49 protein-coding genes, 3 tRNA genes and 1 other RNA gene (2 of these 53 cut by a window edge) are annotated in these 57,671 nt (G+C 34.7%); 24 read left to right on the forward strand and 29 right to left on the reverse strand.

Going from position 1 to position 57,671, the window contains the following annotated elements; translation table 11 throughout:
- Positions 1-386: the 5' portion of a hypothetical protein gene (locus OZP11_RS22040; RefSeq protein WP_281232641.1), read on the reverse strand. It extends 283 nt beyond the left edge of the window; 386 of the gene's 669 nt are visible here — the first part of the coding sequence; its start codon is at positions 384-386; the stop codon falls past the left edge of the window.
- Positions 387-538: 152 nt separating this feature from the next.
- Between OZP11_RS22040 and OZP11_RS22045 the strand changes: the two genes are divergently transcribed.
- The 6 genes from OZP11_RS22045 (at position 539) to OZP11_RS22070 (ending at position 3,658) form a co-directional block, all read left to right on the forward strand.
- The gene (locus OZP11_RS22045; protein ID WP_281232642.1) at positions 539-1,039 is read left to right on the forward strand and encodes a LemA family protein; all 501 of its coding nucleotides are present in this window, start codon (positions 539-541) and stop codon (positions 1,037-1,039) included.
- Positions 1,040-1,113: 74 nt separating this feature from the next.
- The gene (locus tag OZP11_RS22050; protein WP_281232643.1) at positions 1,114-1,704 is read left to right on the forward strand and encodes a hypothetical protein; all 591 of its coding nucleotides are present in this window, start codon (positions 1,114-1,116) and stop codon (positions 1,702-1,704) included.
- 52 nt (positions 1,705-1,756) lie between these two features.
- Complete coding sequence (locus tag OZP11_RS22055) at positions 1,757-2,263, forward strand: hypothetical protein (protein ID WP_281232644.1); 507 nt, start codon at positions 1,757-1,759, stop codon at positions 2,261-2,263.
- 23 nt (positions 2,264-2,286) lie between these two features.
- Positions 2,287-2,613, forward strand: coding sequence for a hypothetical protein (locus OZP11_RS22060; protein ID WP_281232645.1), 327 nt, complete (start codon positions 2,287-2,289; stop codon positions 2,611-2,613).
- Positions 2,614-2,800: 187 nt separating this feature from the next.
- Complete coding sequence (locus OZP11_RS22065) at positions 2,801-3,280, forward strand: BON domain-containing protein (protein WP_281232646.1); 480 nt, start codon at positions 2,801-2,803, stop codon at positions 3,278-3,280.
- A gap of 6 nt (positions 3,281-3,286) precedes the next feature.
- Complete coding sequence (locus OZP11_RS22070) at positions 3,287-3,658, forward strand: LysM peptidoglycan-binding domain-containing protein (RefSeq protein WP_281232647.1); 372 nt, start codon at positions 3,287-3,289, stop codon at positions 3,656-3,658.
- A 174-nt stretch (positions 3,659-3,832) separates the two neighbouring features.
- Here OZP11_RS22070 and OZP11_RS22075 read toward each other — a convergent pair whose 3' ends face one another.
- Entirely contained in the window at positions 3,833-4,126 is a 294-nt protein-coding gene (locus OZP11_RS22075) for an SH3 domain-containing protein (protein ID WP_281232648.1), read from the reverse strand.
- Between the two features lie 124 nt (positions 4,127-4,250).
- Between OZP11_RS22075 and rnpB the strand changes: the two genes are divergently transcribed.
- An RNA gene (gene rnpB, locus OZP11_RS22080) (RNase P RNA component class A) lies at positions 4,251-4,585 on the forward strand.
- 30 nt (positions 4,586-4,615) lie between these two features.
- On the forward strand, positions 4,616-5,863 hold the full coding sequence (locus OZP11_RS22085) for a cation:dicarboxylate symporter family transporter (RefSeq protein WP_281232649.1): 1,248 nt from the start codon (positions 4,616-4,618) through the stop codon (positions 5,861-5,863).
- A gap of 104 nt (positions 5,864-5,967) precedes the next feature.
- On the opposite strand, the gene OZP11_RS22090 is transcribed toward OZP11_RS22085, so the two are convergent.
- The 3 genes from OZP11_RS22090 to OZP11_RS22100 form a co-directional block, all read right to left on the reverse strand.
- Positions 5,968-6,162 (reverse strand): hypothetical protein, encoded by a 195-nt coding sequence (locus OZP11_RS22090; protein ID WP_281232650.1) that lies wholly within the window; start codon positions 6,160-6,162, stop codon positions 5,968-5,970.
- 96 nt (positions 6,163-6,258) lie between these two features.
- Positions 6,259-6,945 (reverse strand): response regulator transcription factor, encoded by a 687-nt coding sequence (locus tag OZP11_RS22095; RefSeq protein ID WP_281232651.1) that lies wholly within the window; start codon positions 6,943-6,945, stop codon positions 6,259-6,261.
- 10 nt (positions 6,946-6,955) lie between these two features.
- Positions 6,956-8,314, reverse strand: coding sequence for a sensor histidine kinase (locus OZP11_RS22100; RefSeq protein ID WP_281232652.1), 1,359 nt, complete (start codon positions 8,312-8,314; stop codon positions 6,956-6,958).
- Positions 8,315-8,457: 143 nt separating this feature from the next.
- On the opposite strand from OZP11_RS22100, the gene OZP11_RS22105 reads away from it, so the two are divergent.
- On the forward strand, positions 8,458-10,572 hold the full coding sequence (locus OZP11_RS22105) for an outer membrane beta-barrel family protein (protein WP_281232653.1): 2,115 nt from the start codon (positions 8,458-8,460) through the stop codon (positions 10,570-10,572).
- A 106-nt stretch (positions 10,573-10,678) separates the two neighbouring features.
- Here the strand turns inward: OZP11_RS22105 and OZP11_RS22110 are convergent, their stop codons facing one another.
- Both OZP11_RS22110 and OZP11_RS22115 read right to left on the reverse strand, forming a co-directional pair.
- A complete protein-coding gene (locus OZP11_RS22110; protein WP_281232654.1) occupies positions 10,679-11,287 on the reverse strand; it encodes an RsmD family RNA methyltransferase in 609 nt (202 codons plus the stop codon).
- Complete coding sequence (locus OZP11_RS22115) at positions 11,284-12,105, reverse strand: DUF3822 family protein (protein WP_281232655.1); 822 nt, start codon at positions 12,103-12,105, stop codon at positions 11,284-11,286. Before OZP11_RS22115 ends, OZP11_RS22110 begins: the two co-directional genes overlap by 4 nt.
- 440 nt (positions 12,106-12,545) lie before the next feature.
- On the opposite strand from OZP11_RS22115, the gene OZP11_RS22120 reads away from it, so the two are divergent.
- Positions 12,546-13,955, forward strand: a complete 1,410-nt coding sequence (locus tag OZP11_RS22120; protein ID WP_281232656.1) for an ATP-dependent DNA helicase — start codon at positions 12,546-12,548, stop codon at positions 13,953-13,955.
- 123 nt (positions 13,956-14,078) lie between these two features.
- On the forward strand, positions 14,079-14,813 hold the full coding sequence (gene kdsB, locus OZP11_RS22125) for a 3-deoxy-manno-octulosonate cytidylyltransferase (RefSeq protein WP_281232657.1): 735 nt from the start codon (positions 14,079-14,081) through the stop codon (positions 14,811-14,813).
- Positions 14,814-14,926: 113 nt separating this feature from the next.
- On the opposite strand, the gene OZP11_RS22130 is transcribed toward kdsB, so the two are convergent.
- The 4 genes from OZP11_RS22130 to OZP11_RS22145 form a co-directional block, all read right to left on the reverse strand.
- Complete coding sequence (locus OZP11_RS22130) at positions 14,927-15,523, reverse strand: hypothetical protein (protein WP_281232658.1); 597 nt, start codon at positions 15,521-15,523, stop codon at positions 14,927-14,929.
- Between the two features lie 368 nt (positions 15,524-15,891).
- Positions 15,892-17,322, reverse strand: a complete 1,431-nt coding sequence (locus tag OZP11_RS22135) for a rubredoxin (RefSeq protein WP_281232659.1) — start codon at positions 17,320-17,322, stop codon at positions 15,892-15,894.
- Positions 17,323-17,439: 117 nt separating this feature from the next.
- Positions 17,440-18,414, reverse strand: coding sequence for an integrase core domain-containing protein (locus OZP11_RS22140; protein ID WP_281231038.1), 975 nt, complete (start codon positions 18,412-18,414; stop codon positions 17,440-17,442).
- A gap of 202 nt (positions 18,415-18,616) precedes the next feature.
- Positions 18,617-22,132, reverse strand: a complete 3,516-nt coding sequence (locus OZP11_RS22145; RefSeq protein WP_281232660.1) for a nitrate reductase — start codon at positions 22,130-22,132, stop codon at positions 18,617-18,619.
- Between the two features lie 176 nt (positions 22,133-22,308).
- On the opposite strand from OZP11_RS22145, the gene OZP11_RS22150 reads away from it, so the two are divergent.
- Complete coding sequence (locus tag OZP11_RS22150) at positions 22,309-23,016, forward strand: Crp/Fnr family transcriptional regulator (RefSeq protein ID WP_281232661.1); 708 nt, start codon at positions 22,309-22,311, stop codon at positions 23,014-23,016.
- A gap of 107 nt (positions 23,017-23,123) precedes the next feature.
- Here the strand turns inward: OZP11_RS22150 and OZP11_RS22155 are convergent, their stop codons facing one another.
- The 9 genes from OZP11_RS22155 to nirB all read right to left on the reverse strand — a co-directional run bounded on the left by OZP11_RS22155 (position 23,124) and on the right by nirB (position 34,569).
- A complete protein-coding gene (locus OZP11_RS22155; protein ID WP_281232662.1) occupies positions 23,124-23,744 on the reverse strand; it encodes a class I SAM-dependent methyltransferase in 621 nt (206 codons plus the stop codon).
- Between the two features lie 28 nt (positions 23,745-23,772).
- Positions 23,773-24,540 carry a DUF6896 domain-containing protein gene (locus tag OZP11_RS22160; protein WP_281232663.1) on the reverse strand — a complete coding sequence of 256 codons (768 nt, stop codon included), beginning with the start codon at positions 24,538-24,540 and terminating at the stop codon, positions 23,773-23,775.
- 111 nt (positions 24,541-24,651) lie between these two features.
- Entirely contained in the window at positions 24,652-25,923 is a 1,272-nt protein-coding gene (locus OZP11_RS22165; protein WP_281232664.1) for an alginate export family protein, read from the reverse strand.
- A 109-nt stretch (positions 25,924-26,032) separates the two neighbouring features.
- The gene (locus tag OZP11_RS22170; RefSeq protein WP_281232665.1) at positions 26,033-27,502 is read right to left on the reverse strand and encodes an MFS transporter; all 1,470 of its coding nucleotides are present in this window, start codon (positions 27,500-27,502) and stop codon (positions 26,033-26,035) included.
- A gap of 100 nt (positions 27,503-27,602) precedes the next feature.
- Entirely contained in the window at positions 27,603-28,262 is a 660-nt protein-coding gene (locus tag OZP11_RS22175; RefSeq protein WP_281232666.1) for a response regulator transcription factor, read from the reverse strand.
- Between the two features lie 599 nt (positions 28,263-28,861).
- Positions 28,862-30,670 carry a PAS domain-containing sensor histidine kinase gene (locus tag OZP11_RS22180; protein WP_281232667.1) on the reverse strand — a complete coding sequence of 603 codons (1,809 nt, stop codon included), beginning with the start codon at positions 30,668-30,670 and terminating at the stop codon, positions 28,862-28,864.
- 5 nt (positions 30,671-30,675) lie between these two features.
- Entirely contained in the window at positions 30,676-31,260 is a 585-nt protein-coding gene (locus OZP11_RS22185; RefSeq protein WP_281232668.1) for a DUF4202 domain-containing protein, read from the reverse strand.
- A gap of 157 nt (positions 31,261-31,417) precedes the next feature.
- Positions 31,418-31,795: a nitrite reductase small subunit NirD gene (nirD, locus tag OZP11_RS22190; protein ID WP_281232669.1), complete on the reverse strand. Its 378-nt coding sequence runs from the start codon at positions 31,793-31,795 to the stop codon at positions 31,418-31,420.
- 260 nt (positions 31,796-32,055) lie between these two features.
- Positions 32,056-34,569, reverse strand: coding sequence for a nitrite reductase large subunit NirB (gene nirB, locus OZP11_RS22195; protein WP_281232670.1), 2,514 nt, complete (start codon positions 34,567-34,569; stop codon positions 32,056-32,058).
- Positions 34,570-34,838: 269 nt separating this feature from the next.
- Between nirB and OZP11_RS22200 the strand changes: the two genes are divergently transcribed.
- Both OZP11_RS22200 and OZP11_RS22205 read left to right on the forward strand, forming a co-directional pair.
- Positions 34,839-35,612, forward strand: coding sequence for an META domain-containing protein (locus OZP11_RS22200; protein ID WP_281232671.1), 774 nt, complete (start codon positions 34,839-34,841; stop codon positions 35,610-35,612).
- A gap of 108 nt (positions 35,613-35,720) precedes the next feature.
- Positions 35,721-36,152 (forward strand): META domain-containing protein, encoded by a 432-nt coding sequence (locus tag OZP11_RS22205; protein WP_281232672.1) that lies wholly within the window; start codon positions 35,721-35,723, stop codon positions 36,150-36,152.
- Positions 36,153-36,200: 48 nt separating this feature from the next.
- Here OZP11_RS22205 and OZP11_RS22210 read toward each other — a convergent pair whose 3' ends face one another.
- Both OZP11_RS22210 and OZP11_RS22215 read right to left on the reverse strand, forming a co-directional pair.
- A complete protein-coding gene (locus OZP11_RS22210) occupies positions 36,201-37,481 on the reverse strand; it encodes a DUF2130 domain-containing protein (protein ID WP_281232673.1) in 1,281 nt (426 codons plus the stop codon).
- Positions 37,482-37,756: 275 nt separating this feature from the next.
- Positions 37,757-38,638 carry a LysR family transcriptional regulator gene (locus OZP11_RS22215; RefSeq protein WP_281232674.1) on the reverse strand — a complete coding sequence of 294 codons (882 nt, stop codon included), beginning with the start codon at positions 38,636-38,638 and terminating at the stop codon, positions 37,757-37,759.
- A 221-nt stretch (positions 38,639-38,859) separates the two neighbouring features.
- Here OZP11_RS22215 and OZP11_RS22220 point away from each other — a divergent pair, with 221 nt between their 5' ends.
- Positions 38,860-39,567, forward strand: coding sequence for a class I SAM-dependent methyltransferase (locus OZP11_RS22220; RefSeq protein WP_281232675.1), 708 nt, complete (start codon positions 38,860-38,862; stop codon positions 39,565-39,567).
- Positions 39,568-39,638: 71 nt separating this feature from the next.
- Here OZP11_RS22220 and OZP11_RS22225 read toward each other — a convergent pair whose 3' ends face one another.
- From OZP11_RS22225 to OZP11_RS22240, 4 genes are all read right to left on the reverse strand, one after another.
- Complete coding sequence (locus OZP11_RS22225) at positions 39,639-40,103, reverse strand: DUF3291 domain-containing protein (RefSeq protein WP_281232676.1); 465 nt, start codon at positions 40,101-40,103, stop codon at positions 39,639-39,641.
- Positions 40,104-40,277: 174 nt separating this feature from the next.
- Positions 40,278-40,556, reverse strand: a complete 279-nt coding sequence (locus OZP11_RS22230) for a putative quinol monooxygenase (protein ID WP_281232677.1) — start codon at positions 40,554-40,556, stop codon at positions 40,278-40,280.
- A gap of 2 nt (positions 40,557-40,558) precedes the next feature.
- The gene (locus OZP11_RS22235; RefSeq protein WP_281232678.1) at positions 40,559-41,164 is read right to left on the reverse strand and encodes an NAD(P)H-dependent oxidoreductase; all 606 of its coding nucleotides are present in this window, start codon (positions 41,162-41,164) and stop codon (positions 40,559-40,561) included.
- A 309-nt stretch (positions 41,165-41,473) separates the two neighbouring features.
- Entirely contained in the window at positions 41,474-42,460 is a 987-nt protein-coding gene (locus OZP11_RS22240; RefSeq protein ID WP_281232679.1) for an aldo/keto reductase, read from the reverse strand.
- Between the two features lie 116 nt (positions 42,461-42,576).
- On the opposite strand from OZP11_RS22240, the gene OZP11_RS22245 reads away from it, so the two are divergent.
- Entirely contained in the window at positions 42,577-43,422 is an 846-nt protein-coding gene (locus OZP11_RS22245) for an AraC family transcriptional regulator (protein WP_281232680.1), read from the forward strand.
- Between the two features lie 32 nt (positions 43,423-43,454).
- Positions 43,455-44,081: a hypothetical protein gene (locus OZP11_RS22250; protein ID WP_281232681.1), complete on the forward strand. Its 627-nt coding sequence runs from the start codon at positions 43,455-43,457 to the stop codon at positions 44,079-44,081.
- A 221-nt stretch (positions 44,082-44,302) separates the two neighbouring features.
- Here OZP11_RS22250 and OZP11_RS22255 read toward each other — a convergent pair whose 3' ends face one another.
- The 3 genes from OZP11_RS22255 to OZP11_RS22265 all read right to left on the reverse strand — a co-directional run bounded on the left by OZP11_RS22255 (position 44,303) and on the right by OZP11_RS22265 (position 47,384).
- A complete protein-coding gene (locus OZP11_RS22255; protein ID WP_281232682.1) occupies positions 44,303-45,361 on the reverse strand; it encodes an SMI1/KNR4 family protein in 1,059 nt (352 codons plus the stop codon).
- Between the two features lie 17 nt (positions 45,362-45,378).
- A complete protein-coding gene (locus OZP11_RS22260) occupies positions 45,379-46,140 on the reverse strand; it encodes a C40 family peptidase (RefSeq protein ID WP_281232683.1) in 762 nt (253 codons plus the stop codon).
- Between the two features lie 65 nt (positions 46,141-46,205).
- A complete protein-coding gene (locus OZP11_RS22265) occupies positions 46,206-47,384 on the reverse strand; it encodes an acetyl-CoA C-acyltransferase (RefSeq protein ID WP_281232684.1) in 1,179 nt (392 codons plus the stop codon).
- Between the two features lie 242 nt (positions 47,385-47,626).
- On the opposite strand from OZP11_RS22265, the gene OZP11_RS22270 reads away from it, so the two are divergent.
- The 7 genes from OZP11_RS22270 to OZP11_RS22300 all read left to right on the forward strand — a co-directional run.
- Positions 47,627-47,710: transfer RNA gene (locus OZP11_RS22270), tRNA-Ser, on the forward strand.
- Positions 47,711-47,724: 14 nt separating this feature from the next.
- Positions 47,725-47,799, forward strand: a tRNA-Pro gene (locus OZP11_RS22275).
- Between the two features lie 15 nt (positions 47,800-47,814).
- Positions 47,815-47,888 (forward strand) — tRNA-Arg (locus OZP11_RS22280).
- Positions 47,889-48,195: 307 nt separating this feature from the next.
- The gene (locus tag OZP11_RS22285; RefSeq protein ID WP_281232685.1) at positions 48,196-51,894 is read left to right on the forward strand and encodes a two-component regulator propeller domain-containing protein; all 3,699 of its coding nucleotides are present in this window, start codon (positions 48,196-48,198) and stop codon (positions 51,892-51,894) included.
- Positions 51,895-52,072: 178 nt separating this feature from the next.
- A complete protein-coding gene (locus tag OZP11_RS22290; protein ID WP_281232686.1) occupies positions 52,073-55,042 on the forward strand; it encodes a SusC/RagA family TonB-linked outer membrane protein in 2,970 nt (989 codons plus the stop codon).
- A gap of 15 nt (positions 55,043-55,057) precedes the next feature.
- Positions 55,058-56,806: a RagB/SusD family nutrient uptake outer membrane protein gene (locus tag OZP11_RS22295; RefSeq protein WP_281232687.1), complete on the forward strand. Its 1,749-nt coding sequence runs from the start codon at positions 55,058-55,060 to the stop codon at positions 56,804-56,806.
- A 142-nt stretch (positions 56,807-56,948) separates the two neighbouring features.
- Positions 56,949-57,671: the beginning of a GH92 family glycosyl hydrolase gene (locus OZP11_RS22300; RefSeq protein WP_281232688.1), read on the forward strand. 1,554 nt of this gene lie beyond the right edge of the window; only the first 723 of its 2,277 coding nucleotides appear in the window; the start codon lies at positions 56,949-56,951; its stop codon lies beyond the right edge, outside the window.

Raw genomic sequence — 57,671 nt, forward strand, 5'->3', positions numbered from 1 at the left:
GTTTTTGGCGGAGGAGGAGGGTAGAAGCTATCGCGCGGAATAAATCCTCTGCTTGGTGAACAAATACTTATATCAATCGTTTTGTCATCCTTGAAATTGGCATATACAATCCAGAGTTGTTTGATTTGAGGGATTACAGAACAGCTGCCCTTGTATTTTCCTTTAATAAATTGCGAATGGGGTTTTCCTTTAAATAATTCAATAATTTTAAAAGTATAAGTTCCTGCTGTACTATCAATTTCAATGACATCTCCGTAAAAAATGATTTCGGCTTTTCTTATTCCGTCTTCGACTAATGTTTTCTTTTCAGGCTGTTTACAATCGCATGCAAAAGAGAAATTAAGAATAAAAAATAATATAAAAACTAAACTGTATTTTAATTTCATTGATTGATTTTTTTATACAATAATAGTCTTTTTTTGCATCATCAAAACATAATTTTCAAGCAGGTTATTTGTAATTAAAAAACAAGTACATTTAGCACAAAATTACAGATGAATTAGAAGTAATCAGTAATTTCAATAATACGTTTATGCCAATGAAAAATACGGTTCTAATTATATTAGTTTTTATTTTTAGTTTTAATTGTTTTGCTCAGGGCAATTCAAGGATTAATGAAAGCTGGAAAGAGGTCAGGCAGAATCTTTTATTTAAAAGTGAAATAGTTTTAAAGCTGACTGCCAGATTTCAGAAATCAAAAAAAATGAATAAATCCGAATTAGCTAAAACAACAGCTAATGCTAAAAATTTAAAAACAGAATGCGAAAAAGCAGCTTTTAATGCGGCGGCTGTTAGAAATCTAAAATTAAAAAATGATAATCTTACTACTTATTTGACTAGAACATTGGTTAACCTTCAGCATGATCCTGAATTAATAAGTAATGAAGAGGTGTTATTTATGCTGGACGAATTATATGTAGCTGAAAATAACATTTTCAGCAGAATAAAAAAGTACAATGAAATCTGTAAGAGCTTAAATAAAAAAGAGTTGATTTATGAAATCAGCTCTGACTCGAAACCTCCAAATGTAGAATTTTAAACAAATACAAATCTTAGCAATGTGAACGTTTTGTTCATAAATACATTTTACGCTTAAAAAAACAAACCCCAAAAATGAAAAACCTAACTGCAAAAATCCTAAAATTTCAACCCATAACCTTCGTGTTATTCTTTATTATATTACCTCTTATTTCATTAATTATTACGGGAATAATGAGTCTCATCGGAATTTTTGCCGATTTTGAATTTGTTTTTCCTTTAATTTTGATAACGTGTACAATTGCGGCTTCAATTTATTTAATCTGGATTTGGGGAATCGTGTATTATACCGGACAAATACAACATCCGCAATATCCTGATATTCGATATTTTAAAATTTCATATTGGATCATTGTTTCCTGGTTTGTCTTGTTATTTATCAAAAATCTGGAATTGGATATTTTTTACAAACAAATTTTGCTGGACAACTCAATCTGGGCCCTTATTGGTTTTGTAGTAAGTATTTATATGCTAATTGTTTTAGGCTGCTATATTTACGTAAGTTATTTTGTTGCAAAACGAATCATGATAATTCTGGAAGGAAATTCTACACCCGAATTTTTCTTTTTTGCTGCAGTGTGGTGCTTTCCAATAGGGATTCCTTTTTTGCAGGCGCAATTATTAAAACAAAAGACCATTTTTGATTTGGTTTATAAACCGCAGTAAAAGATGTAATATTTTCTAAATTCAGAATAATTGCAATAATAATTAGTATCTGATGAAAGTGATTTTGGAAAGAAATTTAGATTTTAGACAATTTCAAAATTTAATTATTTTGATTTTCTGCTGTACAGCTATATTGCTGGGACTGCATAATTCGTTAGAGTTTCAGAGCATTATTATAGAGTTAGTCTTATTTGTTTTCATTATTTTTTTCTTTACCATTTTATTGACTAAAAAAGGTTTGTATTTAAAGAATGGGATTCTTTATAAAACAGTTTTTTTGTATGGATTTGTTTTAATAAAAAACAGAATTCCAGTCGAAAACTACGAAAAGGTCTTATTATTAGCCGGCATACTTTCGACGAATTATAACGATTCAAAAAAAACACAAGAACTTCATAATTGGGAACCGGATTTAAATGTTTCGGTAAAAAGCTTTTTGATTGTTATGACTAATGAAAGCTTAAATTTAAAGAAAAGAATTATTAGACTTACTAAACCGGATAAGGTAAAAATCGCAATAGATTTTATTGTTGAAAATACGAATTTGGTTTCTGAATAATTTTCTAACTGTTTTATTGTAAGATGGATCAGGAAAAAACACAATTTTTAGATGAACATGTTTTCTGTAATTTAGAAAATCAAAATAATGGCTTTGATTCCAAATTAATTAAATATTTTTCCACTTCAGATTTTGAGATTGTTTTAAGCAGGATTGAAAAACTTGGAATAGGAATTCTTGGTATTGAATCTTGGCTGAATGGCGAATTTTATGATGTGCGGACTCCAGACGATTATAACGTAACTTCATTTGACTCTCGATGGTATAAGAACGCTTTTTTAGAATTTAAAGAGTCTGATAAAGAGTTTTTGTATTCAGCAAGTTATGAATTGCCAAAGAATAGCTTTTGAAAAAAAACATTTGTTTCTAATCTGTTTTTATGTATTGATATTTCATTTTGAATTTCGATACAGCGATTTGTAACTTGGAAATTCCTTCATTTTTACTGGAAAAAATGTAATCCCTATAAGACTATCTATAAATTTTTAGTTTTTAATCTGTTTAATTTTAAATAGTTAATTATTAAAAGATAGTATTATGAAAATCAGATCAATTTTATTAGGCATGAGTCTTGTCATTTCATTAACGGCCTGTAACCCTAAAGATGCCGATATTGAAAAAGCAATCGCTGAAAAATTAAGCAACACGCCAGAAATTCAGGTTACTGTGCACGAAGGAGTTGCTACAATTGTTGGGACCTGCGACGATGAGGCATTTAAAAAGAATATCGAGCGAACAGTTAAAACAGTTAAAGGTGTAAAAACCGTAGTAAACAACTGCCAGTTTCCGGAACCCAATAAAGAACCTGCTGCAGCAGCTGTTATAATTAATTCGGATGCTGATTTAGATAAATCAGTACACAAAGTTGTAGATTCTTACGATGGTGTAAGTGTTACTGTTGTTGGAGGTATTGTAACGCTTTCGGGAGAAATAAAAAAAGATCAATTACAACCTTTAATGCAAAGCATACAGGAACTGAAACCTAAAAAAGTTGACAACAAATTAACTATTAAATAAGAAGTTATGAGTTTGCAGGATAAATATAAAGAGGTAACAAATTTGGCCTATGAATTAGGAATTACAAATTTGCAGGTACGCGAGCAGGATAATGTATTGTATATTGACGGTACAGCAAAATCGGCTGCAGATAAGGATAAACTCTGGAAGACTTATGAAAAAATAGATCCGGAATTCAGATCGGCAGATGTTGTTATGAATATTGAGGTAACACAAGGTTCTTCAACCGAATACACTGTGGTAAATGGAGATTCGCTTTCTAAAATTGGAAAAGCGCACGGGGTTTCATGGCAGGCTATTTTTGAGGCTAATAAAGATATCATAAAAAATCCCGATTTAATCCAGCCGGGCTGGAAACTAAAAATCCCGACAGCCTAGTTTTAATTAATTTAAATGTCCGTCCTGCGACGGGCATTTTTTTACCGCATAGTCAGCAAATTTGTTTTTCTCTGTGAAAATATTTGCTGACTATGCGGTAAAACCTGTGCTGAATTTACTTTGCACCTTTGTGTCTTCGCGATAAGCCCATTGGCAATAATAAACAAGCATTAATTATCTTCCTCTGATACTTAAATCAAACAGAACTTGTGCTGTTTCTAAATCTGAATCTGCAGAAAAGCCGGCTACATAAACGCCTTTTTTGCCCGAAGTCGATTTAATTCCGTATACAACTGCCTCATCGCCAGGGTCAGATTCCCCTTCGTATCGATACACATGAACAATTTCAAATTTCTCAGGATTTTTTCTGATCATGTCAGCATTGCGGTTAAAGTCGCAGGTAAATCCCTTTTCATTCAATTGATCTAAAGCCTTTGAAACAGTTGCGTAATGATACATTCTTTTCATAACAAAATCAGTTTAATAATTATAATTTTAAAGATAACCATTTTAAAATTAAAAAGTTATGACAATTCTCATAAAATCGGAAATTTAAAATTATTATTGTTCCTTAAGAAATCGCTACTTTTGCAGCGCAGACCGCCTTATCGTCGTCCGCCTCGGCGGAGGGAGGAAAGTCCGGACACCATAGAGAAGCATAGCGGGTAACGCCCGTCGGCTCCGATTTTATCAGAGTTAGGACAAGTGCAGCAGAAAGTATGTACAGGTAATGCTGTAGTGAAACCAGGTAAACTCTATGCGGTGAAATACCAAGTATATCGGCATTTAAGGGCTTCTCGTTCGTTGCCGAAGGGTAGGTAGATTGAGTCCTGCAGTAATGCAGGATCTAGATAAATGATAAGGTATTGTCTTCGTTTCTAAAAAACAAGACAAGAACAGAATCCGGCTTACAGGTCTGCATTTTTTATATATTTGTGAACTATCTAACTTATTTTCATGAATATAAACACTCCTGATCCTTCATTAAAAACCAAGAAAAGCCTTTTGTTTATTGTAGTTACAAACCTTACTTTTTGGGTTTTAATTGCCATAATTGCCGGGATTTTACTCGGACATTATTCGCCTCAAAATGGTGTAAAAATGGAAGTATTAGGAAAAAAGTTCATCGATCTGATTAAACTTTTTATAGGACCAATTATTTTCCTGACGATTGTTTTGGGAATTTCCGGAATGGGAAATTTAAAGAAAGTAGGCCGGATTGGTGTAAAAGCTTTAGGATATTTTGAAGTCGTTTCAACAATTGCTTTGGCAATTGGTGTAGCAGTGGCTTATTTGTTTCAGCCCGGAAAAATCGATAAATCCAGCTTAGAAATTGGTGATGCGAGTAAATATACAAGCGGTGCTGCCGAAAATTTTTCATGGTTAGAATTTTTCTTATCTAATTTTACCCTTCAGGTTTTATTGGCTGCAATAATCTGCGGTATAGCTTTAAACTTTTATCAAAAAAGAGAACAGACCATTTTAGTTCTGGAACGATTTTCTAAAGTAGTTTTTACAGGTTTAAAATATGTTATGTACCTGGCACCAATTGGAGCTTTTGGCGGAATGGCCTTTACCATAGGTAAATTTGGTCTTAAAACTTTGATTCCGCTTGGCAAACTCATGCTTTGTGTTTATCTCACAATGGCGTTATTTGTGTTTTTAATTTTAGGAAGTATCCTCAAATATTATAAAATAAGTATTTTTTCGATTTTAAAATATATTAAAGAAGAACTTTTACTGGTTCTTGGAACTTCATCTTCAGAAGCGGCACTGCCAAGTATTATGATAAAACTCGAAAAAATGGGATGCAGCAAATCAGTTGTTGGATTGGTAATCCCGACAGGTTATTCGTTTAATCTGGACGGAACTTCGATTTACCTTTCAATGTCAGTAATCTTTTTGGCGCAGCTGTATGACGTGCATTTGAGTTTCCTGGAAATCCTGACCGTTATAGGAATTTTAATGATTACTTCAAAAGGCGCGGCGGGTGTTACCGGAAGCGGTTTTATAGTTTTAGCGTCAACCTTAACAGCCCTTCATAAAATTCCGGTAGAGGGACTGGCGTTTTTACTTGGCGTTGATAAATTTATGAGCGAAGCCAGAGCCATTACCAATTTAATAGGAAACACAGCTGCCACGATTATCATCTCAAAATCAGAAAGAGATTTTACAGAGTTAAATTTGAATAGTGATATTGAGTAGAATTTTTCCAGCAGATTTAGAAGATCAAAGAGATATTTAAAATATAAATCAGCCGAATCTGCGAAATCTGCGAGAAAAAACTTTACTGCCTTTGCGGTAAAAAACTATGATTCGTCCTTAGTAGTTCGTATCAGGCTGATTCCCGACATGAAAAAGACGATTCCTAATATTCCGTAAATGATAAGCGATTTAATATCCCGGGTTTCACCGGAAGTGCCGGCAAAAATCACGGCTGTATAAATAAGTCCTATAATTCCGAGGATTGTAAGCAACCCGCCGAAAAATCTTTTTAGGTTCATGATTATTAGATTTAAAAGTTCTCTAATAAATTTATTTTTATAATCATGAATTGTTGTTATACAATTGTTTACGAAAATTATATGATTCGCAGAAGCCTACTTTTGAATCTTAAATTCTAAACCAATATTTCGGACACTTTCAATTTTGATATTAGGATCTGAGCTAAAATATTTCCTGAGTCTGCTGATAAAAACATCCATGCTTCGGCCTGAAAAATAATCGTCTTTTTTCCAGACCGACATTAAAATCTGATCTCTCTTTAATAACTGATTATGATTAAGATATAAATATTCAATAAGAGCTGCTTCTTTCTCCGTAAGCTGCTGTACGTGGTTTTGGGTAACAAGAGTCAAACGCTCATTATCAAAAATATACGAACCAATTTCGATTGTATTGTTTCCGTCCAGACTTCTCTTTTGTTCAATTCTTTTTAGGATATTCTGTAAACGCAGCACCAGTTCGTCGACTTCAAAAGGTTTTACAATATAATCGTCTGCACCCAGTTTCAGTCCAATAATCTTGTCTTCTTTCAGCTTTCTTGCAGTCAGGAAAATAAAAGGAGTTTCAGGATTAATTGTAATGATTTTTTCCGCTAGAGAAAAACCGTCCAGTTTAGGCATCATTACATCAAAAACACAAATATCAAAAGTCTGGTTTTTAAAATAATCTAAAGCCGTTTCGCCATTTTCTGCCCAGATTACTTCAAATTGATGCAGTTCTAAATATTGTTTTAAAATTGCTGCAAAATCAAAATCGTCTTCGGCTAAAAGTAATCTTTTCAAAATAAGGTAATTAAACTTTTAATAAAATAGTAAACTGAGTTCCTTTTCCTAAATCGCTGATCACGCTTACAGATCCCTGATGCGCTTTTACGATTTGATTTACATAGTACAAACCTAAACCTAAACCCTTTGTATTGTGCAGGTTTCCTTGTTCAACACGATAAAACTTCTCGAAAAGGAGCGCCTGTTTATTTTTGGCAATGCCAATTCCGTCATCTTCAAAACTTATAGAGAATTGCTTATCGACAATTTTTGTCTTTACTGTAATGGAATTCGAACCGTATTTTACGGCGTTTTCCAGAACATTTAAAAACGCGGTTGTCAGATGAAATTTATCCAGAATTAAAACGGTTTTTGAAGTCCCGAAATCAGTTTTAATATCAATTTTTGGAAAAGTAAGTTTAAAATCATTTACGATGGAAAGCAGGAAATCCTCGGTATCAATTTTTTCTTTCTGCAGTTCGATTTCATTTTCAGCGAGTGAATTTGCCATAACCTGGTCAATCAAACTCTGAAGCCTGTTGTTCTGACGAGAAATTGTATTTACAATCGAATTAAAATTTTCATCGTTATCACGAATATTTTTCTGCTCCAGAATCTTTGTCGAGATTCCAAGGGTTGCCAGCGGCGTTTTGAGTTCGTGGGTAATATTATTGATAAAATCAGTTTTTACATCGCTGACTTTCTTTTGTTTAATCAAAGCTTTTATGGCAATTACAAACAGACTTATCAGTGTTAAAATCGACAATAAGGACAAAACCAGTATAAAAGCCATTCTTCGCAGAATAATCATTTCCCAGTCGATAACCGAAACGTACATTGAATCTTCTGTCAATAATTTATAATCTTGATTTTCAAAAATTCCGTTTGTTGTTCCTACATAACTTCTAACCAAAAAAGCGTGGTTTAATGAAGTCAGGTTTCCGTAAAGTTTGTTTTGAATAAAAGGTTTTTCTGAGAAAATAGTATCAGCTTTTTGTGTGTTTTTATAAAGGATAAATTTATTGAGGACAATCGCAAAATCAATTTTAAAATTAGGAAGATCCCTTTCAAATTTTCTTTGAAGCTGTTGTGTTATCGCACTTTGAAATTCGGTTTCCAGAACACCTTTTTTAATGTCAAGTCTGGTATTTTTTCCCTGAATATAATTTTCTGAAAGTTTCTTGTAAAGCGTTTCTTTTTTAGCGGTTAATGCCGAATCGATATCACTGTAATTATTGGTAATCTGACCAATTTCGTTTTTAATCTGCGTATGAAACTGCGCAACTTTATAATCATAAGCCGTTTTTACCAAATAACATTGCACCGTTGTTAAAACCACAAGGGCAAGCACAGAAAATGCGATTAATAAATTGATTCTTCGTTTCATGTTTATTTGAAATTCTGTTTCAAAAATACTGCTTTTACCAATCAAATAGCAGATTAACCCTGCATTAACCTCCGATTAACTTTCGCAACTCGTTTTTCAAAGCATTTTTGCATCATCACTAACCAAATTTCTTTATTTAAAAAATGACTATTTATCTGCCCGTAAAACTGCTTTTGGCACTATTGCTTTTCAGTTTGTCTTTTATTGCAAATGCTCAAAATGAAACACCAAAAGATTCTGTTTCAAATGAATTGAACGAAGTTGTAATCAGTCAGAATAAAAAGACTTTTACCAATTCAAACGGAAATATAAAAGTAGACGTTGCTAATTCTGTTTACAATTCGATCCTGGATCCGGTTGAACTGCTTTCAAAACTGCCTTTGGTTCAGATTAGTTCAGATCGTGAAAGTATTTCAATTGTTGGAAAAGGAAATCCGTTGATTTATATTGATAATCAGAAAGCCGGAATGAACGATTTGAATGCCCTGGCTGTCTCTGATATTAAAACGATCGAAATTATTCAGAACCCGTCATCTAAATACGAAGCCGAAGGACGTGCCGTGATTTTGATAACCAGAAAACTAAGTAAAAAAGACAGTTTTAAAATGGATATTTTTGAAACAGCTTCATTCAAAAAATATTGCAATAATTATCTTGGATTTAATTCCAGTTTTAAAAAGAATAAACTCGAATGGAAAGCCAGTTTTAATTACAACAAATTAGAACCGTGGGAAAGTCACAGTATTGCATATCAGATTCCGCAGGCTCAAATTATATCCAGTTACGATGTGTCAGCAGTTACAAAAAGGAATAAATATATTTTTGGAGGCGGTTTGTTTTATAAAATTAACGACGAGGATTATTTCTCCGTCAATGTAAACGGCAGATGGCAGAACGATACTTTTGATATCAATGCATTTACATTTAATAAAAATCAGGATCAGGAAAATCATGTTTATACTTTTAGTGATAATACCAGTGACAAGAATTTTATTAATTCATTTTTAAATTATTCAAAGAAATTAAAAACAATTGATACAAAGCTTTTTATTGGTCTGCAAGGTTCTAATTTCAATCAGCATTTATGGACTTTAGTTGAGAATAATTTCAATAATACACGGCCGGAATTATCACAAAACCGTGATCAGAAATTTAATGTCGATGTTTTTTCCGGAAGAATTGATCTGGAAAAAAAGTTTAAAAATGATATGAACTGGGAATACGGAGGCTTGTATTCGGCTGCAAAATCCAAATCAGATTATGATGTTTTTGATTTTGAAAAAAATGAAAATACCAATTTTGATTATAATTTTAAAGAAGAAAACGCAGCCGTCTATTCACAGCTGTCCGGAAAAATTAAAAAAGTAAATTTCTCAGTTGGATTACGGGTCGAAAATACAAATGTTAACGGAAAGTACAGCACAGAAAGCTCATCGCAGATTGATAAAAATTATACGAATCTCTTCCCGAAAACCCAGTTTTCGTTTTCAATAGACAGTTCAAAGAGTGTAAGTATAGATTATTCTAAAAGTATTTCCAGACCCAATTATTCGTCACTAAGTATGATTGGCGTGTATATAAATCCGTATTTTATTTACGGAAGTAATATTAATTTAGTCCCCACTTTTATGGATGTGATTTCAGTTGCTTTTCAATATCACGATAAATCGGTAAAACTGACTTTGTATCAAAATAAAAATCCCGTTTATCAGGATTTTGTATTTGATGATGCAAGCAATGTATTGACATTTAGCGAGAAAAATTTCCAAAAAGAATCCGGTTACAACATAGAGTTCACGCTTCCGTTTACTTATAAAATCTGGACGAATACCAATTCATTGGTTTTTGCCACAAATAAAATCGAAGACGATTTGGCATTGTTTAATTCTTCAAAGACCTATTTGTATTATTACTCCAATAATACTTTTAAACTGCCAAAGGATTTTACATTCGTTTTGTCGTTTTGGGGATCAACCAAACAGAAAGAAGGTGTTTTTGAACGAAATGCCAAACTAATTTTTGATATGTCGCTTGCCAGATCTTTTGGTAAAAACTGGAATTGTACACTGAATTATAATGATATTTTTAAAAATACCATTTACACAGAAAGATTCACCATAAACAACATCGGCTCCAGAGCAAGATATTTAGTCGATGCTAATGAATTTTCGATTACACTTCGTTATTCTTTCGGAAAGATAAAAGATTCAGAATATAAAGAAAAGAGCGTCAATGAGAATGAAAATCGTATTCGATAAAAGGCTAATATCAAAAATTCCAAATTCCAATTCGAAATGTCAAATTGGAATTTGGAATTTAAATTATGTAATTTATTTTAAGATTGAGATTTAAAAATTTGAAGAATTAACCTTCATCTTCTTCGCGTATTTTTACAGCGGCCATGTCGTCCGGAAGTTCTTCTTCATCGTCTGTAGAATGCAGTTCGAAGAAACTAAAATACGAACCGCCGTAACTTTTCTGAAACGAAAAATTACTTAAATGATCCAATTTGGTATATTTTGAATGTTCGATAATCATCATACCGTCTTCAGAAAGCAGTTCTCTTTCAAAAACCGTAAGCGCAATTTTTTCAAAAGCCGCCTGATCGAAACCGTAAGGAGGATCTGCAAAAATGATATCGTATGATGTTTTACAATTATCAAGAAATTTATAAACATCGCTTTTTGTAGCAGCAATATCAAAATCGAATTCTGATGAAACCTGTTTAATAAATTTCACACACCCAAAATCACCGTCGATTGAGGTAATAGGCGCACTGCCGCGCGAAGCGAACTCGTAACTTATATTGCCGGTTCCCGAAAATAAATCCAAAACCTTTAAGCCGTCAAAACTAAAATGATTATTCAAAACATTAAATAATGCTTCTTTACTCATGTCAGTCGTAGGTCTTACAGGAAGGTTTTTTGGTGGAAAAATCCGACGCCCTTTGTATTTTCCTGAAATAATTCTCATGATTGAAATAAGATATAATGTTTTTGATTTTGAGCAGTTGTATAATTGTTTCTTTCTTTTGCCGTGGTAACATCCAAAAAGGAAACATTGCGTATGTATTTGTAAGCCATGGCATAAAAAGTGTCATTTTCTGTAATCGTACCCAGCAGTTCAAGCTGAAAAATCTCAGGATTTAAATTCAGCTGCTCGGCTGTAAAAAGAATGTAATAAATAAAATCTTCCGGTTTTTCATATTCAAATGAATTGAATAACAGAAGTTTTTGGTTTTGAACCACAAGAATCTCAAAATGATCCGGATTAAAATTCACGATCATTTTTTTCTCGTCATTATTTTTGGAAGCTTCCAGAATTTTTTCTGCCAGAATACTGTTTACGTGTTTATAATCAAATGAACCCACATTGTCAATCAAAAAATTGTTGATGTTGATATACGGAATATAAACAGAGTGCATTTCGTAATTCAGAATGTGGTCGTAAGTAAAAAAGTCCGTTTCAAAAACTTTGGTGGTATATTGCAGATAACTTCCTAAATAATTCTCATCAAACAGTGCAGTAGGAACAAAAGTCGAAAGATTATTACTGTGTATTACTAAAATATCATCATACGTTTCCTTTAATTCAGGATGTTTTTTAAATGCCTCAGCGTACAAATCCTCTATTTTGTTTTGTTTTTGCACATTATCAAATACCACTTCATTAAAAGAAGTGATGGTATTGTTTAAAGTATCAAAACAAGCAAATGAGAATCCGTTCAGCGAAACCTGAATCGAAAGTTTTTTATATTTTTTTGATGTGATATTTGTATTGTGTAATGACATATTTGATTTACAATTCGTTACCGGCGCTGAATAGAAAGAATTTTAGGCGACCACAAACTTACAAATTAAAAAGGAACAAATATAATTGCAATTTTAAAAATCAATATTACAAGAACGTTAGCACAGTATTATTTTTGTATTATTTAACCTATTTTTTGCTTTTTTGAACCATTTAAGTAAGATAAGCTGTTTAAGTTTTAAAAACAGATATGAAAAGATTCTGCATCAGTGATACAAATTTACGCTCTAAAATAATATGAACTTTTATCACTTACATAATTTAAACCCTTAAGATAGCACCTTAATTTTTTTAATTGCCATTGTTATTGACATTAATTATTGCCATTGCCATTGATATTGCCATTTGACTTTTTTGGTAATTGATATTGTTATTGCCAGTGCCATTAAAAAAACCGAACTTTGCAGGCCAATTTGATCTCATGAATTCACCATTATTTTACAGCCTTTTACAGAAAAGATTTCCTTTTGCACCAACATATAAGCAGGATATCTTTTTTCAGAAAATTGCTATTTTTTTAACTGAACCCAAAAACGATACGATTTTTGTGCTGAAAGGATATGCCGGAACCGGAAAAACAACCGTGATTTCGACAATCGTAAACAATCTTGGCGACATCAATAAAAAATTTGTACTGCTGGCCCCAACCGGACGCGCAGCGAAGGTAATTTCGAATTATTCTAATACGCAGGCTTTTACGATTCATAAGAAAATATATTTCCCAAAAAAATCATCGGGTGGAGGAGTAGCTTTTACCAAACAGGTCAATAAACATAAAAACACCATTTTTATAGTCGATGAGGCCTCTATGATTTCAGACAGCACGCTGGACAGCGGATCGCTTCTCGACGATTTGATTTACTACGTGTATTCAGGAACGAACTGTAAAATGATTCTTTTAGGAGATACGGCTCAGTTACCACCGGTAAATCTGGATATAAGCCCGGCATTAGATATTCAGACTCTGGGTGTTCATTACGACAAAGAAATCGAACATATCGAACTTGATGAAGTAATGCGTCAGGAAGAAAATTCAGGTATTCTGTACAACGCAACCGAATTACGTGAACTGCTGAAAGAATCCTTTATAACCGAATTCAGGTTTAATGTAAAAAAGTTTAAAGACATTGTTCGTCTAACCGATGGTTATGATATTCAGGATGCCATAAACACGGCGTACAGTAATTATAGTATTGAAGACACAGCATTTATTGTGCGTTCTAACAAAAGGGCAAATCAATATAATGAACAAATCAGAAGCAGGATTTTATTTAAAGAAAGTGAACTTTCTGTTGGGGATTTTTTAATGGTGGTAAAGAACAATTATTACTGGCTGAAAGAAACCGATGAAGCCGGATTTATTGCCAACGGTGATATTATCGAAGTTCTGGAACTTTTTGGGATCAGGGAGTTATACGGATTTACTTTTGCAAAAGTAAAAATAAGGATGGTCGATTATCCAAACCAAAAGCCTTTTGAAACGGTCTTGATTTTGGATACTTTAAAAAGCGAATCACCTTCTTTAACTTACGAAGAAAGCAATCGCTTGTACGAAGAAGTAATGAAAGATTATGAAGATGAGCCAACGAAATACAAAAGATTCCAAAAAGTAAAAGAGAACGAATATTTCAACGGACTTCAGGTAAAATTCTCTTACGCCATAACCTGCCACAAATCGCAGGGAGGACAGTGGAATACGGTTTTTATTGAACAGCCGTACCTGCCTGACGGAATTGACCGTGATTATATAAGATGGCTTTACACTGCCATGACCAGAGCTAAAAATAAATTATATTTGATAGGTTTTAAAGACGAAAGTTTTGAAGAGTAACTAGAGTTTTCAGCCGACCCGAGCGATAGCGAATTATAGAAAAAAAATCGTGAAGCGCAGGCGGAAAAAAATTGCAGAAAAGATAATAACCAGAAGGATTTTTCCTCGTAACAAAATATAAAAATGAAAATAATAGCGGTAATTCCGGCGCGATATGCTTCGACACGTTTTCCTGCAAAGCTGATGCAGGATTTAGGAGGCAAAACAGTAATTCTTAGAACATATGAAGCTGCGGTTTCAACAAACTTATTTGATGACGTTTTTGTAGTAACTGATTCTGATTTAATTTTTGATGAAATTGTTTCCAATGGAGGAAAAGCCATTATGAGCATCAAAGAACACGAATCTGGCAGTGACCGAATTGCCGAAGCCGTTGCCGGTCTGGATGTTGATATCGTGGTAAACGTTCAGGGCGATGAACCTTTTACAGAAGCCGGACCTTTAGAACAGGTTTTATCTGTTTTTAAAAATGATGAAGACAAAAAGATTGATCTGGCTTCCTTAATGCGAGAAATAACCAGCGAAGACGAAATTAACAATCCTAATAATGTAAAAGTAGTGGTTGACCAGTCACAATTTGCCTTATACTTTTCAAGATCAGTAATTCCGTATCCGAGAGATAAAGACGCCGGAGTACGATATTTTCAGCATATTGGGATTTACGCTTTCAGAAAACAGGCATTATTAGATTTCTACAGTCTTCCTATGAAATCTTTAGAAGCTTCTGAAAAACTGGAACAGTTGCGATATTTAGAATTCGGAAAACGTATTAAAATGGTTGAGACAAACCACGTAGGAATCGGAATTGATACGGCTGAAGATCTAGAAAAGGCGAGGGCTGTTCTGGCTTCTAAATAAACTTTACGATTAAACGCCGTTATAACCGATTTGCTTTTGCGAAAGCGCGGATTTAAAAACGGATTTTCTTTAAATCAAAAAAGCTCAACTTTAAGTTGAGCTTTTTTTGGATATTATTTTTTCTTTTTCGCTTTTGCCTTCTTTTTAGATTTGGCTTTCTTTTTAGCAATTTTTTTAGCCTTAGCTTTGTCTTTCGCTTTTTTCGCTTTTTCTTTTTTCTTAGCAGCAGCTTTTAGTTTTGCTTTTTTGGCTTTTTCTTTCTTCTTGTCTTTTTTAGCTTTATCTTTTTTCTTGGCTAACTTCTTTTTTTCTTTGTCCTTTTCTTTGTCTTTCACTTTCTTTTCTTTTTTAGCAGCAGTTTCTTTATTAGAAACTACTTCATTAGTAGTAATAGTGTTTTCTTCTACAATTGGTGTTTCTACGACTGCCGGTTTAATGGTTGGAACCGTTACTTTTTTAGCAGGAGTTCTGCGTGCTGCCGGTTTTACAGTTGCAGAAGCAGGAGCTTTTGTAGTTGTCGTTTTTGCTGTTGTCGTTTTTGCAGCTGTTGCGGCCGGTTTTGCAGTTGTAGTTCTTGCCGGAGCTTTACGAACTGGCGTTTTAGCCGGCACTGCGTTTTCTGTTTTTATATCTTCTGCAGCTGGCTGAGGAGTTTCAGGAGTTGCGGCGTCGATCTTCTCAGGAGTACTTTCTTCAGTTTTGTTTTCCATATTATTGTGCTTTTAGATGAGGATGTAATTAACAATGTGACTAAATTGTTAAGTTTTAGTTAAGTAAAGATAATTATAAAACAAGTTTTTCAATGTTAAGTTTTTTAGGAAAATTTACATTTAACACATTGAAAGTTAAAGGATTAATTTTTTGGGTAAAATTAAAAACCAAAATCTCTTAACAATTCTACATGAAAAAATAGAAGAAATTGCTGTATAATTAACGAAATATGTACTCAAATTCGTTCTTTTGAAACGCATTTAATCCAGTCCAGATGCGGACAGCATCTTTTTATGACGATCCTTTTGTGAGCCGTAAAAAAGAAGTGTACAGATGGGAAACAGCTCAATATACTTTATAGAAAGATTTAATTGGTAATGGCTTCCAGAATTTTGAAATTACTTTTTGGAGCTTCGCATAATGAACAGCAATAATCCTCGCCTAAATCACTAAATAAAATACCTTTTGGAATTCCCTGAGTTTTGTCTCCGTATTCAGAATTATAAAGCGTTAGACATTCCTGACATTGATAAATATCTAATTTGGGCTTTTCTTTCTTCTGCTGCTTTTCATTGCTTTCTGCAGTAGAATTTCCGAGTTCTTCAAAATATTTTCGGCTTAATTCAATTAAAATTGTTGGAAGTTCCAGTTTGTCAATATCCTGCGAGTGTACAATATATTCGCGTGTATTTGGGTCAAAATTCTTCGCAAACAATACATTATAAGTATCCCTGATTTTAATAGATTCCAAAGCTGCAGGAAGTTCATTTTTTTCGATAACAATCGAAGTGAAATAATGTCCGTCGCGGTTGTATTCTGAAATTCCGAAATTGAGCCCGTAGGTGCTGATATCGAATTGATCTAGTGTACGAACTAAAAACGTTTTAAGATTCAAAGCCCATTCCATCGCAACGGGTAAATGCCAGTTTAATTCTAATAAGGAATGGCGAACGTTGATTCCTCTTTTGCCCAGGAATTTTTCCCATTCCAGTTTTCGGTCTTTTGGAATTCCTTTTATAATGAATGATTTCCAGGGTGTGATACAAATTTTTCCAATTTTGCATTCAAAACACAAATCGCACATTTCTTTTAGGAAATCTAAATTGTATAAATTATTTCGCCAATATAATCCCAGCCAGTATTGATCAATCCCCATTCTATTCATTCCTTCATAATATGGAAATGGATAAAACGAAATATGCAGCGGTTTGTCTATTGTTCGGCTATTTGTATCCAAAGCCTCGCTGACCAGCGTAAAAAGTAATTCGATATCTACAGAATCTTCTTCGGATATTTTTTCGATTTCATAATAAATTTTCGCCAGATCCCAGCTGTAAAGCAAAACCGGATACACTTCCATCTTTTCCCATTTTGGGAGACGAATGTATAAATACCAATAATCTTCATGATCTGAAGCAATGAAATTTAAATGACCTGTAAATAACGGCACCAGCTGTTGTTTCGGATCGGTTATGTTGACTTTAAGTTTTGGCTGTTCTTTAAATTCTTCCAGAACATATAAAAAACGGTTTCCGGTAAGCCAGTTTGTATTTCTGAAAATATCTGTCGAAACATAAGAAGAAACGATATTATTACCGCTTTTCTGATCGGGATAAACAAAATGATATTTTCCTAAAGTAGTTTTATCTAAAGATTTAAATCCCTGAGGAAAAATAATATCCTGTCTGGAACCAAAGGAAATAGAATCTAAACCTTCGTCTATTGCTATATTTACAACTTCTTTTAATTCTCCTGGCGAAATAACTCCTCCTTTTACTATTAATCTTGTTAGTTCCATAGTTTTTATTTTGTTTCAGGTTTCAGGTTTTCTTTGTTTCAGGTTTTCTTTGTTTCAGGTTTCAGGTTTTCTTTGTTTCAGGTTTTACCACAATCTTGTCATTTCTGTAAAGGTTACTTATTTCGGTAACGGATTTATCATTTCAATTGGTTTTTTTCCATCAATTCCCTGATGTGGTCTTTCATGATTGTAATAATACAAATATTGTAATAATTCCTCTTTCAGTTCTTCTTGCGAATCAAAATCAGTATCCCGTAATAAATCCTCTTCGAGAGTTCTCCAAAAACGTTCAACCTTGCCATTTGTCTGCGGACGGTAAGGTCTTGTGTACCTGTGAACTATTCCTAATTCCATGAGCATTCTTTCAAATGGATGCTGATTTTTTACCTTGCTTGTTTTGATTCCAAATTCAGCCCCATTATCAGACAATATCTCTTCAAATTTTATTTCATAATGACTGCTTAAGATATTCAAGCACTTTAATGAGGCAAACATTACTGTTAAACTCGTGATGTCCGGAACTAATTCTGCCCAGGCAATACGGCTGTAATCATCAATTACACAGACTAAATAGAGTTTTTTGTTTTCTCCGCGAATTACGCTTTTGCTTAAATAATGACAATCAATATGACCCAGCTGTCCCATTCTTTCTTTGATTATTTTCTGATGATTCTTTTTGATCTTCGGAGTTAATCTGTTTATTTTATGCCGCTTTAAAATATTGTAAACTCCAGAATATGAGGGTGTGTATTTTCCCAATTTGGGATTTAAGATACTAACAATTTCATATTTATTGTTTCCCTTTTCCCGTAATTCAACCACTTTTTGTTCTATGAACGGCAAAGGGCGTCTGGTTTTATATTTTGGGCCACGTTTTTGAGGCAGTAAATCTACTGACTTTCCACTTTGTTTATATCGATTATAATACTTTAAAAAACTCTTTCTGCAAGTATCATTGGCCGTATAAAAATCCATTGCCTTCTTGTACAAGGGATGGGTCTTGTTTTTAACTTGTTCATATTCTTTAATTAGAAAACGGTACTTCTCTAAATAGTTTCTTTCCAATGTTGAATCCTGACTATTGTTTCTCATCCCAACAAAATTTATTAAAGTTAAATTTTGTTACCGAATTATCTAACTTTTACAATTTCGACGGAGGAGAAATCACACGCGGGATGCGACAGAGATTGGAAAATTCACTTTGTAGAATTTCTATTGTGATTTCTCGTTCCTCGAAATGACAAACGAAGCGAACTTGAAACTTGAAACCTGAAACGAAAAAACTGAAAAAAAACTATTTACACTTCGCTAATATCTCTTTTACTTCTGTCTTGCAGCTGCCGCATCCTAAACCTGCGCCTGTGTTTTTGCATAATTCCGTGAAATCATTGATACCGCTTTTGATGCTTTCTTCGATGTTTCCGGCGCCAACCTGACTGCAGGAACAAACCAATTTCCCTAAAACCGGTTTTGTGTTTGAACTTCCTCTTAAAAGCGTATTTCGTTTGTCTGATAATTCGATTTTGCTTTCGATCATGGTTTTAAATTCGGCAAACTCATTTTTATCTCCCATTAAAATTGCACCAACCAGAAGGTCATCTTTTACAATACATTTTTTGTAATAGCGTTTTTTCAAATCAGTAAAAACAATTTCTTCGTACGAATCGTCATTTTCCGGAATTGTGAGATCGCCAATACTGCAAAGATTAATATCTTCTAATTTTAGAATATTCATTAAAATCGAACCTTTATAATAACTGCTGATATCACCGGCAAGGAAATTCGCCAGAATATTGGCCTGTTCTTCGGCAGCAGAAGTGATTCCGAATAACTTATTATTGAATTCGGCAATTTCCCCAATCGCAAAAATATCCGGATTTGAAGTTTGCAGGTACTGATTTACTTTCACACCACGTCCGCAGGCTAAGCCGCTTTCACGTGCAATTTCGATATTTGGAATTGTTCCAATGGTATACACAATTGCATTTGCTGTGATGATTTTACCGCTTTTTAGAGCAATTTCAATTTCATTCGGATTATCGGTTTCGAAAACAGTGCTGACTTCATTATCAAAATAAATCTGAATATCACGAAGCTGTACTTCTTCGGCTAGTAATTTACTTGAAATTCGGTCTAACTGGCGTTCCATTAAACGTGAAGCGCGCTGAATAATCGTAGTTTTTACTTTTTTATGTTTTAAAGCCGCCGCTAATTCTAATCCTAATAAACCGCCGCCAATAATAACAACATGCTGTTCTTCCGGCGGAAGATTGGTGCTGTCTAAATGTTTTTTCAAGCGATCGGCATCTTCTTTTCGTCTAACGGTGAATCGACCCGGAAGATGGAGCTGAGCGTTTTCAGGAACAAACGGACGGCTTCCGGTTGCTAAAATCAAAGAATCGTAAGTATGGATTTCGCCTTCGATGTCTGTGATTGTTTTTTTGCTAGTGTCTATTTTATCAATTGCAGTTCCGGCTTTCATGGTAATTTTTAATTTATTGAAAGTTTCTCCGTCTTTGACTTTTAAAAGCTGTTCCCAAGTGAATTCTCCTGTCATATATTCCGGAAGCAGAACACGATTGTAAAACGGATTTACTTCATTAGAAAAAACAATAATTTCATCATTCGAATTGAATTCGCGGTAATTCTGTATGAATCGGAATGAAGCAGCACCTGCACCAACAATGGCAATTTTTTGAAATGGTTTTACATATTTTTTAATCGATACGGTTGTGAATTTAAAATCGGGTTCTTTTGAAACCGGATCGACAACGATATTCGTTAAATTGTTGGTTCTGTTTAAATCATTTTCAAGCTGTTTCCCCCAATGCATCGGCAGGAACAGTACTTTTTCTTTAATCGAATCAGTTACTTTTGCTTTTACGCGTACTTCACCATTTTGGCTTGAAACCACTACAATATCTCCATTTTTAATATCGTTTTTAAAAGCATCAATCGGATTTATTTCTAAAACAGGACTCGGGATATGCGTCAATAATCTCGATACTTTTCCAGTCTTTGTCATTGTATGCCATTGATCACGAACTCTTCCCGTTGTTAAAATAAAAGGAAATTCTTCATTGGGCTGTACGGATGTATTTTCGATTGAAACCGGAAGATTAAAAATAGCTTTTCCGGATGGGGTATAGAATTTTTTATCTGTAAATAACCTTGGTGTTCCGGGATGATTATAATCGGGAACAGGCCATTGAAAAGTTCCTTCGTTTTTTAATCGGTTGTAATTCAGGAATGAAATATCAATATTGGTATTTTTAGTAAGTGCACAATGCTCTTTATAAACTTCTTCGGCACTGTTGAAATTGAACCCGTTGAAATTCATTTTTTTAGCAAAACGAATTAAAATTTCAATATCAGGAAGTGCTTCTCCGGGCGGATTAATTCCTTTTGGCAGATACGAAATACGACGTTCCGAATTGGTCATTGTTCCGTCTTTTTCCAGCCATCCGGCGGCGGGCAGTAATAGATCGGCAAATTTGGCCGTATCAGCATTATGCGAAATATCCTGAACAACGACGAATTTGGCATTTTGAAGCGCTTTTTCTGCTCTTCTCGAATCCGGTAAACTTACTAAAGGATTGGTGCAGATAATCCAGACCGCTTTCATTTTTCCCGATTCTAAAGCTTCAAACATTTCTGTTGCTGTTAAACCCGGTTTATCTGAAATTTCGCCAACACCCCAAAAATCAGCTACTTCTTTGCGATGTGCTGGATTTGCAATGTCTTTATGTGCGGCCAAAAGTGTGGCCATGCCGCCAACTTCACGTCCGCCCATTGCGTTGGGCTGGCCCGTTAATGAGAACGGTCCGGAACCCGGTTTTCCAATTTGTCCGGTTAATAAAGACAAATTCAGTAATGCTGTATTTTTATCAACACCAACCGCACTTTGGTTTAATCCCATTGCCCAAAGAGAAATAAATCCTTTGGCTTTTCCGATGATGTCAGCTGCGAGTTTAATATCGTTTACGGGAATACCGCAGAGTTTGGAAGCTTTTTCTAAAGAAGTGCCCAAAACTAAATCCTTGTATTGCTTAAAATTTTCGGCGTTGTTTTTTACAAAATCATGATCTACGTACCCTTTTTCGATAATGCGTTTTGCAATGGCATGATACAATATCACATCAGACCCCGGAATGATCTGTAAATGCAGATCAGAGAAAACAGCGGTATCTGTTCGTCTTGGATCAATGCAGATTATTTTGACTTTCGGATTTTTCTCTTTGTGTTTTTCTAATCTTCTAAAAAGAATAGGGTGGCACCAGGCAGGATTTGCACCCGTTATTAAAAATGTGTCTGCCAATTCGATATCATCGTAAGCAATTGGAACAGAATCTTCGCCAAAAGTTTTTTTATATCCCACAACTGCAGAACTCATGCAAAGTCTGGAATTGGTGTCGATATTATTGGTTTTCAAAAAACCTTTTACGAGTTTGTTGACTAAGTAATATTCCTCGGTTAAACATTGTCCGGAAATATAAAATCCAACACTGTCTGGTCCATGCTTTTTTATTATTGAAGAAAAAACAGCAGCGGCTCGGTCAAGTGCAGTGTCCCAGCTTACACGTTCCAGCGGATAGGATTTACTGCCCCGCATTTCGGGATATAAAATTCGGTCTGAAGTGTCATTTACAACGTAATGCAGATTCATTCCTTTAGAACACAACATTCCTTTGTTTACAGGATGGTCTTTGTCGCCTTCAACCATTACACCGTTTTTAGAATCGTTTGTCACGATAATTCCACAGCCAACACCGCAATAGGAACAGGTAGTTTTTATCTTTTTATTTTGCATTTACAGTTTTTTTTTGGATAAAACGTATTGAATAAAAATCGTGTTCTAAATATTTTACGTATACAAAAATACGTATTTTTACGTATTTATACGTATTTTTTGAATTTATTTTTTACTTTTGATGAAAGTAAATGAGGAACAAGAAATTAGTTTTAAACGGATAAAAATTAGAACTCATGAAAGAAGAGCAAATGACTTGTTATTCCTGCACCAATGAAAATTGTTTAATTAAGAAGCATCTGCATTTGGAACAGATGCGTGCCTATGTTTTAAAAAAACAAAATATAAGTTGTAGAAAGTCAAATCGGTTTATCACTGAAGGCGCGCCTTTGCATGGTCTCTATTTTATTTGTAAAGGCAAAGTCAAAACGGTAAAAACAGGAATCAACGGCCGTGAGCAGATTGTTCGCCTGACCAGAAACGGCGATATTATTGGTTTTCGCGGATTCGGAACTAGTAAACGTTACTTAATTGGTGCTTATGCACTCGAAGATACCGTTTTGTGTAATTTTAGTAATGAGACCATGCTCGAAATTTTACAGCAGATTCCCGAATTTACCTATGCCTTGATGTTGTTTTATGCAGATGAATTAAATAAAAGTGAAAACAATATTCGCAAAATAGCACACATGAATGTCCGCGAACGTGTAATTGATTTGCTGCTTTATATTCATCGTAAATTCGGACAGGTGAATGGTTTAATTGATATTGAACTTTCGCGGAAAGAAATTGCAGATTTTGCAGGAACTACTGAGGAACAGGCAATTCGAATTATATCCGGTTTAAAAAGAGAAGCATTGATTAAAACCGAAGGAAAACGTGTCGGGATTTTAGAAATTTCAGAATTAAGATCTGAAATTATGGAGCATAAATATTTTTGTTGAGAGACAAAGTTACAAAGCGACAGAGTTGCAAAGGTTTTGCCATGTACATATTTATAATGTATTTATTGTAGAGACGCACCGCAGTGCGTCTCCACGTCGAGTGTGTTTTATTTTTTCCTTCCAACAAATCGAATTACAGAACCAGTTCCGTTATGAAATAAGCCTTCGCTGAGTTCAATTTCTTTTTCTTCCAATTCAATGATTTCGTAATCTGGAAAATCAGCTTTGATTTCTTCTATTGAAAATAAGGATTCGATATCTTTTGGACCGCCGACTTTTTCGTTTTTAGTTACATACTCTAAATGTTTTTTACTGAAAGCTTCAAAAATTATAACCCCGTTTTTACACAAAAGTGCATCAAGCTGTTTATGAATTTTAGATTTAATTTCTGCCGGAAAATGTGCATAAATTAAAGCAATCGCATCAAATTGGTCTTCCTGAAAATTTAAAGTTTCGAGCTCGCCAACCTGATAATCGATTAAAACATTATTGTTTTTTGCCAAAATAAGGGCTTTGTTTCTGCCTTCTTCACTAATATCAAATGCCGAAACTTTCCAGCCCAGTTTTGCAGCAAAAACAGCATTTCGTCCTTCTCCCTCGGCAGGAAAAAGAATAGATCCAGTTTCAAATTTTTTTATTTGTTCTTTGAGGTAATTGTTGGGTTCTTCGCCGTATGCAAATTCTTCACTTTTGTAACGGTCGTCCCATCTTTTAGTCCAGTTGTTCATGAATTACGATAATTATTAATTTTCTATTTTATTTTTTAAAGCCAATAAATCGCCAGAGGTTAAATTTCCTGTTGTCATATTGTTCCGGATTGTACTTTTTAATTTCTATTTTTTCTCTGTCGGTTACTGCAATTCCAAAGTGATTTTCTATATTAGAATTTATTCTCTCAAATTTTCCTAAAGCCAGCATTTTTTCATTTATTCTGCATCCGTCATGATAGTCGTGGTAAATTTCAACAGGTAATGGTTTATAATGAGGAGTTGATTTGATATAAATGGTAAAAAAGTAGGGATCGAGATCACCAAATTCAAGACCAAAAACCAATGGGACTTCAATTCTTTGCTGCGTTATTGTGTTTTCAAATAAGCAATGATAGCCATGAACAAAATATTTCCATTCATCCATTTTTCTCCATCCTGTTTTAAATCTGCCAAAAGTTAATAGCGGAAAATCCGGATTAATAGTCGTTTTAAGTTTTTTTGCAAGACTGAATATTAAAGTTTCTCCTAATTGACGATAATCTTTTGCGCAGTCTTCAAAGAAAACCTGATTATCTTCAATTTCTTTGTCGGTTATTAATTTTGAGATGTTAATTTCCGGTTCTGTTAATGGCGCAGCAACAAGAAAAGCCTCTAATTTCTGTTTCAAATCTGCTGCAACATGCTGACGTTGATTCTCAATACTGCCATCGAAAACAATTTTTAAAATCTGGTTTCTTGGAATCTGACAAATGTGTTCCAAAGAGGGAATCTGCTCTGTAGATTGTATATGTATAATTTCAACTGGTTTGTTCATTTGTAGGTTTTAGGGGCTTTTTTATATCATCAAATATACTTAAAATCAAAAAAATACCCTTTCTCAAAATTTGAAAAAGGGTGTTTTTTTTATAACAGACTTTGTAAATCTTTATTTTTTATAAGTAAAAATTCTTGGGTTTACAGAAATCATTAACCATGCCCAGTTGTTAGTATGCCCTGCATATCCTCCTTTAACGTATTCCATAGTTTTTGAGCCAAACATTTGAGAATATCCTCCAGTTATAGTAATATCTTTTTTGAAATTATAACCAAAAGTGGCATCAATCTCAGTTCCCAGATATGAATCCATTTTTTCAAGAGGTGTAACGACATCTGCAGCAGTTAAAAATACATGCGGAATCAAAGCAAACTGCCATTTGTTTACATTGTAATTTAATTTGATAAAAACATCCTGTAACCCCACGCTGTTTGTGTAGTTTCCAACATAAAAATAATCCATATAACCATTAAATCCGTGGTTAGTTCCAAAAAGCGGATTGAAAGATTTGATTACTGTACTGCCGTCATTGGTGTCTTTTCCTGATAAAAATTCGTAACCCAATCCGGCTTTAAATGAATCTGTTACAGAGTAGTTAACATTAGCCGCAGCATTCCATGCACTTACCTTTAAGTCTGTACTCTTTCCGGTTTGACCATACAGCCAGAAGTTAGTGTCTAATTTATTCTTTTTATAGGTTACATACGTACCAAAAGTCTGTTTGTAATCTACCTTTAAATCCTGTGTTGGGTTAGCCGGAACAGCAGGATATTCGTAACCTGTATTAAGGAATAATAAACTTGCTCCTAAATCGCCTGTAAACTGATTGTGGTACCAGGCATACTGCATAGTTTTGTAATTGTTTGGAACAGTGTAAGGTGTCTGCACTAAATTTTCAGAAGTTGAATTGTAAGCACCTCCAAAATCCAGTTTCTGCTTTTCAGTATGGTACGAAAATATTAAGGCGTCATGGCTTTGACCTTGCTGCGCCCAGTCCAGTTCTCCAAGGATACGCTGGTTGTCATACGAAAGAACCTGACGTCCCATTCTGGCACTCCATTTTTCGTTAAAATTGTATTGTGCCCAGGCTTCGAAAACTGCTACACCATTTTTATCAGACTGGGTTGTTGTTGGAACATCTCCCCAGGTTCTGGTGTTTTGGAGCGTTAATTTTACAATTAAATTTTCCTGGTTAAAATTGAAGTTTAGACGGGATCTTTGTGAAATCTGCGAAGTCCCTTTCTGACCTTCATCGAGAAGTGATTTAAAACCGTTTCGATATTCAAAGCGCGGCCTTAACTGCAAGTTCACATCTAGTTCCTGTGCCTGAATTTCGAAACTTAATCCTAAGATAAGTACTAAAATTAGTTTAAGTTTTTTCATAAATTGTCATGTTTTAATAGATGGTGAATTTATAAGAAAAATAGTTCTTTTAGTATGATTTTAATCATATTTCTAATTTTTTTTTAATCTTGGCTTAACCTGTTGTTTTTCAGTTATCAATATTTAATACAAGTCTTTTATTGTTTATTTTTTTAGTAATTGTGTAGTGCATCCAGATCAGGCAGAAGATTGAAAACAACAGGATAAAAATCCAGGAACTTGACCAAATGCCTGTTGCTGTTAGTAAATATCCGAAAATTATAGGACCAAAAAAACCTCCCAAACCTCCAATCATACCCACCATACCGCCTACAACACCTACTTCTGTCGGGAAATATTCCGGAATATGTTTGTAAACCGCCGCTTTTCCAATTCCCCAGGAAATTCCAATTAAGATTACTAATATAAGAAAAATCCACATATTGGCATCAAACTTAATAACGGTAATGCCTTTTGCAATTAATTCTTTTTTTGCAATGTTTTGATTTTGAGTTACTACAACATCCTGCCAGCTTGATGAGGTTGGAAAAATGGTATTCTCATCTACGATTGCCGCTTTCTGCATAATAGGATATTCTTTATCTCCCACTTTTACGGTTTTGGAGTTGACCTCATTGACCATTCCTTTTTTAGCAGCCAGTATTCCGGGACCGGCAGTTGTAATTTCCATTTTCGGAACCATTAATAAAGCGCTTAAAATTACAGATGAACCTAAAACCCAATACATTACTTTTCTGGCCCCGAATTTATCAGATAAATATCCTCCAAAAGCCCTAATTACTCCGGAAGGTAAGCTGAACATGGTTGCAAATAAACCACCCATAACTAAGCTCGTTTGATAAACATTCATAAAGTTGGGTAAAAGCCATTGAGAATATGCTACAAAGCAGCCAAAAACTAAAAAGTAATACGCTCCAAAACGCCAGACTCTTTGTGATTTTAAAGGCGTAAGCATTTGCGAGACACTTTTTGTATTATTTTCTATTTTTTTGTTTTGAGCGAAAATTAAAAACGCAACACCTATTATAACTAATGAAATAGCATAAATAACAGGCAGAACTTTCCATCCGTTTTGCGGATCATTAATTGAAAAATGATTTAATAAAGAAGGGGCTAAAAAAGTTGTAATTGCAGCACCGGCATTTCCCATTCCGAAGATTCCCAGCGCGCGGCCTTGCCATTCTTTTGGATACCAAATAGAGGTGTAGCCAATTCCGACAGCGAAACTGGTTCCGACCATTCCGAAGAAGAAACTAAGTATAGCAAACATCAAGAAACTATCAGCGTAGGGAAGGAGAAATAGCGGAATTGCACTGAGTAATAATAAAAGGGAAAACACATATTTTCCGCCAAACTTATCCGTCAGGATTCCGATTGGGAGACGCATTACGGATCCCGTTAAAATTGGAATACCCAAAAGCCATCCAACCTGAATCACGTTCCAATGGAAAATTCCGTTATCGACTAAAAAGGTTACTAAAACTCCGTTTAGTGTCCAGCAGGCAAAACACACTGTAAATGCCAATGTGTTCAAAAATAAAATTTTATGGGATTGCGATAGTGAGTTTGTATTTTTCATAGCACTTATATTTTTATGTAAAAATAAGTACTATGACTTAGTTAAAACCTGCTAAAACGCAGTTTTTAGAAAATAATTACGTATTAATACGTAATTATTCTTAAATTAACGAATACTCAGCCGCCTTATTAGAAAGTTCCATTAAGTTTTTTACTTTCAGTTTTTTCATCAAGTTAAAACGGTGTACTTCGGCTGTTCTCTTACTGATGTCTAAAGCTTCTGCAATTTCTTTATTTCCCTTTCCTGATAATAAAAGTGTAAGGATTTCTTTTTCTCTTTTTGTAATCATCATTTCTTCACCCAAAGTTTGTTTAGGTTCTAATGATGCAGACGAGTTTGTCAATTGACCAATTAAGATTGAAGAAATGTCGCCGCTAAAATATTTTCCTCCAGCAGAAACACTGTGAAGTGCTTTTAGAAATTCTTCTTTTGAAGAACCTTTTAGTAAATAACCATCGGCTCCGGCTTTTATAGATTTCAATACATATTCTTCCGATTCGTGCATCGAAAGCATAATGATTTTTACACTATTATTTTCGCTTCTAAGTTTTTCTACTAGTTCGATACCAGTAAGATTTGGCATTCTAATATCAGCTATAAGTAAATCCGGTTTTGTTTCGCCAACCACTTCAAGTGCATCTGCACCATCAATAGCTTCGCCTACAACCTCGATGTTTGCTTCGTTTTCCAGTAAAGATTTGATTCCGTCTCGAACAAAAACATGGTCATCTGCTAATACTACACGAATGATATTACTCATAGTTTACTTAATTTTGATTCTGGATTTTTACGTATATTCATCTATAAAGAAGATGCTAATATACGTACTTTTTTTTATTTTAAATTCTAATTTACGAAATTCCAAACTCCAAGATTAAAAAATCATTAGAAATCTACGGGCAAGTTTCAATGACGAAATTCGAAATTCCAAATATTGTTGCGTTTAATTTTGTAAAAGTTTTAAACTTAGACAAAGTTTTTACACTCCAGTTTGTCATTCCGAGGAACGAGGAATCTCACGCGGGATTCTACAAAGATTGGTGATTTAGATTGTGGAATTTCTAGTGCGATTTCTCCTTTCAGTCGAAATGACAAACTGCTGAAATTCTAGGCCTCTTTTGAAAACGTTTGCCCGCGAGAGGGATAGGAGCAATCCGCCGCGGCGGAGCGGATAGCCCGACAGCATCCCGATAAAAAGGGGTATAAGCGCAAAGAGAAGTACCCTTTTTATCGGGATGGTGGCTCGCCCTGATTAATGAGATAATTAGTTAATTAGTTAATGTGTCAATTAGAAAATTAGATAATTGTTCTTTACTGCTCTGAGTAATTATCTAATTATCAAATTGGCACATTGCCACATTATTTTAGAATTGGGATGTTGAACGTAATCCTAGTTCCTTCTCCAGGAATCGAATTCATAAACACACGACCATTAATGTATTGGATTCTTTCTTTCATGAATAAAAGTCCCATTCCGGATTCGCTGTTGCGTTTTTTGTCGACTGAATTAACGTCGAAGCCTTTTCCGTTGTCGTCTACTATGATACTTAGAAGTGTTTCGCTATGCGAAAGTTGTACAATAATATGTGACGATTCGGCGTATTTTATGGCGTTGTTAATTGCTTCTTGCGTAAGACGGTAAATATTGATTTCGATTAAGGAATCTAAACGCTGGTCAAAATCGGTTTTATTGTAAAAAAGGATTTCTTTTCCGGTTAGTTTAGAAAGTTCCTGTGTCAATTTTGAAAGCGACGAAACGATTCCGTGATCGCTCAATTCCGGAGGCATCAGGTTGAAAGTTGCCGTGCGGACACCTTTTATAATATCCAAAGAAAGCTTCTTTAAATACTCAATTTTTTGCTCCGATTTTTCTCTGTCATCCAGATTGATGCTTTCTAAACTGAATTTTAATCCCGTCAGCATTTGGCCGATTCCGTCGTGAATTTCTTTGGCGATTCGGTTTTGTTCGTTTTCTTGATTTTCAACGATTTTGCTCGAAATAATCTTCTGCTGATTGATTTTTTCGGTTGTGTTTTCAAGGTTCAAACGTTCCACTTCACGTTGTGCTTTTTTGCGTTCGGTGATGTTGAAACAAACGATTAAAAGCTCCAATTCGTCTTTTTTGATCATTACGGGAACCATCGACAAATCGAGCCAGATTTCTTTTTCGTCTTTATTGATGATTTTCATTTCGCCCTGCCAGCCACTTCTTTGTTTTTCGAAGATTAAACGGTCAAAATTAAGCTGTTCTTTTTCATCTTCTGTTAGTACTTCAGAGAATTTTTTGTTGGATGAAAACTTGGTGTAATTTAAAAGTTTGGCGAATTTTTCTCCGATATGAATGATCGAACCGTCTGGCGTAATTCGGCAATAGAGAAGCGTATTTTCCATTGCATAATTGAGCGATTTTAACTCTTTTACCGAGTTTTCCTTGATTTCGCTTAATATTTCGGTGTCGTATGCGAGTTTTAAAGCTTTCTTTTCTGAAGACAGAAGTTTGGCAATTAATCTTTCGATTTTCTTGTTGGTTGGTTTGAAAATGAAGAAGAATTCTAAAAGCAGAACCAAAAGGGTAAAACCGAAAATCCAATATTCGATTCGGCGTTGTTCGGTTACTTTTTCGTGTGCTTCAAGATCGTATTGCGTTACAATCTGATTCATTTTTGAAAGGAAAACCCCTTCGTTTTTCAATATGATCTGAACCAGTTTTTGGTTTTCAATTTTCTTGTTTTTATCTTTTAAGTTTGAAATTAATATATGAGAAGCATTGAAAATTCTATTAAAATTTGGTTCTATTTCAAGATATAATCGATTTAAGATTTCACTTTTTTGATGTGGAAAACCCAAACTGTCACTTCCGTTTTCAAGTGCATCATGATTGTCTTTCCAAAGTTTTAAAACCTCTTTTAAGTGCGAAGTTTTTTTGGCTGTAGCCGAATCTGAAACGTAATGTAAAATCAGTACTTCTTTGACAATTTTCTGGCTCAGCATTCTCTGTTTTCCAGAAAAATTGATAATCTTAGAATCGCTTAATTGCTGATTCAGATTGTATTGTACCAAAAACTGACTAATAATTATGGTTAAGGCAATAGTAAGAAGCGCAAAAAAATACAGTCGGCGTAAATTTTTGAAAGTAATTTTTTCTGCTTCTTGATTGTCCTTTTTCATATTTTTTACAATCCTAAAGAAGCTTTTATTAGGTTTAAGTTTTCTTCAGAATAGTTGATTTTTAGAGCTTCCTGATGTCCTTTGTCCGACATTTTATCCCAAGTTTTCTTGATGATGTTTTTCAGTTTTTCATCATCATGTTTTTCTACAAAAGGTTCTAAGTAGTATTCTAAAAATACCAAACAAATTACATCCTCTAATAATTGGGTCTCGGCGTCTTTTTTAAGTAATTTTTTTTCAATTAAGAAAGAAACACGATCGATAAAAGTTTGATTATATCCGGCTTTTTCTAATATTCCGGCAGTAGTTTTGGCGTGGAATTTTTTTAGTTCTTCTCTCCATTTTAAGTAACCAATACGATCCATCGGATAGGATTCGCGTGCCACTTTCCAACGACAGATGTGCTGTGCTTTTGAGGCAATCTGAACTTCTTCTGAAGCGTTTGGTTCAAACTGCATCAGTTTTTCATACATCCTGTTTGAATACAGTAATTCTTTTGGATATTCTGTGTTTTGGTCTAATTCGATATTCGGATCTTGAGCATTTTCAGCATCAATCCATTCACTTGCTTTTTGAAAAGGTGTAGTCATTTTTTGGTTGGGTAATAGATTTTCAAAGATACGGAATTAAGTGAGAAAGTAGATAGGGAGATGAAAGAAGCAAGAAGAAAGATTTGAAAAACTTTGAGCAATCTTTCTTCTTTCTTCTTTCTTCTTTCTTCTTTCTTCTTCACATCTATAAAAAAGTCTAATCTACGAACCCCACAAAAACTTCGTTTTCTACAATCTTAACAGGGTACGTTGCAATACTGTAATCTTCACCGTTTAAGTTTGAACCATCAACCAATGAAAATGTTTTTTTATGCATCGGGCAGGCGATTTTCGGAATATCATCAGCAGAACCTGTCATTCCTCTTGAAAGCACCATTTCCATTTTGTGCGGACATGCATTTTGGCAAGCGTACCATGCATTACGACGGGCAAAATTGAAAATTGCAATTTGCTTGTTTTTGTATTTGATGCATCCGCCTCGGTTGGTTGGAAAATCTTCTACTTTACCAGCTTTGAACCAAATTGTTGCGTCGCTTGCGTGAACTGTTTCGTATTGATTTAAGATTTCTTCCATTTTGATTGAGTTTTGGGTTTCTGTTTCTTAGCCCTCTTTTACAATCATGAGAGTTATGATGGCGCAGTAAAAAGAGGGTAAGAAGGACAGCAAACGTTTAATTGTTTTTTTCTTTTTTTGGAGCTTTGTTGATGAAATTGCTCGCAAAGTCGCAAAGTCGCGAAGTTTTTTTCTTAAGTTTTTAATAATTTAATTTTGCGACTTGGCGTCTTTGCGAGATTAAAAACAGTTTTTTGTTTTATTTCTTTTAAATTTTTTGTCTAAGACCAAGCTTTTGGCATCTTTTGATCTCTTAACGGAACAAAAGCGATATTGTCGTCTTTTTCGTCAGAGTTTACGAAATGGTTGAAACGTTTCATTAATCTTGGTTTTTCCAGAACTTGTTTCCATTCGCATTCGAAAGTGTTAACCATAGTCTGCATTTCAGCTTCAAGGGTTTCGCAGATTCCTAAACTGTCTTCGATGATTACTTGTTTTAAATATTCTAAACCTCCATCTAGTTTTTCTAGCCAAGTTGAAGTTCTAATCAGTGGACCAGCAGTGCGGATGTAATACATTAAAAAACGATCCATGTATTTAATTACGGTTTCTTTGTCGATTTTCTCGGCCAAAAGAACCGCGTGTTTTGGATTTGCCCCGCCATTTCCGGCGATGTATAAATTCCATCCGCCTTCAACAGCGATTAATCCGAAATCTTTTCCGCGTGCTTCGGCGCATTCGCGAATACAGGCCGAGACTCCGCCTTTTAATTTATGCGGAGAACGAATTCCTTTGTATCTGTTTTCTAGTTCGATGGCAAATCCGGCGCTGTCGTCCATTCCGTAACGGCACCAGGCATTTCCAACACAACTTTTTACGGCACGAAGCGATTTTCCGTAAGCGTGACCGCTTTCAAAACCATTATCGATTAAGATTTTCCAGATTTTTGGCAAATCACTTAAATGTGCTCCAAATAAATCAACTCTTTGTGCTCCGGTGATTTTTGTGTATAAATCGAATTGTTTGGCTACTTCGCCAATTACGATTAATTTCTCTGCAGTAATTTCACCTCCAGCCACTCTTGGAACAACAGAATACGTTCCGTTTCGTTGAATATTAGCCAAAAATCTATCGTTTGTATCTTGAGTCGTTACGTGTTTATTCGCTGTATCATTGTAAATACTGGAGAAAATAGAAGCAACAACTGGTTTGCAGACTTCGCATCCGTCGCCTTTTCCGTGATGATCCAGAACGTCGTAGAAATTCTCGTATTTATTGATTTTTACTAAATCGAATAATTCCTGACGTGTATAGCTGAAGTGCTCGCAGATTACTTCTTTTACTTCTTTTCCTAAAGATTTTTGAGTTGCTTTTACCAAATCAGAAACCATTGGTTTACAGCCTCCACAACCAGAAGTTGCCTTTGTAGCTTTTACAACATCTGAAAAAGTAGCACAAGATTCGTCTAAAATTTTACAGCAGATAGCACCTTTCGTCACATTTTCGCAAGAACAGATTACGGCTGTGTCTGGCAAATCCATTACGCTTCCTAAAGATGAGCCTTCAGAACCGTCGCGTGAACCTAAAATCAAATCTTCCGGATTTTTAGGTAATGCCATTTCGTTAATATAAATCTGAAAAAGGGAACCGTAATCGCTGGAATCTCCGACTAAAATCCCGCCCAATAAAGTTTTAGAATCTTTGGTAACATTTATTCTTTTATAAATTCCGCTTAATTTGTTTTCGTAAACAATGGCAGTAACATGTTCATTTTCAATAAAAGGATCACCAAAACTTGCCACTTCAACACCAATCAATTTCAATTGTGTCGACATATCGATGGTTTCTCTCATGGTTTTATCACCATTGAGGATTTGCTCAGCGGCTACATCGGCCATTTCGTAACCTGGAGCAACAAGTCCGTAAATGTTTTGGTTGTAAAGAGCCGCTTCGCCAATCGCAAAAATAGAAGGATCTGATGTTCGCATTTGATTGTTTACCACAATTCCGCCTCTTACGCCAACTTCAAGCCCTGAAACTCTGGCCAGTTCGTCGCGAGGTTTTATTCCGGCAGATATAACCAGCATGTCTACTTTTAACAATTCGTCGTTTGCAAACATCATTCCTGTTATACTTTCCTTTCCGTCAATATATTGCGTTGCTTTGTTTAGATGAATTCCGATATTTAATTCTTCTATTTTTGATTGAAGCATATCGCTTGCACCCTGATCCAATTGTCTCGGCATCAAACGTGGCGCAAATTCTACCACATGCGGATTCAATCCTAAATCCCGAACTGCTTTTGCAGCTTCTAATCCTAATAAGCCTCCGCCTAAAACTGCCGCTTCAGTAGCGCCTTTTTGTTTTATTTTTTTGGCGTAAGTCATAATCGCGTCCAGATCTTCGATGGTTCTGTATACAAAAACGCCTTCTTTTTCGACCCCTTCAATTGGAGGAACAAAAGCCGAAGAACCGGTTGCTAAAACTAAGTAATCGTACGTATGTGTTTTGCCTAAGTGTGTATGTATTGTTTTTACATCACGATTTATATCTGTAATTAACTCAGATGTGTTTAGAATAATATTGTTTTCTGCGTACCATTCGGTTGTTGATAAAGATAAATCATCTGCCGTCTTTCCTCCAAAGTATTCGCTTAAGTGAACGCGATCGTAAGCTCTTCGCGGTTCTTCACCAAATACCGTGATCTGATACTTTTCCTGTCCTGATTTTGCAATGAATTTTTCGCAAAATTTATAACCAACCATGCCGTTTCCAACTACTATTACTCTAATCATGATTTCTTTGTTTAAGTATTACTACGCAAATATAAGTATTTATACTTATTTTTATACGTATTAAATTTATTTTTTTGTGAAAAACCGAATGTCAGTATCTAAGTATTTCGTCGTAATCGTATACGTACTGTGGTTTTAGACTGTATTTTAAGAAGTAGAAATTTTCTAAATTTGAAAAGATTCTAAATAAGGTTTTAAAAAAAATGTCGTAAATTCATAAGAATTTTACAGGTGTTTAAGTGGAAAAGAACATTTTTAAATAAAATTTTATGAAAAAAATACTTTTAGTATTGTTGTTATTAATTGGGATAACGGGCTGTAAATCTACAGCAGACAAGGAAACAAGTACATCTTCTTCGGGAATTTCGACCGAAGAAGATTTGAAATATTATTTTAAAGCGACAGGAAACGAACCGTTTTGGGGACTTAAAATAGGAAATGAGCATATTGTTTTTACTTCGCAGATTGTTGGAAAAGAAAATATTACTTTCAATTCGGCTGAAGCTGTTAAGGCGATGGATGCTAACGTTAAAATGTACAAACTAAGTAACGAAAAGACAACGGCGACGGTTACCATTCAGCAATTGGATTGTCAGAATTCGATGTCGGGAGCCATTTCGCCTTACAGTGTAAAGATTGAAATTAAAGATAATTCAGAATTAGAAGTAAAAAAGTTAAGTGGCTGCGGGAATTATGTAACTGATTATCGTCTTCATGATATTTGGGTTTTAGAAGAATTAAACGGTTATAAAGTCTTTGCAACTGATTTTCAGAAAGAGTTTCCAAGAATTGAGATTAATTCGGCAGAAAATAGGTTTATGGGATATGGAGGCTGTAACTCGATAACAGGACAAATCTTTTTTGAAAAAGATGTTTTGCGTTTTACCAAAGTAGTTTCGACTTTAATGGCTTGTGCTCCCGGAAATAAAGAGGGTGAATTTTTAAAAGCACTGCAAAGCGGTACAACATATTCTATAGAAAATAACCGATTAACTTTATCAAATCCGTCTGCTAAACTTTTAGTTTTTAAAAAAGTAGATTAGATTTTTAGATTCAAAATATGTCTTAAACTGTTTTAAAAAAAACTTCTGCTGCATAGCGTTACGATAAGGCTGTAATATTTTTGTAAAATAAAACTTATATTATTTTACATGAAAAAAATTGTAATGTTGTTTGCGGCTGTACTTGTTATATGCGGTTGTAAATCAAGTAAAGATGCTGGTTCAGGATCTGTAGTGAGTGATAATTCAATTGAAAAGAAATTAAAACAGACCTGGATTTTAGAAAACTTAAACGGAAAGATGATCACTGAAAAAGATTTTTCAAGTTTTCCAAAGCTTGAAATGGGAGCGTCGACTTTTTCCGGTTCAACAGGATGCAACGGTATTAAAGGAGATTTGTCATCAAAAGGTGCAGGAAAACTTCAGTTTCAAAGTATTACTGCCGAAACTAAAAAATGCAATGCTAAAAAGGAAGGTGAGTTTTTACAATTATTAAGAACAACTTCCGGTTACTCTATTGAAAATAACAAACTTTATCTTTCTAATCAGTTTGGATTGACAATGTCATTCAAAAAAGGTTAATTCAAAAAAGGCTTCAACTTAGTTGAAGCCTTTTTTTATATCAATTTATTATTCAAATAATTCTTTTGGATCTTCATTTTCTTCTTCAATAAAATCAAGTTCCAAAGCTCTAACGCTCTGCACTGCATTTCCGGCAATACCACGAATCGAACCGTACATTCCTAAGGTATTATGTACTACTTTTTCGATTTGTTTTTCGCGTTGTTTCCATATTCTCTGCATGGCTCTTTTTTCAGCATCCAGATCGTTTTGCATTTGAGTAAAGCCTTCTACAATTCCTTCAATCTGCAAACGGAATTCATTGCTTGTCAGGAAATCGTACAACATCGACATTTTATCGCCTTTGTTTTCCTGTGCCTGAACAGCCTGATTTACCTGAATTAAAGATTGACGAAGAACAGCACTTAAACCCTTAAATTCTTCATAGGTACAAATCCAGATTCCGTCGCGCATTCCCATTCTTTCCATTCCGGCAGGCATAACTTCTGTAACCAAAACTCCAATATTGGCTCTTTTGGTTCTAATATCGTTTTTAAATTTTTCAATCCAAGAAGGCTGAAACGCTTTTGTTCTTTTACTTTCGTAATAAATAGAACCGCAATTTTGATGTTCTCTTGTGTTTACCACTTGAAGACAGTCGGCGCCATTCGCACCTTTTTTAACTTCATCAATACTGTCAAGTGGGAAATTATTGGCGAGCCATTCTTCAATCGCTAATTCCATTACTTCGCCTTGCAATTGCATAGAACCTTGTTCTTGCTTGCGTTTCATTTCTTCGGTCAGCTTTTTTTGTTCTTCCAGCTGTTTTTGAAGTTCTTTGAATTTTAACTCGTTTTTATCGTCTTCCTGTTTTCTTATTTTTTCACGTTCCAAAGCCAATTGAGCATTTAATTGTTTTTCAGCTTCGGCTTGAATTGCTTCTTTCATTTCCAGTTTCTCGCGCTGTAATTTTGCGATTTCACCTTCCATTTTATTCAATTCCCTAATTTTTTCCGATTTTTCCGAGAGTTCTTTTTCCATTAAAAGCAAACGGTCTTTGTTCTCTTCTTCGAGTTTGGCTTTTAGTTTCTCTGAAATTTCTTTTTCGGCGGTCTTTTTTTCGCGTTCCAAACGTTCAGCAAAAAGTTCGTTTTCCTGTTTCTTTTTAGCTTCAAATTCGGCTTTGGCTTTTTCGAATTGCTCGTTTTTAAGCTCTAATTCTTTATTTTGAAGATTAGCTTTTTGTTGAAATTCTTTACGGATACTATCTTCCAACTGATGTTTTAAGACATCATTTACGTCGATCGGAGTTCCGCAGTTTGGACACTGAATTGAAGATTGTTCAGCCATTTTGTGTTATTTTAATAAGTAGAATTATAATTTGCTAAGGTATTTAAAAGTTCTCTTTTTCTAATGTGGATTTCTGTACTAAATTGTAACGAATTTTTGTTATGGCCACGAATTCACGAATTTTTTGTTTCACGCAGATTTTGCTGATTGGAGCAGATTTTACAGATTTTTATTTTAAATCATCTGCCTGATCTGCTTAAATCTAATAAAATCTGCGTGAAACAAAATCTTTTGCGTCTCAGCGACTTTGCGAGATTAAATAAAAACTTCGAGCCTTAGCGCCTTTGTGGCAACAAAAACGCAACAGCAGATTTTGTGATTTCTGAATGATCTTCTTTTGAAGTAATCAACGAGACATTTGTATATAAATTCACTTTTTTCAATTCTATAAAACCAATTTCCGAATCCTGATTATTCTTCGCAATGTTGGATGGAACAATCGAAATTCCCAATCCGTTTTTGACTAATTGTACGATTGAATTAATGTTGTTCGCTTCGTGAATAATCTTCGGCGTAAAGCCATAAAAAGCACAAAGTTCCAGCAAAACTTCATGATAATGCGGTGCATAATCTTTGTTGAAAAATACAAATGTTTCGTCTTTCAGTTTTAGAATGTCATTTTCTGATTTTATCTGAGTGGATTTTTTATTGAAAACCAACGAAAATCCGTCTTTGAACCATAAATGTGATTTTATTTTTGGTGAATGAATGGGCGATCTTATAATTCCCATTTCGATTTTTCCTTGTTCTAAAGCGTTGATCTGTTTAATGGTTGAAATTTCGAAAAGTTTAAAATTAACGTAGGGAAACTGCGCTTTAAGATGTTTTATTAAATCTGAAATAACAGATGAATAAATTGAGCTGATATAAGCAATTCTGAATTCGCCCGAAACATTCTCTGAAATCTTTTTTGTTTTTGCAGAAATGCGTTCCAGATTCTGAAAAATCATCGTAATTTCTTCTTTAAAATATTTTCCTGCTTCGGTTAATTCTACTTTTTTATTGTTTCGAATGAAAAGTTTTGCCTGAAGTTCATCTTCCAATTCAGCAATTTGCCGACTTAATGGCGGCTGAGAAATAAAGAGTTTTTCAGAAGCTTTGGTAAAGTTCAGTTCTTCGGCGACAGCCAGGAAATATTTTAAGTGACGTAATTCCATGATACTTTTAAAGTATTGTTGATTGATAAAAATAGTATTTTTAAAGTATTTATGAAAGAGATAGTTTTGAAATATGAAAATAAAGCTCTCGCAGATTTGGGAGATTTAGCAGATTATAGTTTAGATAAATCATTCTAACCATAATAATATCCAGATCATATAATAGCAAAAAGATCCGCTCAATCTGCCAAATCTGCGAGAGATTATAAAAAACAAAGACCATGAAAAAATCAACTATTGAAGAAATCAAAGAACGATTTGATAATGATGTCGAACGATTTTCAAATTTAGAAACCGGACAAGTGGCGACAATTGATGCTGTTATTTCTTTAGAATTAATAACGGAAGCTTCAAAACGAATTGTGCCAAGCGCCAAGAATGTTTTAGATGTAGGCTGCGGTGCAGGAAATTATACTTTAATGATGTTGTCTAAAGTACCGAATTTAAACTGCACTTTGGTCGATTTGAGTTTGCCGATGCTGGATCGGGCTTTTGAAAGAGTTTCAAAGGAAACAAACGGAAAAGTCGAAATAAAACAAGGCGATATTCGAGAAACTGCTTTAGAAGAAAACAGTTTTGATATTATTTTGGCGGGTGCTGTTTTGCATCATTTACGTGACGATAACGATTGGGAAACGACTTTCACTAAACTATTCAAATTATTGAAACCAGGTGGGTGTTTAATGATTTCGGATTTAATCACTCAAGACACTGATTTATTGAATGATTATACCTGGCAGCGTTATGGCGAATATTTGGAAGGAGTAGGAGGGGCAGAGTATCGCAAGAAAGTTTTAGATTATATCGAAAAGGAGGATTCTCCAAGATCTATGAATTATCAATTGGATTTGATGAAAAAAGTAGGTTTTTCAAAAGTCGAAATTTTACACAAAAACATGTGTTTCGGAGCTTTTGGAGGGATTAAATAGTTTTATAGCCACGAATTTTATTCTTTAAAATCTATGCTCAAAGCATTAAATTAATTCGTGGCGAAAAAAAACTATACATTAATGGGCATTGGGTATTTATTTCTTAGATCAAAAACTAATTCTGAAGGTCCGTTTTTCTGCAGGTAATCTAGTTTTTCTACGGCTTCTTCCATCGTTGGGATTTCTCCTTTTGGAATCCACCACATGGCGGTATGCGCTTTTCCGAATTTCTGAAACCATTCTTTTCGACGTCTTAAAAATTCGCTGTGAAACGTTTTGTACATATAATGTTCCAAAGTTTCAATGCTTTCCCAAACTGATACATTGATAATAATTTGTTCGTCGTTATACGGATTTAGACTTGTTGCATTATAATTATTGTCATCGTCTTTTAATCTCCAGACAAAACCTTCGCTTTCTTCGGCTAAAGTATTTACGGTATCTAAGTTGTCTACAAACTCTTTCATGATGGGGTCGTTGATGTCGACGCCTTTCATTTTGGCAATATTAATTTCAGCAAGATGGTAATGACTCATAGTTTTATGTTTCTGAATAAGAGGCAATTTAGCTTTTTTCTGAATAATTACTTTAGATAAATTAGTTATATCTGTAACAGTTTTACTCCTGCAAGGTTTTTAAAACCTTGTAGGTCTTTTGAAGATGGTTTAAAGATATACCTACAAGGTTTTGAAAACCTTGCAGGAAAGGTTTCATAAAATCTGAGCTGTTTTGTAAACCTGAATTGGCGTTGCTACCAATGTTTCGGTTTTTTTGATGAAATCCTGAAGATAAGACTGGTTGTTGTGCAAATCTAAACCAACTTGGTCTTTCCATTCTTCCCAAAGAATAAAAACATTTTCTGAAGTGTGTAAATCGTAACGAATACAAGCTGCTTCTTTTCTAGTTTCGGTTACCAGATGTGTCAGCATATTTTGAACTTCAATTAAATGTTCTGGTTTGCTTTTTAAAATTGCGGTAATTGAAATCATAATTATAAGTTTTTGAAAGTTTCTTCTAAGTGTTTGGTGTAATTCTCTTTAAAGATAACGATATTTTCTGGTGTAGCGCCTTTTTCTACGTCATGGAAATGGAATCCGTTTATGCGTTCCATTCCTGTGAATTTGTTCATTTTGTGGAAACCAAACATTACGCCGTCATCTACAGAAGTTTCTTCAAAGAATTCTCCCGGAAGTGTAAAAGCCGTTGCAGGGGCATTCCAGCTTGTGGTAAGCATGTATTTGCGTCCGTGTAAAAGTCCTCCGGTTCCGTAATTGATGTCGGGATTTACACGGCTTCTTCCGTCGCTTTTGTAAATTCCGTTGTTGTGTCCTTGTGTGAAAACATCATCGATATATTTCTTAAAAAGATTCGGAATCTGAAACCACCAAACTGGTGTGTGATAGATAATTAAATCTGCCCAAACGAATTTTTCTACTTCTTTTTGAAGATCGATTTCGTCTTCTACATGTGTTGTTTTGATTTCGTAATCGTTGTTTTTTGAAAGAAATTCTACTGTCCAATCCTGAACGGTTTTGTTGAATTGTCCTCCTGAATGCGCGAATTTTTGTCCGCCGTTAATTATAAATATCTTTTTCATTTTAATTGTTCTTATGAAAACGGATGTGTGAGGGATAGGAGTGGAAATCCTTTTGTGTCTCGTTTCTTAACGAGACATAAAAGATTGCAACGGATAGCCCGGTTCGCTGCGGCGAACACACCCAAATTATTTTTATGTTTTAAATTTTGAGATTTTTTAAACACATAGAAACATAGGTTTTTCTTTCGTGAAAAGGGAATTGAAAGAAACTCGTTTCTAACACATAGCTATGTGTGATTATGCAAATGAAACGCCTTTAACGACAATGAAAGACTATGTTTCTATGTGTTTAAATATTTTAAAAGAGAATTATTTTATTTTAGCAATTGCCTGATTGATGAATTCTAATTCTGAAGCTGATAAATCAAAATTCATTGTTTTGGCGTTTGAAATCGCTTGTTCTGCGTTTCTTGCTCCCGCTAAAACTATTGCAATTCCTTTTTGTAAAGAAGTCCAGCGAAGAACTAATTGTGATAAACTTGCCTCTTTTGCATGTGCTAATAAAGTCAATTCTTCGACTAAAGTTTTTACTTTTTGAAGATCAAATTGACCGAAATAACCGTTTCTGTGGTCGTTTTCTTTTAGTTTGCTGTCGGTGAAATATTTTCCAGTCAATAAACCTCTTTCCATTGGACTGTAAGCAATGATTCCGATGTTTTCCGCGACTGTAAACGGAATAAGTTCGTCTTCGATTTTACGGTTCAGCATACTATAAGCAACTTGATTTGAAGCAACTTGGACTGTTTTTTGTGCTTCCTGAATTTGTGCAACATTGTAATTACTTACTCCAAAAGCTCTGATTTTTCCTTGCTGGATTAAGCTTTCTGCTGCTTCCATTGTTTCAGAAATTGGAGTAGTGGAGTCTGGCCAGTGAATTTGCAGTAAATCGATATAATCGGTTTGAAGACGTTTTAAACTTTCTTCAACTTCTTTAATGACGTTTGCTTTTGATGAATATTTGTAAACCGGAACTTTTTTACCATTGTCATCTGCGTCGAAAAAGAAATCGCCTTTTCCGTTGTTGCTTCCGTCCCAAACCATTCCAAATTTAGTAAGCAATTGAATTTTAGAACGGTCGTGAGTTTTAATGGCTTCCCCGATCATTTCTTCGCTTAAGCCAAATCCGTAAAAAGGAGCAGTGTCGATTGTAGTTACGCCGTGATCGATTGAAGCGTGAATAGAATCAATTGAATCCTTCTTTTCAGTTCCGCCCCACATGGTTCCGCCAATCGCAAAAGCACCGTAAGTGATCGTTGATAATTCCAATTCTGAGCTGCCTAACTTTCTATATTCCATGATAGTGATTTTTTTCGTTTAAAATTTATGAGGCAAAATTATACTGTTTTTATGATTCTTATTTGGTATATATTTGTCTTTTTTAGGTACATTTGCATCTTCAAATAAATGGAATTATGAAAAAAGAAAATTTATATGAGCCTTTTACGGTTTCTTTTGAAACGTTGAGTGAGTATCCGGATGTGGGAGATCGTCATAATTTTTTCGAATTGGTTTATATTCTGGGAGGGACAGGGAGACAGTGTATTAATAAGAATATTTTCGAATACGATCCTGGGCATTTGTTTTTGCTAACGCCTGAGGATTGTCATAATTTCACGATTGAAACCGAAACGAAATTCTTCTTTTTACGATTCAATGATATTTATTTGAAAAATTCGAGTCTGCAGAATGAAAATATTCAGCGATTAGAATATATTCTTCAAAATGCCAATCATCAGCCGGGCTGTATTCTTAAAAATGATCCTGATAAATGTTTGGTGAAAGTGATGATTGAAGCGATTTGCCGTGAACATCAGGATAAAGATGTTTACAATCAGGAATTGATTCAGCAATTGGTCAATACACTGATTATTATCGTGGCGAGAAATATTGCGAAATATCTTCCTGAACAAGTTTCAATAAGTACAGAAGCTAAAGCGATGGATATTCTGCAATATATTCAGAACAATATTTATTATCCTGAAAAAATTAAAGCAGAATCAATAAGTGATTATTTCGGAATTTCGAATACCTATTTAGGCCGCTATTTTAAGAAACATGCCAGCGAAACGATGCAGCAATATATAAGCAATTATAAAACGAAACTGATTGAGCATCGTTTGCAATTCAGCGATAAGCGTATTAACGAAATTGCATATGAATTTGGTTTTACGGATGAAAGCCACTTTAATAAATTCTTCAAGAAACAGAAGGGAAACAGTCCATCAGAATTTAGAAAGACGATTCGGTTGAGTGCTTAAGTTTTTTAACTTAGGATTTTTTATAAAATAGAATGATGAAAATTAGCGACTTAGATTTACTGGAATTAGATAATTTAGAGTTAGAAAAAACAGAATTTTATAAAGCTTACTCTTCTATGCCTTTTAATAAAGGTGTCATTTTTAAGCGAATAGGGGCGTATTCAAATTTTGTCTTTTCAGAAGTTATCAGTTCACTTAACAAAGAAATAAATGAAGTAACAATTCAAAACATAAATAATGTTGAAAAAATTAGAGCAAATGTTCAAATTCACGATTTTATTTATGAACTGCTTACTCATAAAGACATATTTAAAAAGTGGAGGTATAATGATGATGCGTTTTTTACAGAGTTTTCTATAGAATTTAATTCACAAGAAAGTTTTAGAAAAATTGGACTTTATGATATTGATACTGAAGAATTTATAAAAAGGTTGTTTTGTTTGTCAGTTGTAGGCTCCTGTTATGGAAGAATGAATTATGATGAACAGCAAATTAAAAGTATCATACAAGATTTTGTAAATCAGTTACTGAATGTTCCTGGCAACAGAATAGTTGTTTCAACACAACCGTGGAGTGGCTATCTTATAGGTTGGTTTGAATGTTTTTTTATTATTAGAAAGAATGATTTAATAATATTAGGACAAGATGATTACGATTAAATAATTATAACGGATTTACGCGAATTTATTTTTTGCCACAGATTCATAGGATTACAAAGGATTTTTTTATTTCACGCAGATTTTAAATGATTTAAGCAGATTTAAAATGGATTTTTTATAATCAGCTCTATCTGCTCCCGATAACTATCGGGACTGCGAGAGCAAAAAAAATCCGTAAAAATCCGTGTTTTCGCAAAGCGAATCTGTGTCATCCGCGTACTTTAACTTTCTTTACCAACAATAAAATCAAAATGCTCGGTTTTACCAGCTCTTAAATTGTTGATTTCATTTTGAACTAATTCCTCTAAAGAATCTGCGACTATATTTCTGTCCCATGATTCATTTTGAAGTTCTATGATTTGTCCAAACTTCCCTTTTGAAGCCGGATCTGTATCATAAACTAAATAATCTCCATTTCTTCCTGTAGCAAACGGAATCCATTTTGGGTTGGCGTAGTTGTTTGTGTTGATTTTTTCGAAATCTATTTCCTGTTCAGGTAAATCGTCTTCGTCAAATTGTAAATCCTGAATAGAATTCCATTCTTCTGCAATATCTTCAAAAGGAATAAGTTCGTAACTCCAATTGTTTACACCAAACTGAAAAGTCGAAGTAACCGCATCGTAATCGACATTTTGAACTTTGTAAAAATTGATTAACGCCGGCGGAATCGTAATATCGTCTTCTAAGGCAGAATGCCGCTGAATATCTTCTATAGAAATACCTTCAGTAAGATTGTAATAGTCGTTATCTGTTGAAACAATTTTATTGATTTCTGAAATCCATTCCCTCCATAAAGGTTCGAATGCTTTGAATTCTATGTCGAGTGGGGCGGAAGCTTTTTTGGGTTTTTCTTCTTTTTCGTAAGCAGAAATGCTGATGCCTGTAATTTTGCCATTTTCTTTATCAAACCAAACACTTGTTCTGCTAAGGATAAAAGCACCGCTTCTGTCGCCTTTAAAGAGCTTTACAAGTTTATCTTTATTGCTTTCGTAGTAATGAAATAATTCTTGTCCGTCAAGAATAAATTCTCCGTTAAAAATGCTTTTTGGACTAAAATCATATTTAGGAAGTTCGAGTTCAAGTCCAATACTTTCGGCTTTATTTCCTTCTTTAGAAAAAACCATAATTCCCAGATTATCCCAGGTATAAATATGATTATATTTTTTTTTGATATATCTATAATCTCCTAATGCTTGTTTTAAAACCGAGATATCAATTGGGAATTCGATGTTTGTATTGTTAATCTGAAAGCCTGTTTTGGATAATTCAAGTTTTGTCATTTTTGCTTTTTTAGGAGTTAGATAATTTTCTTGATTACACGAAGTTTATGTGTGTGTTTATTAATTTCTGGATTGTAAATTCCTAAGTGATCTAAACGGTCAATACGTACTTTTCCACTTGCGTGAATAATGTAATTGTTTTCCATTATAATTCCAACATGAATGATGTTTCCTTCTTCGTTATCAAAAAAGGCCAGATCACCGGCTTCACTTTCTTCAATAAAACTCAATGGGTCGCCTTCTAATGCCTGTTGCGAAGCATCACGATGGATTCTGTAGCCATTTAACTTGTAAACCATTTGTGTAAAACCAGAACAATCGATTCCAAAAGGAGTTTTTCCGCCCCATAAATAAGGTGCGTTTAAATACATAAAAGCGGTTTTGATTAAAGCGCTTTTAGGTTTTATGCCGCTGGTTCTGGTTCCTTCGAAATCAAAGTTTGAAATATTGATTTCGTTATTGTTTAAAAAAGATAATGAAGCTCCAAGTGGAATAGGAAGCAAGAGATTGTTTGGAGCTGTAATATAATCGATTAAGTCAGAGTTCAAAATAATTGCCTCTTTACTCAATAGATCAAATTGCTCTTTGGTAATTTCCTGAAATTGTTTAGAATCTACCCAGCCTTCATAATCATCAAATTGAATTCTGATTCGTGCCCATTGATTATGGCGCTCTAAAATTTCGATATGCTCCCCGAATAAAAGCTGTGTGACAATTTCACTTCTGTCGCTGGCTTCAGATCGAACGGGTACTATGGCTAAATTGCAAATTCCGAACATTTAAGGAAATTTATAAGTTGAAATCAGGAGTTACTTTTATAACTCCTGATTTTTTGAGATATTGTTTAAGCTCTTTCGATAACAATTGCTGATGCGCCGCCGCCGCCGTTGCAAATTGCAGCTGCTCCGGTTTTTGCATTGTTTTGTTCTAAAACATTTAGTAAAGTCACAATAATACGTGCTCCCGAAGCTCCAAGAGGATGTCCTAAAGAAACTGCGCCGCCGTTTACGTTTACTTTATCGTTATCAAGATTTAATATTTTTGCATTGGCCAGCCCAACTACAGAGAAAGCTTCGTTAAATTCGAAGAAATCAACATCTGAGATTGAAATTCCGGCTTTGTCCAATGCTTTTGGTAATGCTTTTGCCGGACTCGTTGTAAACCATTTTGGTTCCTGAGCAGCATCGGCATAGCCTTTTATGTATGCTAAAGGTTTTAATCCTAAAGCGTTTGCTTTTTCTTCTGACATTAAAACCAGAGCTGCAGCTCCGTCATTAATTGTTGAAGCATTTGCAGCGGTAACAGTTCCGTCCTTTGTGAAAACAGGACTTAAAGACGGGATTTTGTCTAATTTAACATTAGTATATTCTTCGTCTTTAGAAAATATAACCGGTTCGCCACGTCTTTGCGGTACTTCAACAGGAACAACTTCATTGTCGAATTTTCCGGCGTCCCAAGCTTTTGCACTTCTTTCATAAGATTGAATTGCGAATGCATCTTGTTCTTCACGGCTGATTTTGTATTCAGTTGCACATGCATCAGCGCAAACTCCCATTGCGTTGTTGTCGTAAGCATCCGTTAAACCATCTTTCTGCATTCCGTCCAGCATTGTGGCAGGACCAAATTTGTTTCCGGCACGCATTTGTACATAGTGAGGAATCAAGCTCATGCTTTCCATTCCGCCCGCCACTACAATTTCGGCGTCACCGCATGTGATTGCCTGAGCAGCGAACATTACAGCTTTCATTCCGGAGGCACATACTTTGTTTACTGTTGTAGCAGCAACTTCTTCAGATAATCCGGCAAATAATGCAGCCTGACGTGCGGGAGCCTGTCCAACACCAGCCTGGATTACATTTCCCATGAAAACTTCGTCGACTAATTTTGGGTCGAGGTTAATTTTTGAAAGGGCTCCTTTTATGGCAGCAGCTCCTAATTTTGGTGCAGGTACAGTAGATAACCCGCCCATGAAACTTCCGATAGGTGTTCTAACGGCAGAAACGATAACAACTCTTTTGTTCATTTTCTGTTTAATAATAGTTAGTAAAGCAAATTTACTGTTTAGTTTGAATAAATTCAAATTTTGTATTGAAAGGGTTGATTTTAAATTTAAGGTGAAATTTTTGTTAATTCTATTCGTTTGATTGTGAAGTGGTTTTAAAAAAAGATTCAAAAAAACGAAAAAAAAGCGCAAAAAAGCTTGTGAGATATGTAATGTTGTTATACCTTTGCAACCGCAAAACAGAAAGGAATTTCTTAAAGCAAGGAGAGGTGCCAGAGCGGTAATGGAGCAGATTGCTAATCTGTCGACGGGTAACCGTCGCCAGGGTTCGAGTCCCTGTCTCTCCGCTTAAATTTTGCCTCGGGGTGTAGCGTAGCCCGGTTATCGCGCCTGCTTTGGGAGCAGGAGGCCGCAGGTTCGAATCCTGCCACCCCGACTACACTGAAATAATGGACGCATAGCTCAGCTGGATAGAGCACCTGCCTTCTAAGCAGGCGGTCGAAGGTTCGAATCCTTCTGCGTTCACAAGAAGCCACTCAAATCGAGTGGCTTTTTTGTTTTATGCAATCTACTTGATTTTAGTAATGATTTTTAAGAAGTTATTATAATTGATTTTAGAATTGCAATTTTATATGAAACCTGTTAATGATACTTTGATGGTTCCTGTATAATTTTATTCTAAACTTATTAAACTTTAGTTTTCCTTTGGATTGCCAACGGTTAAACTCAGCGCTGATTTAAACAGCAATAAAAAACATCATTTTTTAACTTAACACACAGTTTATGATTAAATAAACTTGTGATTGTATTCTTGTGAGTTAAAATACAAACAATGATTAGGGCTTTACTCTTATGCTGCTGTTTCTCAGTATATTCTTTTGCGCAGCAGATAAAATTTGAAAATTTTACTACAAATCAGGGATTATCAAATAATTCAGTACTTGATATAGAAAGTGACAGGGACGGGGGGCTCTGGATCGCTACCTGGGATGGTCTAAATTATTTTGACGGCCATAATTTTAAAATTTTCAAAAACAATTTTAATGATCCTAAAACCATTTCCAGCAATTATATTACTAAGCTGAAAAAAGATGCAGCAGGACATATCTGGCTTATTACAAAAGAGGGGAATATAAATCAGCATATTGGCAATAATGAGTTTAAGGAATTTAAATTCAAGGGTATTCCAAAAAACATTATTTTATCTCAAAAAGGAAATATCGTAGTACAGACCAATACGGCATACTATGAGTTTAAGAATAAATCTTTTGTTGAAACGGCTCGTAATAATGTAAGAACTGCAGATTTTAAAAACCTGAAGAATATTCTGCTTAGAAAATATCCTAAACTTATTGTAAATGATGTTTTAAAAGATAAGGCAGGAAATATATGGTTTGCTACTCGTGAAAACGGATTATATATTATGACAAACGAATCAGATGAAAATGATATAAAACATTTCACTTCAGATTTATATTCACCTTATTCCTTTAAAAACAATGAGATAGAAACGCTTCATGAAGATGATTTTGGAAATATCTGGCTGGGGCAGAAGGACGGCGGATTGAGTATGGCATTTACGGGTTCGGAAAAAATTAACTCGATTATGCCGCATCCTGCAAAAGAACCTTATCTGCCGGATGAAACCATACGTGCTGTGACTAAAGATAATAGAGGGAAAATCTGGCTGGGTTATTATACCAGAGGACTTTATTATTATAATGACAGAAGTCATTTTTTTGAGAAATTTAAAATAGATAAAGCGGCTTCACATTCAGACTGGGAGCGAGTAAGGACACTGTTTACAGCAAGTGACGGATCAATCTGGGCCGGGACATACAAAGGAATTCTGCGTATCTCAGATAATACTTGTACCAGTTATGAGAACAGTAATATTGAAGGAATGCCCATTAACAGATGTTACTCAATCTGCGAAGATCAAAACAAACAGCTGTGGATGGGATGCTGGGGAGGTTTGATAAAGTTTAATTTGACCACAGGAAAATTCGAAAAATTTAAAGGGCAGGAATTATTAAATAAATACAATATAAGATGTGTTAAGAAAAACCAGCAGAATCTGATACTGGCAACAGAAAGTGATGGTGTAATTGTGTTTAATTTAACGAATGGTACATTAAAAAAAATCACTACAAATGATGGTATTTTGGGAAACAGCATTTATTCGGTTTTTATAGACAATGAGTCCGATAATTACTGGATTGCTTCTTTGGGAGGTGTGACGGTTTTTAATAAAAAGAAAGGCATCATAAAAAATATTACCGAATTGGAAGGACTGCCAAGTCACATGGTCTACGGACTTATTGATAACGGAAATAAAATCTGGATAAGCACCACAAAAGGAATTGCTTCTGTAGATAAAAAAAATTACAGCGTAACTTCTTACAATCCTGATTACGGATGGCAGGCGCCTGAGTTTTCTGAAGGTGCTTATTATCAAGATTCTAAAGGGAATTTGTTTTTTGGAGGTGTAGATGGGCTTAATTATTTTAATCCAAATGCAATTCATTCGGAAAATCCTAAAGCAAAAATTAAACTGAAAATAGACGGCAGTGAAAAGTATCAGGCTGCGATTGAAAAAGGATTTACAGAGAATGAATTGGAAATTGAGGTAATTCCTATTTTGTTTCCAAGAAACAAGAAGAATGAAATATATTATAAGCTGGAAGGACATGATGAAAATTGGACACTTTTACCTGCCGGCAGTAAAATAAAATATACTCATTTATCATCCGGAGATTATAACTTTTTAATTAAGCAGGGCAAAAAAGGAATAGCCGAACCTGTCTTCTTTACGCTGCATATTACCGAAGCATTTTATGAATCGATAATGTTTTACATTCTGTTGTCCGGTTTTATCCTTTTATTTTGTGCGATAGTGGTTTATGTAAAAAATAAAGCCGCACTTGCACATCAAAAATATCTCGAAGAACTGGTAACGGCTCGTACGACTGTTATTGAAAATCAGAAAAAAAATCTGGAAGAAATAAATCAGGAACTGGATCTGAAGAATAAAAAGATAGAAGAGCAAAAAGAAAAACTGCTGATACTTCACAGCAATTTAAAAAATGAAAATTTTGAAATTGAAAAATTCAAAACTTTTATGCTGTCTGAATTTCAGGAACCTATATCAAAAATAATTAAAATATCGGGTTCGCTTAAAAAAGATACAGAAACTCATAAAGCCCTAATTACACAATCGGATAAACTCGTAAACCTGATCTCCGAATGGAATTATCTGGAACATGTAAAAGATCTGGGGCCAATTAAAAAAACAGCTGCTTATTTATTTCCGGTTTTAAAAAATAATGTCGAAAAGCTAAAAAAGAACTTGCAGCTTAATGAGGTAAATTTTAATTGTGAGATTGACAGCACGAACTGTTTTGCAGTGATAGATATTTTGCGATTAAAACTCTCGATGCAGTATTTCTTTAATGATATCTGTAAATATTCAGATAAGGACAGTACTTTGAATATTTCGATACTGTACGCAGATAACGGAATAGAAATAAAAGCAGCTTCAGACAGTGTTATCTTAAAAGATAATTGGTATAATATTTCGCACTACAGTCCTTACTTTAGGGCATTGCAGGTTCTATTGCAGGATATAAACGGCGAAATTATTCCATTTTTGGGCGAACAATTTCAAACAACGCTGCGAATTCCGATAGAGGTTATCGATCCTGACCTCAATTTTAAAGAAACCATTTCGTGGAAGAATTTTAATTACCAGGAGCAGTTTTCTTCAGATAAAAAATGTCTTTTGGTTTTTTGTGATTCATACAATAGTCCGGCTGCCAGTCAGGTTTTAGAAAGCGAAAATTATAACCTGATTTTTGAAAGTTCGGTTTCTAATTTAAACGCCGTCATGAAACAAATAGAAGTTTCTGCTTTGGTTTTTTATCAGGCCGGATTTTCAAAAGAACTGGTTAATTTTTTACAGTCAAATACAGAGAATTCAAGTGTCAAAGTTCCTATGGTTTATATATCGGAAGATATTAATTACGAACTGGATGAACAATTACTTGAAATAGGCATTGATACGCATATTAAATTACCAGCCAGTACTTCTTTTATCCGTAAAAAGATCGACAGCCTGATTAATCAGAATAAAGAGCCGATGAGGGAATATAAGATCCAGCAGAAAATATTTGAAATCCTTACAGAAGACAACGATCATATTACACCAAATGAAAAGCTTTTAAAAAGAGCTTTGGAAATCATTAAGGAAGAATTGCAGAATCCTTTGTTTAATGTAGAAATGCTGGTGGAGCAATTAGGAATTTCTAGAGTAAAATGTTATCGTTTGTTTAAAGAAACACTCAATCAGTCACCTTCGGATATATTGATGTCGCTGCGTCTTCAAAAGGCAGAAGTTTTGCTAAAAACCAAAAAACTGAACATATCCGAGGTAAGTTTTGAGTGCGGTTACAATGATCCGAAATACTTTGGACGTTCTTTTAAAAAGTATTTTGGCAAAAGTCCGAAGGAATACAAAGAATATTCTGTGTAGACTTGCTGTTAGGGCTGTATTTACAGAAAGTTAGCATAAGGTTAATGAACAAAAATCACCCTTTTTTGCCGTTAATTCTATCCTAAATTGAAATATTAGTCCTCTTTTGAAAAACAAAAATCCTCCTGTTAGGAAGATCCATAAGATACTTTTGAGAAAACATAAAAAAGTATTTTAGATGAAAAAAATTTACGCATTGTTAATTCTTGCCTTAGGATGTATGTCATATTCCCATGCGCAGGTATCCGTATCAGGAGTTGTTGTTTCTGATGCAGAAAAAGTACCCGTACCAGGAGTCTCTGTGTATATTAAGGGAGAACCAAAAGGTGCTGTTACAACAGATTTCGATGGAAACTTTAAAATTAAAGCATCGCAAAACGATGGTACTTTAGTGATTTCTTATGTAGGATTTCAAACTAAAGAAGTTTCGTATTCAGGAAGTCAAAAATTGACTATTTCATTAGCCGAAGAGGTTAGTACTTTAAATGAAGTAGTAGTAGTAGGTTACGGTTCTCAAAAAAGATCTGACGTAACCGGAGCAATCGGATCTGTAAAAAGTGAAAATTTTAACAAAGGGGTTGTAGCCAATGCAGGACAATTGATTCAGGGAAAAGTTGCAGGGGTAAATGTTATTGCTGCAAGTGGTGAGCCAGGAGCTGCGCAGGATATAATCATTCGAGGGGTTGGAAGTTTACGTTCAGGAACTACACCGCTTTATGTAGTTGACGGTTTTGCTTTAGACAATAGTAATAACGGTGTTGCTTCAAATCCGCTTAACTTTATTAATCCACAGGATATCGAAAGTATTGAGGTACTAAAAGATGCTTCTGCTTCTGCGATCTACGGTTCCAGAGCTGCTAATGGGGTAATTGTAATTACAACAAAAAAAGGAGCAAAAGGAAATGCAAAAATAAACCTTTCGATGACTACCGGATTTTCTACATTGGCTAATAAAGTAGATGTTTTTACTGCTGATGAATTCAGAAGAAATGTAACTGCTATAAATGGAAAATTAGTAGATGGAGGAGCCAATACAGACTGGCAGGATGAATTAACCAGAACCGGAGTTTCTCAAAACCTAAATTTATCGATGAGCGGTGGAACAGATAAGTCGACTTATGCGGCATCTGTAGGTGTAGACAATCAGGAAGGTATTTTAAGAAACAGTGATTTAAAACGTTATTCAGGACGTTTAAATTTAAATCAAAAAGCACTTGATGACAAGTTTAATGTTGCTTTTAATTTAACTGCGACAAAACTTGAAAATTTAAGACCAGATGCCAAAAGTGTTGTAGAGAATATGCTGACTATGAATCCAACAGATGCGGTTTATGTTAACGGAGAGCCAAATGTTAATTTAAGTAATAATATTAGGAATCCATTAATTAGCGAAAGGATTTACTCAGACTTTACAAACAACAATCGTATTTTGGCGAACATTGCACCATCATATGAATTTATACCGGGTTTAACGTATAAATTTAATCTTGGGGTTGATTACTCTATGTCTCAAAGAGATGTACAAGTTTTACCTTATACTTCGGCTACTAATACAACTGTAAGTACTTTGGATAATACGATGACAACCAATAATAATACTTTATACGAAAACACACTGACGTATAATTTTAATAAAGGAGTTCACAGTTTTACTGCTTTAGCGGGTCAATCTTACCAAAAAATACAAGTAAGTCAAAAAATATATAACCTAAAAGGCTTTCCTGATAATGGTATTGAACCAAAAAATCAAATTGGGGCAGCAAGTGAACGTACAACACAATCATCATCTGCTGTAGAAAATGAACTTCAGTCTTTCTTCGGAAGGTTAAACTATGGATATGATAATAAATATTTGCTTACCGCTACAATGCGTGCCGACGGGTCTTCAAAATTTGGTAAAAACAATAGATACGGATATTTCCCATCAGTAGCACTTGGATGGAACATAACCAGAGAAGAGTTTTTAAAAGAATCTGAAGTTTTAAACAATCTTAAGCTTAGAGCAAGCTGGGGACAAACCGGTTCTCAGGAAATTCCTTCTAAAATTACAAAATTAAGTTATAAAGAAAGTAATGGCGGATACGATACTTATCCATTAGATCCAACTGCTGCAGATTTAGCGGGATATCCTTATGGTTCAGTATATACACGTTTGGCAAATCCTGATATTCAATGGGAGTTTTCAACACAAACAAATATTGGTTTAGATTTTAGTTTATTCAATAACAGGCTTTCAGGAACTATCGATTACTTTAATAAAGTTTCAGAAAATATTTTACTAGAAGTAGCACCGGTTGACCCAATTCAGCCTACACCAAAATATTGGACTAATATTCCAGATATGCAGATAAAAAACAACGGTATTGAAGTTGCTTTAGATTACAGCAGTGATAAAAGCCGTGATTTCTCTTACAGCATTGGTGGAAACATATCTTTTACAAAAAATAAAGTAGTAAACTCTCCTTACAAAATATTGACAACCGGGCAGGCACAAGGAGGAGGACAGACCGGAGTAACAATTAACGGAGTACTTAACGGACAGCCTATAGGTACATTTTATATGAATAAATTTATAGGAATTGGTCCTGATGGCCAGGATCAGTTTGAAGATTTAAATAATGATGGTAAAATTCTTGACGATGACCGTATTGTGGCAGGAAGCGCATTACCAGACTATATTTATGCTTTTTACTTGAATTTCAAATACAAGAATTTTGATTTAGGATTTAATTTTAATGGTGCAGGCGGTAATAAAATTTTCAACCACGTTGCCATGACATCATTTGGAAGAGGAAAACTAGCAAATTCATATAATTCTACAAATAGATCTATAGAATTCGCAAATGAAAGTGCTACTAATTCAAATTCAGTTTCCACAAGATATTTAGAAGACGGAAGCTTCCTGCGATTAAACAATGCGACTTTAGGATATAATTTGAGTCCAAAATTAATTGGACTGGATAATGTAATGGACAACATACGTTTTACATTAACGGGACAAAACTTATTTGTAATCACTAAATACAGCGGTTATGATCCTGAGTTAAACACCGGTACTTCAATTGGCGAAATTCAGTCTTTTGGGGTTGACTATTTCAGTTATCCAAGAAGCAGAACTATTGTAGTGGGCTTAAACGTGGCATTTTAATCAAAAAAATAAAACATGAAAAATAAAATAACAACGGCAGCTCTTGCATTCAGTTTATTCTTTACCTGGAGCTGTACAGACTTAGAAGAGAAGGTATTGGATGAATCTTTAAACGGTACCGGACAAGTAGAAGCAATTAGTGGCGCAGTTGCCCCGGCTTATGGCCAGTTAAAATTAGTTTGGATGCACACCAACAATTTTGGTTTACAGTTAATTTCCAGTGATGAGGGAATCCTGCCATACAGAGGAGGAACAGACTGGTATGATGGAGGTAAATATTTAGCAGTTCATTCACACGCTACAACTTCTACCAATGATTTGGTTACATCTACATGGAATGCCATTACTATAAATATTTCAAGAACATTATCTGCTATTGAAGTTTTGACTCCTTTGGCAGAAGCTGGTAATACAGAAGCACAAGGTGCGCTTTATGAAATGAAAGCACTTAGAGCTTATCTGAATATGATGACCCTGGACAGCTGGGGACTTGTTTTCAAAAAAGAATCGTCGGCTAGTATTTCAGAAATAATTAGAGGACAGGATGCAGTTTCTTATATCGAAAGTGAATTACTGTCTGTTGCAGATGTTATCAATAAAGATAAAGGACCGGGAAGAATGACACAGGCTGCAGTTTGGGGGCTTCTTGCAAGATTAAACCTAAATGCACCTGTTTATCGTGACCCTTATGGTACACCTGTATTTACACCTGCAGATATGGATAAGGTTATAAAATATACAGATAACATTATCAACTCAGGAAAATTCACTTTTTCTCCAGAGTATTTTGATTTGTTTGACGATGATAATAACTCAAATAAAGAAATAATTTTTGCATTGGATCAGCGCGGTGTTTTAAGAGACGAACACAACCGCTGGGCCTATTGGTCAATTCCGGGGTCTATGTTCCCAAGACCAGAATCAATCAATGCAGACGGTACAGATGGTCCTGCTATTACTTCAGATTTCTATCGTACATGGGTAGACGCTTATGGTTCTGTAGATCCTGCTGATGCCGATTCAAGATTTTACAAAAACAACGCAAAAGTACCGGCTCATTTAAAAGATCTTACAGGACTTTCTCCGAAAGACGATGCAGATATAAATCATTACTACTGTGTAAAGGCAGAAGAATTTGAAATCGACCGAGGAATTATGAGAGGTATACCGTGGGCGGCCAGAAAAGATGGCAACGGTGCATTTTATAAATGTGACGGAGGATACAGAATTTACCCTGTAAAACAAATTAAAGGAAATGGACCGGATCTTAATGTTGATTATGTAAATCTTACAGAAAAAGTTGATTTTACTAATGAAGGAAGTATGCATTATTCAGGATACCGAGTTTCTAAATATCAATTCAGCCACACTTCTCCAGACGGAAATTATTACAGCAGTGTAGATATGGTACTTTTAAGATACGCTGAAATTTTCATGATGCGTGCCGAAGCCAAATTAAGAAAAGGAGATAATGCAGGCGCATTAGAAGACATGAATACAGTAAGAACTTCAAGAACTGCCCGTTTACCAATCCCTGCTGCATTACCAGCTATTAATTTAGATATTTTGTACAGAGAATATGGTTTCGAATTTTACTGGGAAGGTTTAAGAAGAAATACACAAATCCGTTTTGGACACTTTGAAGACAAATGGACTGAAAAATCAGATACAGATGTAAATAAGAGATTGTTCCCAATCCCTCAAGTATCAATAGATGGAGCTTCTAACGTTCCTGGATATCTAATACAAAATGAAGGATATTAAAAATTAGTTAGTTTAATTGTTTTGAATTTTCGAAGGCTGCTCCGCCGCAATAAGGAGCAGTCTTCTTGTGTTTAGTTGTGAAGAACAGGGTTTAATAACCCTGTTTTTTTATCTGTTTTTCTTAGAATAAAAAAGTAGAAAAATGAAAAAAAATATAAAAGTCATACTGTTTTTAGGCATTTCATTACTGTTTAAAATTACACTTAACGCCCAGCAGAAAGTCCACACCTATGTAGATCCCATGATCGGCTCAGAAGGCATCGGCCGTGTTTTTATAGGCCCTTCGTGCCCTTACGGAATGGTAAAACCAAGTCCTGACTGCACGGTGAGCCCCAACAGCGGGTGGCTTCCTATGCCAAAAGAAGTAACAGGATTCAGCCAGGTTCATGTAAGCGGAACCGGAGGCGGCCCCAAATACGGAAACATCCAGATCATGCCTTTTTCCGGCACGTTGGATAAACTGGACCAGACCGCATACAGATCCGAAGAAAATGTAAAACTCGGATATTACCAGTCGGTTTTTAAAGAAAACGGAATCAAAACCGAAATCACCACAGGCGAAAAAGTCTCTTTTTACCGGTTCACCTACCCCAAAAACACTTCAAAAGAACTCAAAATCGATCCCGGATTTTTTCTTGGCGAACAGCCTGAACCCGACGGCAGGGAAGCCCAGCAGTTTGTAGGTTCCCAGATTGAAATTGTTTCTAATACCGAAGTAAGAGGCTACAGCCGTATCAGAGGAGGATGGAACAACGGAAGAGCCTACACCGTCTATTTCTGGGCCGTATTCGATCAGCCGATTGCAAGATCTGTAACCTGGAAAGACGGAAAATTGTATGCCGATGAAAAAACACAGTTTGATTCA

The sequence above is a fragment of the Flavobacterium gelatinilyticum genome (assembly GCF_027111295.1).
GTDB lineage: Bacteria > Bacteroidota > Bacteroidia > Flavobacteriales > Flavobacteriaceae > Flavobacterium > Flavobacterium gelatinilyticum.

Coding starts and splice junctions, on each gene's coding strand:
- OZP11_RS22045 (WP_281232642.1), top strand. CDS start 539: ATGAAAAATACGGTTCTAATTATATTAGTTTTTATTTTTAGTTTTAAT.
- OZP11_RS22050 (WP_281232643.1), top strand. CDS start 1,114: ATGAAAAACCTAACTGCAAAAATCCTAAAATTTCAACCCATAACCTTC.
- OZP11_RS22055 (WP_281232644.1), top strand. CDS start 1,757: ATGAAAGTGATTTTGGAAAGAAATTTAGATTTTAGACAATTTCAAAAT.
- OZP11_RS22060 (WP_281232645.1), top strand. CDS start 2,287: ATGGATCAGGAAAAAACACAATTTTTAGATGAACATGTTTTCTGTAAT.
- OZP11_RS22065 (WP_281232646.1), top strand. CDS start 2,801: ATGAAAATCAGATCAATTTTATTAGGCATGAGTCTTGTCATTTCATTA.
- OZP11_RS22070 (WP_281232647.1), top strand. CDS start 3,287: ATGAGTTTGCAGGATAAATATAAAGAGGTAACAAATTTGGCCTATGAA.
- OZP11_RS22075 (WP_281232648.1), bottom strand. CDS start 4,126: ATGAAAAGAATGTATCATTACGCAACTGTTTCAAAGGCTTTAGATCAA.
- OZP11_RS22085 (WP_281232649.1), top strand. CDS start 4,616: ATGAATATAAACACTCCTGATCCTTCATTAAAAACCAAGAAAAGCCTT.
- OZP11_RS22090 (WP_281232650.1), bottom strand. CDS start 6,162: ATGAACCTAAAAAGATTTTTCGGCGGGTTGCTTACAATCCTCGGAATT.
- OZP11_RS22100 (WP_281232652.1), bottom strand. CDS start 8,314: ATGAAACGAAGAATCAATTTATTAATCGCATTTTCTGTGCTTGCCCTT.
- OZP11_RS22105 (WP_281232653.1), top strand. CDS start 8,458: ATGACTATTTATCTGCCCGTAAAACTGCTTTTGGCACTATTGCTTTTC.
- OZP11_RS22110 (WP_281232654.1), bottom strand. CDS start 11,287: ATGAGAATTATTTCAGGAAAATACAAAGGGCGTCGGATTTTTCCACCA.
- OZP11_RS22115 (WP_281232655.1), bottom strand. CDS start 12,105: ATGTCATTACACAATACAAATATCACATCAAAAAAATATAAAAAACTT.
- OZP11_RS22120 (WP_281232656.1), top strand. CDS start 12,546: ATGAATTCACCATTATTTTACAGCCTTTTACAGAAAAGATTTCCTTTT.
- kdsB (WP_281232657.1), top strand. CDS start 14,079: ATGAAAATAATAGCGGTAATTCCGGCGCGATATGCTTCGACACGTTTT.
- OZP11_RS22130 (WP_281232658.1), bottom strand. CDS start 15,523: ATGGAAAACAAAACTGAAGAAAGTACTCCTGAGAAGATCGACGCCGCA.
- OZP11_RS22135 (WP_281232659.1), bottom strand. CDS start 17,322: ATGGAACTAACAAGATTAATAGTAAAAGGAGGAGTTATTTCGCCAGGA.
- OZP11_RS22140 (WP_281231038.1), bottom strand. CDS start 18,414: ATGAGAAACAATAGTCAGGATTCAACATTGGAAAGAAACTATTTAGAG.
- OZP11_RS22145 (WP_281232660.1), bottom strand. CDS start 22,132: ATGCAAAATAAAAAGATAAAAACTACCTGTTCCTATTGCGGTGTTGGC.
- OZP11_RS22150 (WP_281232661.1), top strand. CDS start 22,309: ATGAAAGAAGAGCAAATGACTTGTTATTCCTGCACCAATGAAAATTGT.
- OZP11_RS22155 (WP_281232662.1), bottom strand. CDS start 23,744: ATGAACAACTGGACTAAAAGATGGGACGACCGTTACAAAAGTGAAGAA.
- OZP11_RS22160 (WP_281232663.1), bottom strand. CDS start 24,540: ATGAACAAACCAGTTGAAATTATACATATACAATCTACAGAGCAGATT.
- OZP11_RS22165 (WP_281232664.1), bottom strand. CDS start 25,923: ATGAAAAAACTTAAACTAATTTTAGTACTTATCTTAGGATTAAGTTTC.
- OZP11_RS22170 (WP_281232665.1), bottom strand. CDS start 27,502: ATGAAAAATACAAACTCACTATCGCAATCCCATAAAATTTTATTTTTG.
- OZP11_RS22175 (WP_281232666.1), bottom strand. CDS start 28,262: ATGAGTAATATCATTCGTGTAGTATTAGCAGATGACCATGTTTTTGTT.
- OZP11_RS22180 (WP_281232667.1), bottom strand. CDS start 30,670: ATGAAAAAGGACAATCAAGAAGCAGAAAAAATTACTTTCAAAAATTTA.
- OZP11_RS22185 (WP_281232668.1), bottom strand. CDS start 31,260: ATGACTACACCTTTTCAAAAAGCAAGTGAATGGATTGATGCTGAAAAT.
- nirD (WP_281232669.1), bottom strand. CDS start 31,795: ATGGAAGAAATCTTAAATCAATACGAAACAGTTCACGCAAGCGACGCA.
- nirB (WP_281232670.1), bottom strand. CDS start 34,569: ATGATTAGAGTAATAGTAGTTGGAAACGGCATGGTTGGTTATAAATTT.
- OZP11_RS22200 (WP_281232671.1), top strand. CDS start 34,839: ATGAAAAAAATACTTTTAGTATTGTTGTTATTAATTGGGATAACGGGC.
- OZP11_RS22205 (WP_281232672.1), top strand. CDS start 35,721: ATGAAAAAAATTGTAATGTTGTTTGCGGCTGTACTTGTTATATGCGGT.
- OZP11_RS22210 (WP_281232673.1), bottom strand. CDS start 37,481: ATGGCTGAACAATCTTCAATTCAGTGTCCAAACTGCGGAACTCCGATC.
- OZP11_RS22215 (WP_281232674.1), bottom strand. CDS start 38,638: ATGGAATTACGTCACTTAAAATATTTCCTGGCTGTCGCCGAAGAACTG.
- OZP11_RS22220 (WP_281232675.1), top strand. CDS start 38,860: ATGAAAAAATCAACTATTGAAGAAATCAAAGAACGATTTGATAATGAT.
- OZP11_RS22225 (WP_281232676.1), bottom strand. CDS start 40,103: ATGAGTCATTACCATCTTGCTGAAATTAATATTGCCAAAATGAAAGGC.
- OZP11_RS22230 (WP_281232677.1), bottom strand. CDS start 40,556: ATGATTTCAATTACCGCAATTTTAAAAAGCAAACCAGAACATTTAATT.
- OZP11_RS22235 (WP_281232678.1), bottom strand. CDS start 41,164: ATGAAAAAGATATTTATAATTAACGGCGGACAAAAATTCGCGCATTCA.
- OZP11_RS22240 (WP_281232679.1), bottom strand. CDS start 42,460: ATGGAATATAGAAAGTTAGGCAGCTCAGAATTGGAATTATCAACGATC.
- OZP11_RS22245 (WP_281232680.1), top strand. CDS start 42,577: ATGAAAAAAGAAAATTTATATGAGCCTTTTACGGTTTCTTTTGAAACG.
- OZP11_RS22250 (WP_281232681.1), top strand. CDS start 43,455: ATGATGAAAATTAGCGACTTAGATTTACTGGAATTAGATAATTTAGAG.
- OZP11_RS22255 (WP_281232682.1), bottom strand. CDS start 45,361: ATGACAAAACTTGAATTATCCAAAACAGGCTTTCAGATTAACAATACA.
- OZP11_RS22260 (WP_281232683.1), bottom strand. CDS start 46,140: ATGTTCGGAATTTGCAATTTAGCCATAGTACCCGTTCGATCTGAAGCC.
- OZP11_RS22265 (WP_281232684.1), bottom strand. CDS start 47,384: ATGAACAAAAGAGTTGTTATCGTTTCTGCCGTTAGAACACCTATCGGA.
- OZP11_RS22285 (WP_281232685.1), top strand. CDS start 48,196: ATGATTAGGGCTTTACTCTTATGCTGCTGTTTCTCAGTATATTCTTTT.
- OZP11_RS22290 (WP_281232686.1), top strand. CDS start 52,073: ATGAAAAAAATTTACGCATTGTTAATTCTTGCCTTAGGATGTATGTCA.
- OZP11_RS22295 (WP_281232687.1), top strand. CDS start 55,058: ATGAAAAATAAAATAACAACGGCAGCTCTTGCATTCAGTTTATTCTTT.